The sequence below is a fragment of the Maritalea porphyrae genome (assembly GCF_030159895.1).
Lineage (GTDB): Bacteria > Pseudomonadota > Alphaproteobacteria > Rhizobiales > Devosiaceae > Maritalea > Maritalea porphyrae.
This window is the reverse complement of the sequence record NZ_BSNI01000001.1, coordinates 113553-171223: the sequence shown is the minus strand read 5'-3', so window position 1 is coordinate 171223 and position 57671 is coordinate 113553. Positions and strand designations below refer to the sequence as shown.

Genomic DNA, 57671 nt, shown 5'->3' with positions numbered 1-57671 from the left:
TCAAGGCATTGCACCGCCACTGATTCACAGGATTTATAAACCTTCCCATCATGCCGATATAGCCTTTAAGCTGGCTGCACAGGTAGGTGTTCGATCACATCACTGGCCATTCGGCGATATGCCGCCGGTGCCCAGTGTTAACGAAGACGACATGGTGTCCGTGATAACCTACCTTAGAAAACTGCAGGTGGCCAACGGCATTGAATAGTCTCAAGCACGCTAGTTTTGGTATGAAAGAGATCGCAATGTTGGCGATATCACTAATGCTTGTGGTGCTTGTCTCGTTGCCGACCAATGGGACGATTTTGGTTGTTGAAGATCACGCGCACAACCAACAGACGCAAGAACAACATGTACATCAATCTTCTCTTGGCTATCAAACCAGTTGTGACGATCGCTCAAGTATCCATTGTGGTGCCAAGCTTGCGGTTGGGAATCAGATCGCTGCGCCACATTTTCGAAAACTACGATTAGGCTACACGCAAACGTCTTTGTTGGCTTTATTTGCTAGGGTCATTGGTCAGGAACCTCCCCCTCCTCGAAATGATTGAATTTTCACCAATTGAAATTCACAGTTATTAGAGGAAGAAAAATGAAGAATATAAAATTTTTGCTAGGCACAATTGCTGCCATATCGATCACAGGCGCTGCGCTGGCTCATGGCGGTGCGACGGGGATTGTTAAGGAACGTATGGATGGTATGTCCGCAATGGGGAGCGCGGTCAAAGTCTTGTCAGAAATGATGCGTGGGAATGTCGACTACGATCCAGAAGTCGTCAAAGAGAATGCGTTGAAGATTCAAGTGCATGCAGGTGAGCAATTAAGTAAACTTTTCCCGGAGGGGAGCGATGGCGGTCCGTCGGAAGCAAAACTTGAGATATGGTCCAACTGGGCAGAGTTTGAAGAGATATCTCAACAACTAAAAATCTATGCTCAAGCGCTTGAAAAAGCGGCGCCTAACGGTTTGATGATGCAACAAGGCACGACAACGTCCATGATGGGTGACGGTGGAATGGCAGACGGCGCCGGCATGATGAGCGGATCGGGGATGATGGGAGCCAAACAGGAAATTGATTTGGCGACAATTTCTGCGATGCCAGCAGATGGCGTGTTCAACATGTTGGCCCAAACTTGCGCAAGTTGTCACTCGAAGTTTAGGCTCGAGAAGAAATAATGCGCAAAATTGTTGTTCAGTTAGTAGCTGGCGCTGCGGCAATTGCCGCGGTGTCAACGATTGCAATTGTCGCCTGGCCAATCGGGGCTCAAGTTGAATTGCAGGAGTTGGAGGGTAATGCAGGGCGAGGGGCCTATTTGGCGCGGATGTCCGGCTGTATTGCCTGTCATACCGACACTGAAAATGGTGGTGCCCCTCTTGCCGGTGGGCTTTCGTTGCCAACCGATTTTGGGACATTTTACTCGCCAAACCTGACGATGTCCGCGAAATTTGGCATGGGCGAGTGGACAATTGACCAGTTCGCCAAGGCCTTGCGGCAGGGAGTTTCTCCTAGTGGTGAACCATATTATCCTGCGTTTCCATTTCCATTTTATGCGAAATTAAGTGATCAGGACGTTGCTGACTTGTGGACTGCCTTCAAAACAGTTCCCGCCGTCGAAATAGCCTCAAAAGACCATGAGATGAAGTTTCCCTTTAGCTTTCGCGCGGGATTGAAACTGTGGCGAGCTGCGTTTGTTGATTTTGAAAAGTTCCAAGAAGATACGTCTAAATCTGCTGCTTGGAACCGCGGAAAATACATTGTGGAGGGCCCCGCGCACTGTGGAGCTTGCCATACCCCACGAAACTTTGCGGGTGCAAGGCAAGTGGAGCAACGACTTCATGGTGCAAACAAGTTGCCCGATGGTGGAAAGTCGCCAGCAATCACAAAAGAAGAGTTGCTGGAAAAGGGTTGGACAGTTGAGGGGCTGGCATATGCACTAAAAACGGGCATCAAATATGATGGCGACGTTTTTGGCGGTTCAATGGTCGAGGTGGTACGAGATGGAACGTCTTTCTTGTCTCCAAAAGACCTTAGCGCAATCGCAACTTATTTGCTGGGAGATCAAAATGCCGCAGATAAGTAGGCGCGACGCCATCAAAATTATAGGGGGTGCCGCGGCATTGGTTGCGACACCTCCGGCTCTATTTGCCAAAGAAGTTGACGGTGTGGTTGAATTGATTGCTGCGCCTGTCAGTCATAAACTGCACCATGCTGAAGATGCCTTAGCTTCAAATCTTTGGGGTTATAACGGCGAAATCTCCGGGCCAGTAATTAAGCTGCGGCAAGGGCGAGAAGCGATCATCCGCTTTACCAATTTATTACCTGAACCAACCTCCGTGCATTGGCACGGATTACGCATTGAAAACTCAATGGATGGTGTGTCTGGCTTGACACAACAGGCAGTAAATCCGGGTGAATCCTTTGTCTACAAATTCACGCCGCCGGATGCAGGAACTTATTGGTATCATGCACACAATAACAGTTGGTCGCAGGTTGCACGTGGACTCTATGGTGGTTTGATTGTTGAACCAGCGTCGGGACCTGCATTGCCAGAAGACCAAGATCATATTCTGGTTATTGATGACTGGCGTCTAGATGCTAATGGTCAGTTAGATAAAGACAGCCTTGGTGCGCAGATGGATTGGAGCCATGGCGGAAGGCTTGGGAATTGGCTTACAGTAAATGGAAAAAGCGCGCCAAAAATTATGCTGCGATCTGGCGCTGCAAATCTACTGAGATTAGTCAACGCTAGCAATTCAAGGGTCCTTGAATTGGATCCGTTAAAGTTTGGTGGTAGAATTGTAGCCTTTGATGGTCAACCTGTTCCAGAGGAGCCAATCGAGCTACATTATCGTCCATTGCTGTTAGGGCCGGCACAGCGCGTTGATTTGCTCATTTATCCTGAAAATCCATTTGCGTTGGAGGAAGTGTCTGGACAAGCGTTTCCGTTTTGCTTTTTTGAATTGGCTAGCGGTGCAACGAAAGCAATTGGTTATACTCATCCTCGGCCAAATGATCTTCCATTTCCCTCAAGCACAGATCAATTGGAGTTTTCCATCCGAATGACGGGCGGCGCAATGGGAACCCTTGATGATATTTATTATCAGGGTGAAAAACTTGATATGGCGGGGTTTCAACGCACTCAACAGTTTTGGGCGTTTAACGGTGTCGCCAACTTGATGGAGCAGCCAATCTTAGCGGTAAAACACGGGCAAACGGTTTCATTGCAAATTGAAAATAGCACTGCTTTTATGCATGCGATGCATCTGCATGGGCATCACTTTTTGATTGAAGACAGAGATGGTGATGGCGTCGAACATGATTCCCTATGGAGGGATACGTTTTTGATCGCGCCTAGACAAACAACCCGAATTTCGTTCGTTGCCGACAACGTCGGAAAATGGTTGTTTCATTGTCACATGCTTGAGCATGCGGCATCCGGCATGAACGCTTGGATTGAAGTCAATGGATGATCGAAATGATCTAACGAGATTGTGGACGAGGCGCGACAATGGTGAAAACTCGAAACGATTATTTCCGTCGCTGTATTTCGCAGCGTTGCTGCTTTTATCGCAAGTTGTCTTAGCATTTCCGTTGACAGACATAGCTGAAGTTGGGGTTGTTTCTTCAGAATTGGTTCATTTCAGTATGAGCGACAATGCTTGCTGCCAAAGTCTGGATGATGGTTCAAATGAACCCAGTTGTCTTGGTGGTTGTGTTGTGGGGATTACGACGAGTTTCTTTTTCCCTTATGTCGTTACACGACACGAGTTTGCGGCTGTTATTCAACGGGAAATGTTGCCCTCGGATGATCCTCCTAGGGACCCACCTCCGATATTTGTAGTTGCTACTGGACAGCATAGTTGAAAATGAGCTGACTCTAACGGGTCTTAAAGAAGTTGTTCACACCAATACGGTGGGGTGAGAAAAATGAAAAAACAATATATAGCCATTGGGCTTGTCGCGGTAGTCGCGATTGGCGCTGTTGCTTGGGGTACGATCGGCAATACGCAACCAGAGCTGCCAGAAGGTGCACTGTTCCCGTACTATGATCGCCAAGTGGTGGCAGAGGGCAAAGAAATCTACCAGCAGAACTGTGCTTCATGTCACGGTGATGAGCTGCAGGGCGAGCCAAATTGGCGGACGCCAAAAGATAGTGGAAAAATGCCAGCGCCACCACATGATGAAACGGGGCATACCTGGCATCACAAAGACGAGGTTTTGTTCGCCATTACCAAATTCGGCATTGCCCGTTTGTCAAACAATCCAAACTATCAAACTGACATGCCAGTATATGAAGAGATCTTAAGCGACGACGAAATTGTGGCGGCGTTGGCATACATTAAGTCTCGTTGGCCGGAATCGATTCAGAAGCGTCATGATGAATTGAACGCCATTAAACAATAGTTGGGGCAGCAGGACACAGAGGAACGGCGATTGAAAGGGACCTTTTGCCGTTCCAAATAGGTTACATAGAAAAGAATACTAGACTTTAGATTGTAACGATCAACATTGGCTTGCAATTGGACTGGCTTGCCTGCAAAAATGTCCGACAATGAAAGAAAACCTTAGAAAAAGCACCAGTCCAACCGTGCAAGATGTGGCACGGGAAGCGAACGTTTCAACGGCGACGGTTAGTCGTGCCATTTCCAACCCTAAAATGGTGTCGGAAAAAACCCGACTAAAAGTGACCGAAGCGGTGGCAAAAACTGGCTATGTTTTGAACCACGCTGCCCGCAATTTGCGTCGCCGAAATACCGACACGATTGTGGCGCTGGTGCCCGATATTGGAAACTCGCACTTCTCTAACGTTTTGCAAGGCATTGAGACCGTTTGCGATGAGCGCGATTTTAAAGTGTTGATCGCGGATACGCGAAAGCCTTCCATGTCGCGGCCGAATTTTCTCGACTATTTGTCCAAGGCCAATTGTGATGGCATCATCAGTCTGGATGGGCATTTTTCGATTGCCGAAATGCGATCTAAACAACCGGACATGCCGCCGATCGTTACTGCCGGCGAGTGGAGTGATGATCCTGATGTGCCGATTGCTGTAATCAACAATTTGCTCGGCGCGAAGATGGCGATGTCGCATTTAATTGAGCTTGGCCATACAAATATTGGCCACATTACTGGTGCACTCGACCACCGGCCGGGGTTGGACCGACTTGAAGGGTTTCGGGCATCATTGATGAATGTTGGCTCAGATCCAGATGCGGCATGGGTTTTTGAAGGCGATTACACCATCGAAGTAGGCGTTGAAGCGGCAAAGGACTTCCTGCAGCTGGACATCAAACCGACAGCTGTGTTTTGTGCCAGCGACCGAACTGCGTTTGGGTTTATGTCGACGCTTGCGGCGGCGGGCGTAAGTGTGCCGGATGATGTGTCGATTGTTGGTTTTGATGATCTGGACATCGCTGCTTATTACATTCCGCCGCTAACCACAATTCATCAACCACGCCGGAAGGTGGGCGCACAAGCAGCACAATTGATGTTGCGGTTGATTGATGGCGAGAAGCCCAGAACGACCAGAAATCAAATTGAGCCCTGGCTCGTCGTGCGTAACAGCACTGCGGCTCCTAAGTAAACTCGAAACCGGCTTTTTGACCGTCGCGTTTGTTTTTTCTTTTGCGAGTAAAGGCTCGCGCGTTGTCGATGAATTGCGCGAGCCCGATTATTAGAGTGTGACCCACTTGGAGTTTTCTGCTGAAGATGAAACACATGCGTTGATGAATTTCATACCCTGCATGCCTTCTTTTATGCCGGGAAACTGAGTGGCCTCCGGTCTAGCAGTTCCATATTTCTTTGCGCGGATGGCGCTAGCCGCTTCGCTGTAAATGTTGGCAAACCCTTCAAGATAGCCTTCGGGATGCCCCCCCGGAATACGGCTAACACGCGCGGCCGCGTTGCCAGCTCCCGCACCGTTTCGCGTAATTAAGCGTTTGGGTTCGCCAAATGGTGTGAACCACAAATAGTTTGGGTCTTCTTGGCACCATTCGAGCCCGCCCTTATCGCCGTAAATACGAAGCTTTAGGCTGTTTTCATTTCCTGGCGCAACTTGGCTGCACCAAAGCGTGCCCCTTGCGCCACCAGCGTACCGCATCATGATATGGGCATTGTCATCAACCCGACGACCGGGAACGAAAGACTGCAGGTCTGCGGCAAGGCTTTCGACTTCCAAACCTGATACAAAACAAGCAAGGTTGAAAGCATGGGTGCCAATGTCGCCAATTGAACCACCAGCACCGGAACGCGCAGGATCTGTGCGCCAATCGGCCTGTTTGTTGGTTTCCTCTACTGTAAGCCAGTCCTGGACATATTCAGCTTGGACTAGACGGATATTGCCTAGCTCACCGTTGGCGACCATTTCTTTGGCTTGGCGCGCCATAGGGTAGCCAGTGTAATTGTGGGTTAGGATAAAAAGTGCATCTGACTTGTTGGCGACTTTTTCGAGTTCAAGCGCGTCCTCTATCGTCGAGGTCAAAGGCTTGTCGCAAATGACATTGATGCCTTGCTCAAGAAACGCTTTGGCTGCTGGATAGTGCATGTGATTTGGCGTTACGATTGCAACAGCATCTATTCCATCGTCACGTTTCGCCTCTTCGGTAGCCATTTGATGAAAATCATCATAGATGCGGTCCTGCGCTAAGCCCAGAACTTCTCCGGATTCGCGTGACTTTTGAGGCGTGGACGAAAGAGCGCCCGCCACCAATTCATAGTGCCCATCAAGCCGAGCAGCAAATCGGTGAACTTCGCCGATAAAAGCGTCTTTGCCGCCACCGACCATGCCAAGGCGAAGTGGTGCGTTTGATTGTGTTTCTTTTGCTGCGCTGACCATTATTCCGTAATCCCCAACATTGCACGGTTCGCAGCCCGATCAGTGCCGCCGTCCGCAAAGTCGTCGAATGCGCGCTCTGTAACGCGAATGATTTGGTCCTTGACGAATTGAGCGCCTTCGCGTGCGCCATCTTCTGGATGTTTCAAGCAACATTCCCATTCAACCACTGCCCAGCCATCAAAATTGTTTGCTGCCATTTTTGAGAAGATCGCCCCAAAATCCACTTGGCCGTCGCCTAGGCTGCGGAAACGACCGGCACGATCGACCCAAGATTGGTATCCACTGTAAACGCCCTGGCGTCCATTCGGGTTAAATTCAGCGTCTTTGACGTGGAACATCTTGATCCGGTCTTTGTAGATGTCGATGTGGTCCAAGTAGTCGAGGCATTGAAGGACAAAATGTGAGGGGTCAAAGAGCATGTTACAGCGCTGGTGATTGTTCACGCGCTCAAGGAACATTTCAAAGGTTATCCCGTCGTGCAGGTCTTCGCCGGGGTGAATTTCATAGCAAATATCAACGCCGCAATCCTCGGCATGATTAAGGATCGGCAACCAACGTTTGGCCAGTTCATCGAATGCTTCTTCAACTAAGCCTGCTGGGCGTTGTGGCCAGGGGTAAAGATAGGGCCAGGCCAAAGCGCCGGAAAATGAAACATGTTGTGAGATGCCAAGATTTTTTGATGCAGTAAGCGCCTTCTTGACTTGGTCGACTGCCCATATTTGGCGCGCTTCAGGGTTGTTATGGACCTGAGCAGGCGCGAATCCGTCAAAGCCTTTGTCGTATGCTGGGTGAACGGCAACCAATTGGCCTTGCAGGTGGGTTGAGAGTTCGGTGATCTCCACGCCATTTTCACGGGCGACGCCTTGCAACTCTTCGCAGTAGGATTTGGATGTCGCTGCACGTTCAAGATCGATCAGTCGATTGTCCCAACTGGGCACCTGCACGCCCAAATAGCCACAATCCGCCGCCCATTTGGTAATGTCATTCCAGTTGTTAAATGGCGCATCGTCGCCAGCGAATTGTGCAAGAAAGAGGGCTGGACCCTTAATTGTTTTCATGAGTGCTCTCCAAAAAAAGAGGACGGCAAAGGGTGTTGGACCCTCCGCCGTCTTTTAGAACTCGCGTTTGCTTAGAACGGCGAGTCTGGGAAGTAGAATTGCATTGCATTCTCTTGCGTGATCAATGTCGCACCAAGAATGTACCGCCCGGCTACTGGTCCGTTTGATTTGAACGCAGCTACTGTTACGTCCATGGCTGTTGCAATCATCGCAGGTGGATACAGTACATCAACTGGCTGAAGTTCGTTGCCATCTGCAATAGACTTAATGGTTTCTTTCATGCCAGCGCCACCAACAACGAACATGCCATCGCCTGTGCGGCCTGCTTGCTCGAGAGCCGCAACAACACCAATTGCGATATCATCATCTTGCGCCCAAACAGCATCGATATCCGGGAAGCGGCTTAGGAAGTCTTGCATAACTTCAAAGCCATCGTCGCGGTTCCAGTTTGCGTGCTTGTGGTCAAGTACGTTAATACCAGAACCCTCGATCTCCGCCATAAATGCGTCAAAACGTTCATTGTCGATGGTCGTTGGAATGCCACGCAAAATAACGATGTTATCGCCATCGCTTAGGCGACCCTTCATATATTGCGCTGAAACACGACCAAGCTCAGGGTTGTTACCCGCGACATAAATGTCCTCGATACCAGGCTGGCTCAAACCACGGTCAACAACGGTGATTAGCGCGCCAGACTTCTTGACGTTCAAAACCGGGTCTGTGAGTGGCTCAGATTCGAATGGAAGCACAACAAGCGCATCGATTTGGCTAACGGAGACCAAATCCTCTAGAGCACTAGCTTGCGCACTTGGATCAGGTGAGTTGACCAAAATTAGGTCCACATCTGGGTAGAGTGCTTCAAGACGCTTCTCTGCCTGCTCTGCATGCCAGTTCATGCCCGCTGCCCATGCATGGGTTGGCGTTGGGTATGATACACCGATTTTGATTTTGTCGTCTGCGAATGCTGAACTAGATAGTGCGATAGCACCACCGACTGCCAGCGAAAGCATTGTTTTTGTTAAATTCATTGGTTCCTCCCAATTGGAATTTTGAGTGAGCGGTACCGGTCACCGGCAATGCTCGGTTAATCACGTTCCGGTTGTGCCGTTACGTAAATCTTCTAGGTTTTAGTTTTCTTGTTTTTGCCCCAGCTGCCTCGCTGCAACCAAACGGCGATGATAATGATCAGGCCTTGCATGGTTCCGTTGAGATAGTTGGAGATGAGATCGGTAAAATTCAGGATGTTGCCGATCGTTGTAAGGATTAGAGCCCCAAGGATTGTGCCGCCAATCCGTCCATAGCCACCTTTGAGCACTGTCCCGCCAATAATCACGGCTGCGATGGCTTCAAGTTCCCACAATACGCCGGTTGATCCAGATGCCGAGCCGAGCCGGGGGACGTAAATTATGGTCGCGAGTGCCACACATAGGCCTTGAATGATGTACGTATAGGTTTTAATGCGATCAACATTAATGGCGGAGTATTTGGCAACTGCTTCGCTTGAGCCGATTGCTGTGCAGAACCGTCCAAAGGCGGTGCGGTTAAGCAGAACCCAGCCGACTATGGAGACGGCGATAAACACCCAAACTGGTATCGGTAGGCCAAAGAAACTTTCGTAATAAACCGGCCGATATGTACCGCGAATGGCAAAGTCGAGAGATAGCGTGCCACCATCGGCGAAATACGTCACTAATGAGCGATATATGCCCATGGTGCCGAGTGTTACAATGAAGGCTTCGATTTTGCCTTTTGTAGTAAGCACACCGTTGATCCAACCTGCGCCAATCCCAAGGATGATCGAACATCCGCAGCCAATTAAAACGGTGGCAACGCCAGAGCCAAATGTATCGACTGCATTGTTCATGATGATAATCATCAACCCGGCAATAACGGCTGCCATTGAGCCAACTGAAAGGTCTATGCCGCCAGCGGTAATGACAAATGTGGCGCCAATGGCAATGATGCCAATAAAGGCAGAGCGTGTGAGCAAATTCGTGACATTGCCTTCGCTCAAAAATGCTGAATTGAGCGAGTAGCCAATTATGCACAAGATCAGTAGCGCTATAGCTGGGCCAAGCGTCTTAAAGTCAATCTCAGGCCATGATTTTTTTGTTGGTTGTGCTGCTGCATTCTCAGACATGCGCTGGTGCCTCCTTCAAACCGGCGGCGTAGCGCACGATTTCTGTTTCATTTATTTCGCTGCCCGATACAAAGCCGGTAATTCGACCTTCGCGCATGACCGCAACGCGGTGGCAGACGCCTATGATCTCTGGCATTTCCGAAGAGATAACGATGACTGACATGCCATCTGCGGCGAGCGCGGCGATGAAGTGGTAGATTTGTTGTTTTGTGCCTACATCGATCCCGCGTGTGGGCTCGTCGATGATCAAAATGCGCGGTTCGCATTCCATTGTCTTTGCAAGCAGGAGCTTTTGCTGATTGCCCCCAGACATGTCGCCAACCAGAACTTTTGGATCACGCGCTCGTATGTCAAAACGACGAATTCCACGCTTAAGAGCGGCTTCCTCGGCGTCCGTGTCCATCATGAAATTTTTGACGAATTTGGGCAGCGCAAACAGCGATAGGTTTGGTCGCATCGTCTGCTGCAGCAATAAGCCTTTGCCCTTACGATCTTTGGTCAGGTAGGTGATGCCCGCATCTCTTGCCTCAGCAACAGATTTAAAATGTGTCGAAACACCATCGACAAAAATTTCGCCGCTCTCAAAAGGCTCGATGCCGCAGATGGCTTCAAATAGCGCCGTTCGCCCTGAACCAACCAGGCCAGAAAAACCTAGTATTTCGCCTTTTCTAAGGTCGAAGGAAACATCGTTTATTTCAGAAGTTCGCATATTGCGCACCGCCAAAACGATCTCAGCGTCAACGTCGGTTTCGTTCTTTGGCGGATAAAGATTGGACAGTTCGCGACCAACCATCATTTGTGCCATAGCGTCCATCGTCAGGTCGCTAGTGGATTTGGTGGCGATCCATTGACCATCACGTAAAATGGTCACACGGTCGGCGATCTTTTTTACTTCTGGTAGTTTGTGCGAAACAAAGACAATCGCGACGCCTTTTGCTTTTAGTTTTTCAACTTGTCTGAAGAATAGCTCGGTTTCAGCTTCAGTTAAGACTGCTGTTGGCTCATCCATAATGAGCACTTTTGCGTCTCGGCTCATCGCCTTGACGATTTCGACCATTTGCTTTTCTGCGATTGATAGGTCTGAAATTCGCGTGCTTGGGGAGATGTCTACACCCATATCCGCGAGATATTTCCGTGTAAGCTCCGTCATGGACTTGCGGTCTAAGAAGATGCTTCTAGAATGCTCTCGCCCAAGAAAAATGTTCTCTTCAACGGTCATCTGCTCGGCAAGATTTAACTCTTGGTGGATAAGGACAATGCCCAATGCTTCCGACTGGCCAAATGGGGGAAGGGCCGTTGGTTCGCCTTCAAAAAGAATGCGTCCAGAAGTTGGCTGGTGAAATCCGCCGAGAATCTTCATCAGGGTAGATTTGCCTGCGCCATTCTCTCCAATTAGTGCATGAACCTCGCCCGCTTTGACGTCAAAACTGACGCTAAACAACACGGGGACCTCACCAAACGACATGCTGACGCGGTCGGCGCACAAAAGTGGCGTGATGTCACTATTCTCGTGTGACGGCATTGTTCTATTCCTCCCAAATTGACGCGTTTTCAGTGCGCCAATGATCGTTATGTAAACCTTTTCATGAATGATGTAAACCTTTACATTGCGATTTATGTAAACCTTTTCATAGCTGTGGAAATGTGTCATACCCACATAAGATGATTGGTTCTATGAAAATCGTGTTGGGCCGATGCTACTAAAGGTATTGCGATAATTGAGTAATTCTCCGTCCAGACCAGCAACTATTGAGGATGTAGCCAAGATCGCTGGCGTGTCCATTGCAACTGTTAGCCGCGCAATTCGGATGCCGGAAAAAGTTGCGGAAAGCACGCGGAAGAAGGTAACGGCTGCAATCGCGCGCACGGGCTACACCGCGAATGCGATGGCGCAAAATTTGCGCATGCAGCGTTCCAAAATGGTGATGGTATTGGCACACTCAATCGCCGATCCAAATTTCCCGGGCATATTGATCGGATTGGAAAAGGCAGCGAACGCTCGCGGATATGGTGTGCTTATTGGCAATACAGAGGCGAATGTTGATTCTGAAGAAAAGTATTTGCGATTCTTGTCGACCGGTATGGTTGATGGGCTTCTATTGCTGACTGGGCATTTGCCGGTAGCTGGCTGGGGAAAAAGTCCACCTAACACGTTCCCGGCAACAGTTGCTGTGTCCCGTCCCGTTAGCCAAGACAAAATTGCTTATGTGGGTGTGGATGATGTCGGGGGGACCAAGCTTGCAACGGAATATCTGATATCATTAGGCCACGAGCAAATTGCATTTATCTCCGGACAGCAGGGCGATATTGTTTCGGAAATGCGATATCAGGGCTACTGCAATGCGCTTACGTCCCACTTCAAGCGCAGTTCGCCTTGGCGGGTGGCTGGGGATGGCACCCATGAAGGAGGGCGGGCCGCGATTGAGCGCCTATTCATTCGCGATACGCTGCCAACTGCATTTGTTTGTTACAATGACGATACTGCGATTGGCGTGATTTCCGCTTTACGCGCGCGCGGGCTCAATGTACCTCGAGATTTTTCGGTCATTGGGTTTGACGATATTCAATTTGCGAGCAGCATGAACCCGTCGCTGACAACGATTCGTCAACCGCGAGTGATGATTGGCGAAACAGCAATGAACAAGCTGCTTGACCGTTTGGCGGGGGGCGTTGATGAAGCCGAAGATGAATTGCTTCATGGCGATCTGATTGTACGTGAGAGTTGTTCTTCGCCGCGGATGGAACCATTGGCCTAGCGCTAAATCATGCCGGTTTTGTTGTGGAATGTGCGCAATCATTCCGGCACATTCCTGAATAGTCTTTGGACATCCCATTTTGGTTTTCGAGGTCGAATTGAATAGCCAAGCGCGGCAATAATTTGACATAAGAATTTTTTAATTTGACTTTCGAATTAAAACGCAATTAGTTTGTCGACGAGGAGAAATAGTCATGTTTGTTGGTCTTGATTTAGGGACATCTGGTCTGCGTGCATTGCTGATTGACGAAAACGGCCGGCCGGTGGGGTCCGTTCAAAGTCCCTATCAGACGTCTCATCCGCATGTGGGTTGGAGTGAACAAGATCCAGCGCTTTGGGTGCGCGCGTGTGAAGACGTATTCGCTCAATTGGTCTCTGATTTTGCCGTTCAGTTGTCAGAATTAGAGGGAATTGGGATTTCTGGGCATATGCACGGTGCGGTTCTGCTTGATGAAAATCAGCAGATATTGCGTGAATGCATCTTGTGGAATGATACACGAAGCCATGTCCAGGCAGCGGAGCTTGATGGTATTTCAGGTGTGCGAGAACTTTCGGGCAATATCGTTTTCCCAGGTTTTACTGCGCCGAAACTGAAATGGGTTGCAGACAATGAACCAGAAATATTTGCGCGCACTAAAACTGTTTTGTTGCCAAAGGACTATTTACGGTTCTGGCTGACCGGCGAGTTGCGATCAGAAATGTCTGATGCAGCAGGCACGAGTTGGCTCGATGTTGGCGCGCGCCAATGGTCGGAAACTCTAATTGCGGCGAGTGGCGTTGACAGTGAAATGCTACCCGCACTTGTTGAAGGATCATCACCAGCCGGAAGTCTGAGAAGTGAACTGCTTACGAAATGGGGGATCGCTGGCGATGTTGTCGTTGCTGGTGGCGCTGCTGACAACGCGGCAGCGGCCTGTGGCGCAGGCATTTTGGGTGAAGGTCAAGGCTTTGTTTCACTAGGGACTTCGGGCGTTATTTTGGCGGGTCGTGATGGTTATGCGCCAAAGCCGGAGCGGGCTGTGCATACATTTTGTCATGCGGTGCCAAATCGCTGGTATCAGATGGGTGTGACTTTGGCTGCAACGGACAGCCTGAATTGGCTCTCTGGCCTTGTTGGTCAAACGCCGAAGGAGCTAACAGATGCGTTGGGCGTCGACTTGTCGACACCAACCAGCATTAGTTTTTTGCCCTATCTTTCAGGGGAGCGGACGCCACATAATGACAGTGCCATTCGGGGCGCATTCCTTGGATTGGATATAGCCCATTCAAATTTGGATTTAACTCAGGCTGTTTTGCAGGGCGTTAGCTTTTCATTGCGAGAGAGTTTAGATGCTTTGCGCGCCACCGGGGCACAAATGCCAAGCTTGCTAGCAATGGGTGGCGGCACAAAATCTGAATATTGGGTGCAGATGCTGGCAACCACACTCAATACGCCAATTGATGTTCCAGAGCAGGGCGACTTTGGGGCGGCATTGGGCGCCGCTCGCCTGGCGATTTGCGCCGCAACTGGCGCCGATGCAAAGAGCGTAATGACGTCACCTACAATTGCGCGAACAATTACGCCAAACAAAGAATTGGTGGCAGCGTATGATGCGGCTTACCAAAAGTTTCAACAAATTTATCCAGCAGTTAAGGCAGTACAATGAGCACAGGCTTTTTCAAAAACATCGACAAAGCAAACTTCGAAGGTGCTCAAAGCACTAATCCGATGGCGTTTCATCATTACAATCCGGACGAAGTGGTCTTGGGCAAAAGGATGGAAGACCATTTGCGTTTTGCAGCCGCTTATTGGCATTCCTTTGCTTGGCCGGGTGGTGATCCATTTGGTGGTCAAACATTTGATCGCCCTTGGTTTGGTGACACGATGGACCTGGCAAAATTAAAGGCCGATGTTGCCTTTGAGATGTTTGAAATTCTGGGTGTTCCATACTTTTGCTTTCACGACGCCGATGTGCGACCTGAAGGCAAAGACTTTGCCGAGAACACGCGAAACCTAGAAGAGATCTCAGACTATTTTGCGCAGAAGATGGAGCAAACCGGCACCAAGCTGTTGTGGGGCACGGCGAATATGTTTTCGCACCGCCGCTATATGTCTGGTGTTGCGACAAATCCGGACCCTGACGTTTTTGCGTTTGGTGCAGCCACAGTGAAAACCTGTATGGACGCCACGATGAAACTAGGCGGCGAGAATTACGTGCTTTGGGGCGGCCGTGAAGGCTATGAAACCCTGCTCAATACTGACATGGGACGCGAACTCGACAATATGGGCCGTTTTCTCAATATGGTGGTTGAGTACAAACACAAGATTGGTTTTAAGGGCCAGATTTTGGTTGAGCCAAAACCGCAGGAACCATCCAAGCACCAATATGATTTTGACGCTGCAACCTGCTTTGGGTTTTTGCAGAAATACGGTCTTGAAAATGAAGTGAAGCTAAACCTTGAGCAAGGACACGCTATTCTTGCCGGGCATTCTTTTGAGCATGAAATTGCAACCGCCGTCGCGCTTGGCGTTTTTGGTTCAATAGATATGAACCGCAATGACTATCAGTCGGGTTGGGATACAGATCAGTTCCCTAACAATGTGCCTGAAGTTGCGCTTGCTTATTACCATATTTTGCAAGGTGGTGGTTTCACCTCTGGTGGCACCAACTTTGACGCCAAGTTGCGTCGTCAGTCGCTTGATCCACAAGATTTGATTGCAGCCCATATTGGCGGGATGGATGTTTGTGCACGTGGCCTGAAAGCTGCTGCAGCAATGATCGAAGATGGTGGATTAAAAGACGCGCTGAGCGAGCGATATGCGGGTTGGGATACACCCGAAGCAAAAGCGATGCTGTCGAGCGGTTTGGACGATATTGCTGCGACTGTGGCCGCAAAAAACGTCAATCCGAGCCCGAAATCGGGTCGTCAGGAAATTTTGGAAAACTACGTCAATCGGTTCGTTTGATTTCACACTTAGGAGTGCATTATGAAGTTTTTTATCGACACAGCCGAAATTGATGAGATCAAAGAATGGGCTGACAGCGGATTTCTCGATGGGGTTACAACTAACCCATCCCTGATCAAGAAATCTGGACGCGATATGTTGGAAGTGATTGCCGAGATTTGCTCGGTGGTTGATAGTCCTGTTTCCGCAGAAGTTGCCGCTCTTGAGCATGAAATGATGCTGAAAGAAGCGATGGTTTTGAAAAACATTGCACCCAATGTTGTTGTGAAACTGCCTACCACCCTTGATGGGTTGAAGACATGCCGTAAGTTGGCAGATATTGGCGTGAAGACAAATCTCACACTTTGTTTTTCTGCCAATCAAGCATTGCTGGCTGCCAAAGCCGGTGCGACTTATATCAGCCCCTTTATAGGGCGGCTTGATGACATCAATCTTGATGGCATGAATTTGATCCGGGATATTCGGAATATTTATTCTGGCTATCAGTTTTCGACGCAGATTTTGGCCGCGTCCATTCGTCAGGTGAATCACGTGAGTGATGCTGCGTTGGCGGGGGCGGATGTTGCAACCATTCCGGCGAGCACATTGTCAAAGCTTGTGCAGCATCCTTTGACCGACAAAGGGCTGGAAGGATTTGTAAAAGACTGGCAGGCCACTGGTCAGTCGATCCTCTAATTATGTTTGGCGCGCTCAAAATCGGTGTTGCACTGCTTGTTGTGGTTGCAGGCCCTTGCTTTGCGCAAGAGCATAGATTTGAGCGCGCTGAATATCCAAAGAACACGATGGCCGAGATCGAGCTCGGTCGTTTGTTGTTTTATGATCCAATTCTGAGCGGTAACAAGTCGGTTTCCTGCTCCACATGTCACCACCCTAAGTTCGCGACATCGGATGGTCTTGCATTGGGGATTGGTGATGGCGGTATTGGATTGGGACCGGAGCGAAAAACCGACCCAAATAACATGCCTGAGCAACGAGTGCCGCGCAATTCCCCAGCTTTGTTCAACTTGGGTGCGGCCCAGTTTATCTCGATGTTCCATGATGGTCGTTTGGAGGCAGATCCGAGCCGCGCCTCTGGTCTTCGTACGCCGCTTGAAGATGAGATGGTTGCAGGTTTTGACAGCGTGTTGTCGGCGCAGGCGATGTTTCCTGTTTTATCGCCGGACGAAATGGCAGGGCATTATCTAGAAAATGATGTGGCACGAGCGGTTCGGATTGGCTTGTTGACCGGTGAAGGTGGGGCGTGGGAGATTATTGCTCAACGGGTGCGTGGCACTGAAGAATACGAACGGCTCTTTGCGCAAATTCTTCCTGATGGGCAAGATATTCAATTTGCCGATATCGCAAATGTGCTTGCTGCTTTTATTGCATTTGAGTGGCGGGCTGACGACAGCCCGTTTGATCGTCATTTATTTGACGGTGCGCCGTTGCCAGAGGATGCAGCAAACGGCATGACCCTATTCTATGGCAAGGCGAATTGTAGCTCTTGCCACTCAGGTCTCTTTCAAACTGACCATCAATTTCACGCTATCGCCATGCCGCAATTGGGACCGGGTAAGGCAGCACGATTTGAGGATCATGTGCGTGATACTGGTCGGATGCATGTAACGGGTAATCCCGAAGATGCTTATCAATTTAGAACGCCATCGCTGCGCAATGTGGCGCACACGGCCCCATATGGACATTCGGGCGCGTTTGCCACGATGGAAGCGGTCATTCGTCATCATTTGACGCCGGTTGAAAGCTTGCGGCACTATCAGTGGGATGGCGTGCTCCCAATGCTTGCCGGTGCAGATGATGAAGCTGCGATGCGAGACGCAGCGGAAGTTGAACGAATTGCCAATGCCAACGAGCTTGCGCCAATGGAGTTAAGCGACGTTGAAATCGCACAGCTAGTTGCGTTTTTGCACACCCTCACAGACGAACAAAGCATTGCTGGCAGGCTGGGTTCACCGCAGTCGGTACCTAGCGGCTTGCCGCTCGACCAATAATTGTCGCTTTGAAATCATTGCCTTGGCGTTCGATTGACCAGTAATCCTGTGTCGATATCTGCTGCCACCCGCTTTTTGCCCCGTCTGGCCAAATGAGGCGAACTTTGACTGCTTCACGCGAGCCCAGGCCAAAGTGCTGCGGCACAAGGGCGCCGCTGGCATGGCCGCCACCGATTGTAATTTCACGTGCAATAGTGCGCTCGCCTGTATCGATTTCAATCCATGCGCCAATAGCGTCGAGATTTGGGGCAGGTTGGTTGACCGACAAGCCAATCCAATTTCCGGTTACTGCAGTCATGTTTTGATGGATTTCCATGTTTGCACGCCGGTTGATCACCACAAGATCGAGCTTGCCATCAAGGTTTAGGTCAACCAATGCAGCGCCTCGGCTACGTTCTGGATTGCCTATATTCGCTTCGCCACCTTGTTCGGCAAAGGTGCCATTTGGCTGTTGAACCAACAAACTATTTGGATCTGCCATGGCGCTGGAGATCATTTGATCAACATTCCCTTTGGCGATAAAAATATCGTCCAACCCATCATTCTGTACGTCGCCAAATGCTACGTGCCAGCCAGTGGATGGCCGTCCGTCGTCTCCCATATAGGGGCGGTGAGTGGTGATGCCTTTGTCATAGGCGGCATCTGAGTAGGTTGGCTTGGTGGCTTCGTCAGTTGAGAGCGAATGCAGCTTTTGGTCGCCCATTGAAGTGAGATATATTTCTGGCAAGCCATCGCCTGAAATGTCGCGGCTGGCGATTCCCATGCCCCAAAGCTTGTGCGTCACCCAGCCGTCGGCACTGCCATATTGTTTTGGCTCTAATCCAAGCGACCAAAGCTGTTCCTTGCCGTCTTTCAAATAGTAGTGCCGATCATTACTGATGCGTAAATCGGGAGCGCCTTTGCGACCCCAATCGCTTATCAACATTGATAGCGCACAGTGGCCCGGCGAAAGGTCTAAAGGCTGATCGTATCGCCCATTGTTTGCGCGATAGAGCTGGTTGGTATCGCATGCTCCAAATGGGCCATCAGGATTTGTGCGGTCAACATAGTTGCCAATGGCGAGCGTTGGCAGGATTTCGCCCTGTTCCCAAGTGGCGCTGAAAGCTGTGGTCCAGCGGTCATCGCTCTTAAACTGTAAGGCATAGAATGGCTCAAATTGGCAGTTGCCGAGCCCTTTGAGGATTTGGTTTTCACCAACGCGCATGATGACAAGATCTTTGTATCCATCGCTGTCTATGTCGATCGGGTAAGCGCCGGTAGCTGATGTTATTGATAAGGTATCGGGTGTTTGGTCCGCAAATGCGAGGTTTCCATTCGCGTCGGTTTTGTTGATAAACAGCTGCGATGGCGCGCTGCCACCGGCGACGAATAAGTCGGGCAATCGGTCATTATTGCAGTCAAAAGTTGCGACCCCGCCACCGACAAAGTGTTCCCAGCCACCAACATATTGATGTTCGATTTCGCCAATTCGCGGTTCAAATCGGATGGGTTCTGCAAAAGCGAAATTGCTAGAGAGACTCACTGATATGGCGACGAGAAGTCTAAGCCGCATTTTCGGACATACCTCTTAATTCGAGTTCCGTAAGACCCTCAATTGCGTAGGCAGCAGCTCCTGTCGCCCACATCATATCTCCCCATTTATGGACAACGATCTGTGGGGGAGGGGCGTCGACTTGCACGACGGTTTCTTTAATGCTTTCAAGCACATCGTCGGCATACAAAAAGTCGAGCTGCATTCGCTCGCCCGATAGGATGATCAGTTGTGGATCAAATATGTTTACAAGGTTGGATAGGCCAAGCGCGAACATGCGTGCCGCGCGCTGCAATATAGACTGAGCGGTTCTATCGCCATTTTTGGCGCTCTCAATTAGCTTGGCCATGCCTTCTTGGGTGGCTTCGTTTTCTGAGATATCTTGGCCCAACGATCTTTCGCGCAAGAGGGCGTAGTCGGCGACATAAGCCTCCAAGCATCCGCGCTGACCACAACGACATAGTGCGCCATCCAAATGCACCTTGGTGTGGCCAAATTCTGCGCCGCACCCTCTGGTGCCGCGATACAACTCATCGCCCAAAACAATGCCCATGCCGACGCCGTTTTCGATGGTTACGACAATAAAATCGGATACGCCCTTGCCCATACCGAAATGCTGTTCGGCTTTGGCAACAAGGTTGGCGTCGTTATCGATGAAGGTTGGTTTTTTGAGTTTGTCGCTAAGTAATTTTTTCAGTTCAACATTGCGCTCAATCAGTGATGGCGACCATCGCACGACACCAAGACTTGCATCGACGATGCCCGCCAGGCCGACACCTATTGCGCTGATTTGGCTTAGTTTGATGCTAGCATTGTCGCATGCATGGTGAAGATGATTTGCAAAGACATCGACAAGGTCTTTGGCTGCGTATGTGGTGGTGTCGAGTGCTTGCTCATACTCGCTAATAACCGTGCCTTCGAAGTTCGCAATGACGATTGCAACAGATTTGTTTGCCAATTTTGCGCCCGCTACATAGAAAGCGCTTCCGCGTATCTTAAGGTCAACTTTGGGGCGTCCGCGTTTTAGGTCTTTGCCTTTGGGTTCGACCGGGATTTCTTCAACCAATCCTCGCTCAATCAGTTCCGCGGTTACCGTGGTGACGGTCGCACGACTAATTCCTGTTTGTTCTGAAAGCTCAATGCGTGGCACGGGACCGCTTTTGCGAATCTGCGCTAAAAGTGCGCGGCGACCCAGTGTCCTTTGTTCTCCCAACACGGCATATCCTTCCTGATCAAACATGATCAACTCCAACTGAAATACGGTTTTAGCTCAAAATAGTTTTGCGAGATACCCTTGTATTTTCTCTATTATATTCAGCGTCTTACAAAAAATGCATTATTTAATTTGATTTTCGAATTTAAAATTGCTACCGATAATGCTGCCCGCTGTCAATGTTGGACAAAATTGAATTGTCAGTGAGGCGAGAGTTTTACGGGAGGAAATTATGAAAAAGATTCTATTGGCAACCGCTGCTGTAATGAGCATGGGTGTTGCATCAAACGCATTGGCTGCTGACTTGGTTGTTGGTGTGAGCTGGTCAAACTTTCAAGAAGAACGTTGGAAGACCGATGAAGCGGCCATTAAGGCGGCTTTGGAAGCCGCGGGCGCTGAGTATATTTCAGCTGACGCACAGGCCTCTTCGGCCAAGCAGCTATCTGACATTGAAAGCTTGATTGCACGTGGTGCAAACGCGTTGATTATTTTGGCGCAAGACGCTTCTGCCGTTGGCCCAGCAGTTGATGCTGCAACGGATGAAGGCATTCCAGTTGTTGCTTATGACCGTCTAATCGAAGATGGCCGTGCATTCTATCTGACTTTTGACAATGTTGAAGTTGGTCGCATGCAAGCACGTGCTGTTTTGGCTGCTCAGCCAAAAGGCAACTATGTGATGATCAAAGGCTCACCTACAGATCCGAACGCTGATTTCTTGCGTGGTGGACAACAAGAAGTGCTGCAGGCAGCAATTGATGCCGGCGATATCACAATTGTTGACGAAGCCTATACAGATGGTTGGGTTCCAGCGAACGCGCAGCGCAACATGGAGCAAATTCTGACAGCAAACGACAACAATGTTGATGCTGTTGTTGCTTCAAACGATGGTACAGCAGGCGGTGTTGTTGCTGCGCTGACCGCACAAGGCATGGAAGGCATTCCAGTATCTGGTCAAGATGGCGACCACGCTGCGCTTAACCGCGTTGCCTTGGGTACGCAGACCGTTTCTGTTTGGAAAGATGCCCGTGAGCTCGGAAAAGCTGCTGGTAATATTGCCGTTGCACTAGCAGGCGGTGCTTCGCTTTCTGATATTGAAGGCTCAGCAACTTGGACATCACCAGCAGGCACAGAAATTCAAGCCAAGTTCTTGGCGCCTGTTCCAATTACTGCTTCAGAATTGAACGTAGTTTTGGATGCTGGTTGGATTTCAAAAGACGCATTGTGTGTTGGCGTTGACGCTAGCAAGGTTGCTGTTTGCAAATAGCAATAAAGCGCTCGCAGGCTTGTCCTGCGAGCGACCATTGTTTGATTGGTCTACTACATTCTGATTGGATCATATTTGAATGTGGTGGACCTTTTGCGTTTAGAGGTATGGTAGAGCAATGTTAGACCTGCTCAAAAAGTTCTTCAAAGGGCTAGAATTAGACACCCGCATGCTGGGCATGATCGGTGCGCTTCTGTTCCTTTGGTTATCTTTCAATTTGGTGACGGATGGGCGATTTCTAACGCCACGTAATCTGTTTAACCTGTCTGTGCAAACTGCATCTGTCGCTGTGATGGCAACAGGTATGGTGTTTGTCATCGTCACGCGGCACATTGATTTGTCGGTTGGCTCACTTCTTGGCCTCATCGGTATGCTAATGGGTGCGCTTCAGGTTCATTTTTTACCCCAATATCTTGGGTTCGAGCATCCCGCAATCTGGATCGTCACTGTGCTGTTTGGCATTGGCGTTGGTGTCGTCATTGGCGCTGCGCAAGGGTGGGTCATTGGCTATTTGGCCGTGCCGTCCTTCATTGTAACTCTGGGCGGCTATTTGATGTATCGCGGTGCCGCATGGTGGGTGACCACTGGGCAGACGGTTGCGCCACTTGATGCAACCTATCGATTGCTGGGCGGTGGTGCTGAGGGCACGCTTGGTGCGAATTTGAGCTGGTTGGCAGGGGCTTTGGCTTCTCTAGTTGCTGTTGTGCTGATGGTTCAAAGCCGTCGACAGAAGAAGAGCCATGGGTTCTCTTTGAAGCCGATTTGGGCGGAGTATACGCTGGGTGCAATTGCCATTGGGTTGATCATGGGGTTTGTCACCATAATGAATTCCTATCCCTTGTCCAAAGGTGCGGTAAAACGCATATTTGCAGCGCGTGGCGAAGAAATCCCACAGTTTGCGGTGGTGCATGGGGTCGCTATTCCGGTTCTAATTGTTGTGATTGTTGCGATTGTAATGACCATAATTGCAAAACGGACAAGGTTTGGGCGCTACATTTTTGCGACAGGCGGAAACCCAGAAGCCGCAGAGCTTTCTGGGATTGATACCAAGCTGCTAACCGTAAAAGTTTTTGCATTGATGGGTGGTCTGACGGCCATTGCGGCGGTGATCGCTTCGGCTCGTTTGGGCTCTGTTGGCAACGATTTGGGTACGTTAGATGAGCTTCGTGTGATTGCTGCTGCCGTGATCGGTGGTACGGCCCTGGCGGGTGGTTTTGGCACCATTTATGGCGCGTTGCTTGGTGCTCTCATTATGCAAAGCCTGCAGTCTGGCATGGCGATGGTGGGTGTGGATGCGCCTTTGCAGTCAATCGTTGTTGGATTTGTTTTAGTATTCGCTGTCTATCTAGACATCGCCTATCGCCGCAGAACCGGACACTAGGAGGAAGACATGACACAATCAAAAACACCGCTTGTGGAAATGCGCGATATCCAAGTGTCCTTTGGCGGCATCAAGGCCGTTGACCATGTCAGTATTGATGTTCACCCGGGCGAAGTTGTTGGGCTGCTCGGGCACAATGGCGCGGGTAAGTCGACGCTGATCAAGGTTCTCTCAGGCGCCTATCGAAAAGATGGTGGCGAGATATTGATCAATGGCAAAGCTGTTGAAATCAATAATCCGCGTGACGCGCGGGCCCACAATATTGAAACCATCTATCAGACCTTAGCATTGGCCGACAATTTGGACGCGGCGTCGAACCTGTTTTTGGGTCGCGAGTTGATGTCAAATATGGGGTTTGTTGACGATGATGCGATGGAGGCTGAAACGCGCAAAATTATGGGGACACTGAACCCAAATTTTGAGAAGTTTTCGGCACCAGTTTCTGCTTTGTCTGGCGGCCAACGTCAATCTGTGGCGATTGCTAGAGCTGTCTATTTTGACGCTAAAATATTGATTATGGACGAGCCAACTGCGGCGCTTGGTCCGCATGAAACCCAAATGGTTTCTGATCTTATCAAAGAGCTCAAGAAAGCGGGCATCGGTATCTTTTTGATCAGCCATGACATCCATGACGTTATGGCGCTTTGCGATCGAGCTTCGGTGATGAAAAACGGTAAGCTTGTTGGCACAGTAGATGTCGCCGACGTGACGGATGATGATCTGTTGAGCATGATCATTCTTGGAAAGTCGCCAGAGACTTTGAATAGCTAAATATTGGGCCGGCTAGAGCTGGCCCAATCATTTGCTCATAGAAATTGCTATCGATGCAAATCCATCGTCTATAATGCGTGTCATGAAACTGTTATGTGTTTGCGGCAAACCCGCGACATATTCCTTTTTAAAAAAGTTGGTTCTTGGGCACACTTTATGGGCGAAAACACAAAGCGGTACGGAATTTATTTTGCGCCTGCACCATCGTCTGAATTGTGGGTATTGGGCAGCCAGTGGCTTGGCCGCAATTGTTTGACAGGCAAAAATGTTGAAATTCCAAATTTGTCTGAACTCGTAAACCTTGATTTGTGTAGCCACACGCAATCGCCTCGACGTTATGGATTTCACGCAACGCTGAAGCCGCCCTATCGATTGGCCGAGGGGAAAAGTCTTTCTCAACTTGAAGCGGCAGTGGCGGACTTCGCGCGGCAGCGAAATGCCGTGGAAATCGGCGCGTTGAAACTTAAGGTAATCGGGCGTTTCTTGGCATTGGTGCCGAAGGCGCAAAGTGAAGCATTGTCGGGTTTTGCTGCGCAATGTGTTGAAGTTTTTGATCCATTTCGTGCGCCGCTTAGTGCTGCGCGCCGCGAAAAGCGGATGGCTGCTGGGCTTAGTGAAAGGCAGGTAGAGCTGCTCGATAAATGGGGCTATCCCTATGTTATGGAGCAGTTTCGGATGCACATGACGCTATCAGATCCACTTGATGAAACCACGGGACCTGCAATGCTTTTCGGCGCAAAGAAATGGTTTAAGCCCGTGCTTGAGCGTACGCACATTCTCGATCGGATTTGTCTATATGAAGAGGCTGAGCCTGGCGCACCCTTTACAAGGATTGCTGACTTTGAGCTCGTGCCAAATTGAGCAGTGATTACGAAGTGAAACGGACCTTGCCGATGTAAGGCAGGTTGCGATTGCGCTGTGCATAGTCAATGCCATAGCCAACCACAAATTCGTCCGGAATTTCAAACCCTGTCCAAGTGGCTTTTATGTCGACTTCTCGGCGCGATGGCTTATCGAGCAATGCGCAAACTTCCAGTCGTTTTGGGTTGCGTGATTTAAGCAAATTCGTGACGTGCGTCAGGGTATAGCCCGTGTCAACAATGTCTTCGACCACGAGCACGTCGCGACCTTCAATCTCACCACGCAAGTCTTTTAAGATCCGCACCTCGCGGGAGGATTCTGTGCTGTTGCCGTAAGAAGATGCTTCCAAGAAGTCCACTTCAACGGGTAGTTCAAGTTCGCGGACGAGGTCAGAGATAAACACAAACGAGCCGCGCAATAAGCCGACAACGATCAGTTTGTCGGTATCGGCAAACGTTTCAGAAATCTCTGCAGCCAAATCTTCGACGCGTGCGGCGATTGACTTAGCCGAAATCAGTTGATCAATGACGTAGTTTGAGTGGTCCATGATTTCTCCCCAATGCAATTTAAACTTAGCAGAAGACTATTGATTGTCACGAGGTGGGACTGACCGAAATATCCAAGTTTCTCACAGTTCGTTTTTTGAAAGCCAATTGTGGGCACCCTTTGCGGCAGCGCGGCCCGTCGCCATGCAAGCGGTGATGAGGTAACCGCCAGTTGGCGCCTCCCAATCGATCATCTCGCCAGCAACAAATATGGATGGCATTTTGTCCAACATCAGATTTGCGTCCAATTCGGACCATTGAATACCGCCAGCTACAGAAATGGCTTCGTCGATAGGGCGCGTGCTGCTTAATTTGATCGGCAGTTTTTTGAGCGAAGCGGCCAATTCAGCCGGAGCCAATTTGCCGGCATCAGGTCGCAATTCGCGCACAAGGGCTGCTTTCACACCGGTGAGTTTGGCGCCCTTGCGCAAACGATTGGAGAGACTTTGTTTTGGATTTTGTCGCTCTAGTGATTTGCAGAGTTGATCCTCAGACTTACCTGGTGCGAGGTCGAGGTGCAGTGTGGCATGGCCAGCGGTTTCGATAGTGTCGCGCAAATTGGCTGCGTGTGTGTAGATTAGGCTTCCTTCGACCCCAAACTTTGAAATAACGAATTCGCCTTTTGAAGCGCCTTGTCCTGATATTGCGGTTACTGTTTTCACTGGTGCGCCCGCAAAGCGTTCGATGAAGTGATCGCTCCAAGCTACATCAAAACCGCAATTTGCCGGTTTGAACGGGGCAATTGCGATTTCGCGCTCTGCCAGCCAAGGCACCCATTCTGCAGTTGATCCAAGTCGCTGGTATGATGCGCCGCCTAGTGCCAAAATTGTTGCATCCGCCCCGATTTGGATAGGTCCGTCCACGGTGCTGAATAGTAGTTTGTTGTCTTTGAAACCAACCCATTTGTGGCGGGTTTTTAGCTCAACGCCCGCTTTGTCGAGTTTGTTGAGCCAGGCTCGAAGTAAGGGCGAGGCTTTCATAGCCTTTGGAAAAACACGTCCTGAAGAGCCGACGAATGTTTCTACACCAAGATCGTTTGCCCATTTTTGAATGGCATCTGATGAGAAATCATCAAGAGCAGATTTGAGCCGGTCAGACGCTGCGCCAAATCGGGTTTTGAATGTTTCAAAATTTTCCGCATGGGTGATGTTTAAACCCGATTTCCCGGCCCACAAAAACTTGCGCGCGGGAGTGGGCATCGCTTCATAGATGGTAACTCTATGGCCGGTGTTGATCAGCGCTTCTGCGGCCGCTAAGCCGGCAGGGCCACCACCAATAATTGCGATTGATTTTGTCATGGTTTGGGTGGTGCCACATATTGAAGGAGTGGACAATCAAAAGCTTTGCCGCGCCAGCCCTATTGTTAGGTGAACTTGCGGAAAAAGCGCGTGCGGTCGAACATAACTTCAAGTTCTTCCATGCGCTCGCGGGTTTCTGGCCAAGTGCGTTGTTGCACGTCAGCAATGATGGTCTCAACGAGAAGCATTGTTGTGACGGAGCTGTCCCAAGCAGAAGGCACAACGATTTTTAGGCTGAAAGTGTGGTCGGCCAATTTAGCGATTGGTGATAGCCATTGGTCTGTAAACAGGATGATCTTTGCGCCTGCTTCTGCGGCCATTTCGGCGAGTTTTAACGTCGAATTCTCGTACCGGCGCACATCGAATATTACGATCACATCGTCTTTTTTTATATCAAGCAGATAGTGCGGCCAAGCGTTTGAGATGGATTGTATGTGAGTCACATCTTTGCGCAGCACTTGCATATGCAGGAAGAAATAGTCCGCCAACGCGCGGGTTATGCGACCACCCACCACAAAAAGTGACCGATCCGTATCGGCCATCAATTCACAGGAGCTTTCAAAGGTTTCAATATCGAGTTGCCCGAGGGAGTGGCGAATATTGTCAATCACCGCTTCAGTGAACTTGTTGACGATATGCTCGTTGGGCGCCTGATCCGCCCAAGTGTCATGTTTGGCTATTGGATCGGAAATTGTTGCTTCAACTTCCTTGCGCAGCGCCGCTTGGAATTCTGGAAAACCTTTGAAGCCAATTTTCTGCACCATGCGGGCAACTGTTGGTGTGGAGACGCCAGCGTTTTGTGCGACGGCGGTTATCGAGCCGAGCCCAGACACCGGATAGTTTTCCATCAATGAGTGTGACAATTGCCGCTCCGCGCGGGTGAGATTGTCAAAGCTTGATTGCAACAGTTCGGCAACGGTGCTGGCGTTTTCGGACAAAGTTAAATCTCCATTTTTCTCGGTTTACCAACAATTTGAACAAATATGAAGAAAAGATTTCAGAAATGATATTGACAGCGCGATCCATTCTGAAGAAATATGTACAAAACGGGAGGGGTTGTGAATATTTCTACAGAACAGTCGAAAATCGATCGCGAAAATTTTGCCGCCGTTGAGTTGCTCAATGAAGGTGGGCGTTCGCCAGTTCTGTTGATCTGTGAGCATGCGTCGAACTTTATTCCAGAACAGTTTGGCACCCTAGGTTTGAGTGATGAAATTCAGCGCAGCCACATTGCCTGGGACCCGGGCGCACTTGAGGTAACTGAACAGCTCAGCAAGTTGTTGGATGCGCAAGCCATTGTGGGAAAGATTTCGCGGCTCGTTTATGACTGCAATCGTCCGCCTGAAGCGTTAGATGCGGTCCCATCGCGTAGCGAAATCTTTGATGTGCCGGGCAATAAGGCGATTTCCCCAGAACAATATCAGCAGCGTGTCGATGTTAGTTTTGTTCCGTTTAGTGAGATGGTTGAGCGGACGCTTCGCTGGAGCAGGGCGCAGCGCGTTATTGTGACCATCCACAGCTTCACGCCTGTTTATTGTGGGCAATCCCGAGAAACCGAAATTGGGATATTGCACGATAGTGACAGCAGGCTTGCGGATGCAATGCTGGATTTGGCACCGCATCACGCAAATCTGAAGATCGAACGGAATAAGCCGTATGGACCAGAAGACGGTGTCACCTATACGCTGAAAAAGCACGGCATGGAGAACGGACTGCTCAATGTGATGATTGAGGTTCGCAACGATTTGATTGCGACGACCGATCAACAGCAAGAAATTGCGCAGGTGCTGTTTGAGATGATCAGCAATTCTCTTGGCGTGCTTGGAGTATTGAGCAGCGGGGAGGGGAACTAGTGCTGTTATTCATGGGCAGATATGTCCGGATTGTTGATGCGGTCAATTACCGAATGGGCCGGATCATGATGTATTTCATTTTTGTGATGGTTGCGATTTTGCTGTGGTCTTCGATTTCGAAGACGTTTTTTCTGCCTTCATTGTGGACACTTGAGTTGGCGCAATTTGCAATGGTCGCTTATTACATTTTGGGTGGACCCTATTCGATGCAACAGGGCGCGCATGTGCGTATGGACCTGTTCTATGGCGGGTGGTCCGACAAGAAGAAAGCTCAGATAGACGCGATCACGGTATTGTTCTTGATTTTCTATCTCGGCGTTATGCTTTATGGCGCATACGATAGCACCAGCTATTCTTTCCAATATGGCGAGCGCAGCCCTACCGCTTGGCGCCCCTATCTGTGGCCAATCAAAGTTGTCATGTGTTTCGGCATCTTCATGATGCTCCTGCAATCAATCTCTGAATTGTTCAAAGACATTGCCACACTCAAAGGCGTGGAGTTGTAATATGTCTTATGAATTGATCGCTATCTTTATGTTTGCTTCGATGATGCTGATGCTGTTCACAGGCAAACGCGTGTTCGGAGCCATTGGTGCTGTAGCAGCCATTGCGGCACTATTTTTGTGGGGCACTGGTGGCTCCGATATTCCGTTCTCATCAGCGATGAAACTGATGAAGTGGTATCCACTGCTTACGCTGCCAATGTTCATTTTCATGGGCTACATCCTGTCGGAAAGCAAGATCGCAGACGATCTTTATAAGATGTTCCACGTGTGGATGGGGCCAGTACATGGCGGCCTTGCAATCGGTACGATTGGCTTGATGGTTTTGGTGTCGGCAATGAACGGACTGTCCGTTGCTGGCATGGCGATTGGCGCAACCATTGCGCTGCCCGAGTTGCTACGCCGCGGCTACGACAAGCGCATGGTTACAGGCGTTGTGCAGGCTGGTTCATCGCTCGGTATTTTGGTGCCGCCATCGGTTGTGTTGGTGCTCTATGCAATGATTGCGCGGCAACCTGTCGGTCAGTTGTGGCTCGCTGGCGTATTCCCGGGGCTTCTTATGGCCGCGATGTTTATCCTTTACATCTACATCCGCTGCCGCGTTCAACCTGAGCTTGGCCCTGTTCTGCCCAAAGAAGAACGCGACGTGCCGCTTGGTGAAAAGCTTCGCCTGCTAGGTGCGGGTGTTCTGCCGATCACGATTTTTGCTGCAATGATGGTGCCGTTCATCAATGGCTGGACGAGCCTTGTGGAAAGCTCGGCGATTGGCGCGATGACCGCCTTTATGGCCGCTGTACTCAAAGGTCGTATGAACCGCAAAGTGTTTGAAGTGTCAGTGCGTCAAACGCTGCTCATCTCTTGTATGTTCATGTGGATCATTTTGGCCGCGCTTGGATTTGGTGCGGTGTTTGACGGGCTTGGCGCTGTGCGCGCAATCGACAATTTGTTCACCGAGCAACTTGGATTGAACCCTTGGCTGATCCTTATTCTGATGCAGCTTTCATTTTTGATTATGGGGACCTTCCTAGACGACACAGCAATGTTGGTCATCGTGGCACCACTTTACGTGCCGCTCGTCAAAGTACTTGGGTTCGATTTGATCTGGTATGGCGTGTTGTACACGATCACCACCCAGATCGCTTATATGACGCCACCATTTGGCTACAACCTATTCTTGATGCGTGCGATGGCACCGCCTGAAATCACCCTTAAGGACATCTACGGCTCTATTTTGCCGTTCGTGTTGGTGATGGTTTTCGCGCTCTCGCTCATCATGTTGTTCCCTGAGATTGCGCTCTGGCTACCAAACACGGTCTACGGGAAATAATTGAAAAAACAGACCTGAGAAAAATCAGGCATCAAAAGGCTTAAACAAGGAGAAGGAAATGACAACTAGACGTAAGTTTTTAACCGGGGCAGCGCTTGCACCGGCTGCAGCTCTCGCCACACCAGCGATTGCGCAATCAAAAATCCGTTGGCGGATGCAAACATATGCTGGCCCTGCTTTGGCTGAGCATGTGATTAAACCCGCCATCGATAGTTTCAACAAGATCGCTGGCGATGAGATGGAAATCGAATTGTTCTATGCCGATCAATTGGTGCCAACTGGTGAATTGTTCCGTGCAATGCAAAAGGGAACAATTGACGCTGTGCAGTCAGATGATGATTCAATGGCGTCACCAACGGAAGTAACGGTGTTTGGTGGGTACTTCCCATTCGCAAGCCGCTATTCGCTCGACGTACCAGTGTTGTTCAACCAATATGGTTTGAACGAGATTTGGGACGAAGAGTACTCAAAAGTTGGTGTGAAGCATTTGTCAGCTGGTGCTTGGGACCCATGTCACTTTGCAACAAAAGACCCAATCCGCAGCTTGGCAGATCTTAAGGGCAAGCGTGTCTTTACATTCCCAACAGCTGGCCGTTTCTTGAGCCAGTTTGGTGTTGTTCCAGTAACACTGCCATGGGAAGACATTGAAGTTGCAGTGCAAACTGGCGAGCTAGATGGTATTGCATGGTCAGGTATCACGGAAGATTATACTGTGGGCTGGGCAGATGTGACCAACTACTTCCTGACCAACAATATCTCTGGTGCTTGGGCTGGCTCATTCTTTGCCAACCAAGATCGCTATCAGGAATTGCCGGAACATCTGAAAGAGCTTTTGCAGTTCGCAATGGACAGCTCGCACTACTACCGCCAGTGGTGGTATTGGGGCGGTGAAGCTTCACTGCGTGTGAATGGACCGAAGATGGAACTCACTTCAATTCCAGACGAAGAATGGGCGCAAGTTGAAAATGCTGCTTTGAAATTCTGGGATGAGATTGCGGCTGAATCTGAGACCAAAGCCAAAGTGGTAGAGATCTTCAAAAAGTACAATGCGGACATGCAAAAAGCTGGCCGTCCGTATCGTTATAGCTAATATAACTGGTCTCGGGATGACCTTCGGGTTGTTCCGAGACATTTTTATTCTAACTGATCAAAGTGGACGACTTTTATGCCGGGCAATCTTTCTTTTGATGACCTAAAGCGCCAAGTGCAAGCCGGAGATGTGGATACCGTTTTGGTGACCTTCCCTGATATGCAGGGTCGTCTGATGGGTAAGCGTTTTCATGCGCAACATTTTGTAGATAGCGCATGGGAAGAAACTCATTGCTGTAACTATTTGCTCGCAACAGATCTGGAGATGTACACGGTCGAAGGCTATGCCTCGACAAGCTGGCAATCCGGCTATGGCGATTATGTGATGAAGCCTGATCTATCAACATTGCGTCCTGTGCCTTGGCTTGAAGGCACAGTGATGGTGATGTGTGATGTGCTCGATCATCACACCCATAAAGAGGTTCCACATTCGCCCCGCGCAATGCTGAAAAAGCAAATCGCTCGCCTAAATGAATTGGGCTTTGATGCGATGATGGCGACTGAATTGGAGTTCTTTTTGTTCGAAAAGAGCTTTGACGAGGTGCGCAAATCAGGCTTTCGTGAGCTAGCGCCGATTAGCGGCTACAATGAAGATTATCATATTCTGCAGACCACAAAAGAAGAAGCTGTGATGCGTCCATTGCGCAACCATCTTTATGCTGCGGGTGTGCCAATTGAGAACTCCAAGGGGGAGGCAGAGGCTGGGCAGGAAGAGCTGAACATCCGTTATGCAGCAGCTTTGGATTGCGCGGACAATCACACGATTGCCAAACACGCAACCAAAGAAATTGCGTGGCAACAAGGGCGTTCAGTGACCTTCCTGCCTAAGTGGCATAAAGACCGTGTCGGCAGTTCCTCTCATGTCCATCAATCGCTTTGGAAGGATGGCAAGAACGCGTTTTTCGACCCGGATCAAGAACTGGGAATGTCAGATTTGATGCGTAACTATATGGCCGGTCTGATCCATTATGCGCCGGACTATACTTATTTCCTCGCGCCTTACATCAACAGCTATAAGCGTTTCCAAAAAGGCACGTTTGCGCCCACAAAGACCGTATGGTCGGTTGATAATCGCACCGCTGGGTTCCGGCTTTGCGGTGATGGCACAAAAGCTGTTCGCGTAGAGTGTCGTATCGGTGGTTCAGATCTAAATCCATATCTTGCGCTAGCTGTGCAGCTGGCTGCCGGTATCAAAGGCATTGAGGACAAAATGGAACTCGCGCCGCCAACGTCCGGTGATGTTTACGAAAGCAAGGATGCACGGGAAATCCCGCAAACATTGCGCGATGCTGCGGTGACTTTGAACAATTCAGATATGCTGAAACAAGCATTGGGTGAAGAGGTGGTGGCTCACTATGTTCATGCAGCAGAGTGGGAACAAGAAGACTTTGACCGGGTGGTGACCGACTATGAGATCGCCCGGGGTTTTGAAAGAGCGTAAGAAATGTCAAACACTGTGAAATGTATATCACCCATTGACGGGTCCCTTTATGCTGAGCGCGAAACGCTGAGCAATGACGCCGCTCACGCCGCCGTTGAGCGAGCAAAATCGGCTCAAGTTGCATGGGCGGCACGCCCATTGAATGAGCGTATTGCGCTTGTTAAAGCGGGTGTCGAAAAAGTCGGGCAAATGAACGACAAAATCGTTGAAGAGCTTGCTTGGCAAATGGGTCGCCCAGTGCGCTATGGTGGTGAGTTTGGCGGTTTTAATCAACGTGCGTCATACATGGCTGAAATTGCTGCAGATGCACTCGCACCAATCGCCATTGAAGATAGCGGTGAGTTCAACCGTTACATCAAACGCGTGCCGCATGGTGTGGTGTTGGTCGTTGCGCCTTGGAACTATCCTTACATGACAGCGATCAACACAGTTGCGCCGGCGCTGATTGCAGGCAACACGGTCATGCTCAAGCACGCGTCACAAACCTTGTTGGTGGGCGAACGCTTGGCCGAAGCCTTCCATGCAGCTGGGATTCCTGGCGATGTGTTCCAAAATGTGTTTTTGGATCACGACACTACATCCTCGCTCATTGCATCTGGTTCATTTGGGTTCGTGAACTTTACGGGTTCAGTTGGAGGCGGTCAGGCGATGGAACGCGCTGCTGCTGGTACATTCACTGGCGTTGGCACAGAGCTTGGTGGCAAAGACCCAGGTTATGTAATGGACGATGCGGATGTGGATGCGGCGGTTGAAACGCTAATTGACGGCGCGATGTTCAATTCGGGACAATGTTGTTGTGGCATTGAGCGCATATATGTGGCGGAAAGTCTCTTCGATGAGTTTGTCGAAAAGGCGGTGAAGATAGTTTCTGGCTATAAGTTGGGCAATCCGCTTGATAAAGAAACCACCATTGGCCCAATGGCGCATGTGCGTTTTGCTGATGAGGTACGCGCGCAAACCAAAGAAGCGATTGAAGCCGGTGCGAAGCCACTAATTGATCCAGCTTTATTCCCTGAAGATGATGGTGGTGCATATTTGATGCCGCAGATTTTGGTGGATGTTGATCATTCCATGCGTGTGATGCGGGATGAAAGCTTCGGCCCGGTTGTTGGCATCATGAAGGTCAAAGACGACGCTGAAGCAATCAGCTTGATGAACGATAGCGAGTTTGGCCTCACCGCATCATTGTGGACAAAAGATGTGGCGCGCGCGCAGGCAGTTGGCGACAGAATTGAAACAGGCACGGTTTTTATGAACCGCTGCGATTATCTTGACCCGGCACTTTGCTGGACTGGCTGCAAGAATACAGGGAAGGGCGGTGGCCTTTCAGTGATTGGCTATCACAATCTCACCCGTCCAAAATCATATCATTTGAAGAAGGTGTAACGACCATGTTGTTGCAAGGAAACTGGAACTATCCGACCCCGATCCGTTTTGGCGCTGGTCGTATTTCTGAAATTGCAGATGCGTGCGCGGCTGTTGGTATCAAGAAACCTTTGCTTGTCAGCGATAAAGGGTTGGCCTCGCTGCCGATCACAACAGCAACGCTTGATTTGCTTGAAGCCGCTGGGCTCGGCCGCGCGATGTTCTCAGACGTGGACCCAAACCCTAGCGAGTTGAACGCCGAAGCGGGTCTGAAACAATATCGTGAAGGTGGCCATGATGGTGTGATCGCATTTGGTGGCGGTTCGGCATTAGACCTTGGCAAAGTAATTGCCTTCATGTCTGGCCAAACCCGCCCGATTTGGGATTTTGAAGATGTCGGCGATTGGTGGACCCGTGCTGACGTTGACGGTATCGCACCCATCGTTGCTGTGCCAACCACAGCGGGCACTGGGTCAGAAGTTGGTCGCGCGTCGATTATCACCAACTCGGTGACACACGAGAAGAAGATCATTTTCCACCCTAAAATTCTGCCGGGCGTTGTGATTTGTGACCCTGAGTTGACAACAGGCATGCCGCCATTCATCACCGCAGGTACGGGAATGGATGCTTTTGCGCATTGCTTGGAAGCATTCTGCTCACCGCACTATCATCCAATGAGCCAGGGTATCGCGCTGGAAGGTATGCGATTGGTGAAAGAGTATTTGCCACGTGCATATGCAGACGGCGCGGACATTGAAGCGCGTGCGCATATGATGTCCGCCGCTGCCATGGGATCGACTGCGTTCCAAAAGGGCCTTGGTGCCATCCACGCGCTGTCGCACCCAATTGGTGCGGTGCATAACACCCACCATGGCACCACCAATGCTGTTGTGATGCAGCCGGTTCTCACATTCAACCGTTCTGCAGTCGAAGATCGATTGACCGCAGCTGCCAACTATCTTGGTATCGCTGGCGGCTATGAAGGTTTCTACAATTATGTGGGTGAGCTAAATGATAGTTTGGGCATTCCGAAGAACCTCACAGAGTTGGGCGTAACAGATCCTGACATGGACCAGTTGACCAAGTCGGCGTTGCAAGACCCGAGCACTGGTGGCAACCCCGTTGAGATGACTTACGACAACACATTGGAGCTGCTGAAAGCTTGTTTCTAAGCAGAAAACCCTGGTCGTTTCCCTTAGACGACAAAAACTGTGAGCTGGCCCTTCGGGGTCAGCTTTTTTGTGCGATTTTGTCGAGCTGGTGTGTTTGTGCAATCATACGCGCGTTTTTTAGGGAGGAAATAATGAAAGAACATTTTTCAGAGAACCAGGTCGACCATTTTCTTGATCTTATCAATAGCGCAGCGAATGCCGAAGAAGTGATCTGTCAACTGGCGATGTCAGGAAAGAAAAATGCGAATGCTGCCGCTTCGAAGCTTTTGGCTAGAAGGGATGAAGACGGCGCAATTTGGTCGTTTGATCAGATTGATGCCATCGCACAAGACCACCCGAAATTTTTCAACGCCGCATTGCATGAGGCCCGCCATCCATTCTTGGTATCGAGTGGAACTGGAATTCTTGCAAATAGCTCATTTTCAATCGCGAAAACTGTCGGGTTCTGGTTTGCGATAAATTGGGGGAAGTGGCCGAAGAAATGGGGCGATCCGCGCAATGAGTTTGCTCGACTTCTTTTCAACAAAAGGCGCGATTTGCAGGATAAACTGGATACAGAAGATAACAACATAAAACATGCTAAGCGTCATCTCGAACAAGCTAAAAAAGATCACCCGAATGACCCTGATCACCGTGAGATTTCAGATGCGAAAATTGCGCTGGAGTCTGCGAACGCAAGAAAGAAGGAAGTTGAGCGAGAAGTCAAAGCGCTGCAAGATGCCCGTGCAAAGCTGGACCACAAAGCGACTTGGAAGATTGTAAAGGCGAACATCAAGGCCAAGCTTGCGGAGCTGCGTGCACTTCGAAAGACGATCACCGGCAATGACATTAAGTCGAAGAAAAAACGTGCAAAAATTGACGTAGAGATTATCAGTGCTGAGGGCGATATTTATGATGGCGAGGAAGCTCTAGCCAAGATCAAGTAAGTTATCTTGCCGTTTAGGGTTTGACGTTTATGCGTCAAACCCCTTTGCTAATTCTGTTCGCGTTTTTGAAACAACAAGGACATAAGGCCCAACAATGCCGATACGACAATCAGCAAAAGCGAAACTGCGTTGAGCACAGGTGTTGAGCCCTGTTTCAATCTGTCAAACATGGTGATGGTTAGCGGTGCGTCTGAGCCGACTAGCATTAGCGTTGTGTTGAAGTTTTCAAAGCTCATCAAAATGGCCACCACGGCAGCACCAGCTATTGCGGGCATTAGAAATGGCAATGTTATTTGGCGGATTGCACCCCATTTTGTGGCACCAAGATTAAGCGCTGCCTCTTCTAGCGACCGGTCGAACTTTTCAAGCCGTGCTGAGATGACTAGGGTAGCGAATGTTGCGATGAAACTGAATTGCCCAAGGATCACCAAAGGCAAGCCGGGGCGTAAGCCATCGAACCACAAGCCGGTTGCGTCTTCTAGATTGTTGGCTACGGTGTTTGAAAATACCAAAATCGAGATGCCCAAGATGATGCCTGGGATGATGAGCGGCAAGAGCATCAAAATGTACAAAAACTCTTTGAATTTGAAGTCATATCGCACAAAAAGAAATGCGTTTGATGTGCCCACTGCAATCGACAGTAGCGAAACCCAAAAGGCGACAAACAAAGATGTGCCGATGGACTTGATGATTGGGCGTTCATTGAAAACACCGATATAGGGCGCTTCATTGCCAAAGAACCAAGCCCATGTGAAGCCGTCCCAAGGCAAGGATGGGAAAACGCTATCGTTGAAAGCGAAGGCGCAAACAACGGTTAGGGGCAGTGCCAAATAGATGAAAAACAGCGTCACATAGATCCGATAGGTCCACGCGAATGCTTTTGACTGAGGGATGGTTGCGATCATGATGCTCTACCTTCCCACTGTGTCGGTTAGGGATTGACGCGAAAGCTTCAAGCCCACCCAAACGATTGTTGAGGATAGGCCCAACAATAAGAAACCGAACGCGGAGCCAAGCTCCCAATTAAAGCGGGTGATGAACTGGCTGTAGATCAGACCAGTGAACCAAAGACTGTCTTTGCCGCCCAAAAGGATGGGGGTGAGGTAGTTTCCAAGCGAAAGCATAAACACCACGATGCAACCCGATACAATGCCGGGCATGGCGTGCGGAATGATGATTTCACGCAAGATTGAAATCCCGTTTCCGCCTAAATCATAGCCAGCCTCAATCAGGCTGTCGTCCAAGCTATCAAGCGTTGTGACTAGCGGCACCACCATGAACAACATTGATGTGTAGACCAAACCGATCATAATCGCCGCGTCGTTATACAAGAATTCGACGGGACCTGAGTGTACGCCGATATATTGCAAGAAGCTGGAAAAGATGCCGGTTTCGCGCAGCAAGATCATCCAGCCAAATGTGCGCACCAATTCACTCACCCAAAATGGGATGAGACACATCAAAAACAAAGTGGTCTTTGTGCGGCCGCGCGTTAGTTTCGCGATGTAGTAGGCGACAGGAAAACCAATCAGCAAAGTTAGAAATGTTGCAGCGATGGACATAAAGGCCGTGCGTGCAAAGGTGTTCCAATAGAGCGGCTCGGTGAAGAACACCATATAGTTGCCAAACCCGGTGACATATTGGCGTACGCCAGTTTTTACGCTGATCGACACTAGGAACATGCCGATATGCGGGATGATGATTAGCAGCAAGAGCCACAACATTAGCGGCGCCATTAGCAAGTACAATCCAAGGCGAGATTGGGCTTGGGTCATCTTATCCCTCCGCTCGGTAGCAGCGGGTTTGTTCGGCTTCCCAGCCGATGAATATCTTGTCGCCTTTATTAAGGTCGCGGAACTCGCCAGTTTGCGGAATGGCGACGTTCATCTCGCCGCCCGACTTCTCCTCGCGCAAAATGATGTGGCTGTTCGCGCCATTGAAAAGAATATTTTCGACGATGCCGGTGTTTAGGTTTTCAATGCCGCCGAATTTGTCCGCTTCGGTTGCCAGTCGGACGGCTTCGGGTCGCACGAACACATGGGCTTTGTCACCCTTCTCAAGCTTTGAAACAGGGCTGATGCCTTTCAGCTCCATACCTTCGGGCGTCACCAGTGTCACTGCATCACCAAACGCAGCGTCCACTGTTGCTTCATATTTGTTGGCTTCGCCCACAAACCCAGCCACAAATGCAGTGTTTGGCGTGTGGTACAGTTCGCGAGCTGTGCCGACCTGTTCGAATTTGCCGTGGTTCATTACCGCGATTTGGTCGCTCATCACCAAAGCTTCTGATTGATCGTGCGTGATGTAAACGAAAGTAGTCCCGAATTCAGATTGCAGCTTTTTCAATTCAATTTTCATGTGCTCGCGCAGCTTCAAGTCTAGCGCGCCGAGCGGTTCATCGAGCAGCAAAACGTCGGGTTCCAAAACCATGCAGCGAGCAATGGCCACGCGCTGTTTTTGACCGCCCGAGAGTTGGTTGATCTGTCGCGAGCCGACGCCGGGCAATCCGACGCGTTCCAACACGGTTTCAACCCGTTTTGCGATGTCTTCGCGTGGCACGCCACGCTGGCGCAGCCCAAAGCCAACATTGGCAGCAATGTCCATCATTGGAAACAGCGCCAAATGCTGAAACACCATCGAGACAGGGCGTTTGTTTGGCTGTACGCCAATCATTGATTTGCCTTTGATCAACAAGTCGCCGCTTGAAGGTTCTTGGAAACCCGCGATCATACGCAACAGGGTGGTCTTGCCGCAGCCAGAGGGGCCAAGAATGGAAAAGAAAGTGCCCGCAGGGACGCCAAAGCTGACATCATCAACAGCCTTGAACCCATCAAAGTCCTTATTGATGTTTTGGCATTCTAAGTCGTAAGCGGTGGCCGATTTGTTTTGGCTCATTATTCTTCCCCCCAAAAGGTCTTTATGCAAGAAAAGGCGCAGATATCCGCGCCCCTTCAATTCAGTTCACTTCTAGACGAAGCTTATTTTGCTGCGTTTACGCGATCAAGCACTGCGCCTTCGAGTGTCTCAAGATTTGCAGGCACTGTTGGGTACCACTTGATGTTGTCGATTGCTTCTTGCGGGAAGCTTGCTTGGTAACGTGCTTTAAGTGCATCGTCCACGCCAGCGTCGCCGCCTTGTGATGCGGTGAAGTTACCCGCAGCAGTTGTGATCATCGCAGCAATTTCTGGTTGCATCACGAAATTGATCCAAGCATATGCCGCTTCGTCAGCACGACCGCGTTTTGGCATTGCGAATGTATCAATCCAACCCAAAGCACCAGATGTTGGCGCTACGAATGTGATGTCAGCATTGTCAGCATTGAGTGACCAGCCGCCTGTATCCCAAGCCATGGCAGCTACAACTTCGCCCGAACGAAGGAGGTTTTTGATCTCGTCGCCACCACCCCAATAGGTTTTAACGTTCGACTTACAGTCGATCAACTTGGCTTCAACTTTGTCCAAGATGTCTTGGTAAGCTGCTTCGTCATTGTAGGCTGCGAATGGGTCTAGACCCATAGAGAAAGCAAAACCGATCAATGTTGGGCGCTTCAAACGGTACGATACTTTGCCAGCGACTGAAGGGTCGCAAAGGTCAGTATAGTCTTTGACTTGGCCAGCCATCGCAGTGTTGACCACCAAACCAGATGTGCCCCAAACGTGCGGTACGCCATAAACTTCACCGTCGATCATGGTATTGCCTTTTGTGGCTTCCAACATCGATGGGATGAATTGGCTTGCGTCAATTTTTGACAGATCAAGCGGCTTATAGATATCAAATTCTGCTTGCGCGCCAGCAATGCGGTCTTGGCTTGGTTGAGCAAGGTCGAAACCGCCGCCATTTGTTGCGCGCAGTTTTGCAACCATTTCTTCGTTGTTTGATTTTGTCACTTCCACAGTGTGGCCGGTTTCTTTTTCAAACAATTCTACAACATTTTCAGGTGCGTAGCCGCCCCATGTGAGTAGACGCAAGGTTTCCGCTTGTGCAGCCGACGTGCTTAGAACGCCAGCAGCGAGCAAGGCAATCCCTGATGATAGAATCTTGTTCATGATTTCACTCCACTTATGTAAGGCGTTCATCGCAAAGCGAAATTGCTGCGTGCGCCCTTCGTTATTTTCGTTGCGCCACTGTTTAGCGCGGGAAGAGCTCTAGTCTTCTTCCTTAGCAGTTTTGTGACAATTTGAAGATGTTCCTTCATGTCACCATCAGCTGTCAAGAAATTAACAAAAATAATCTGTACAGAACTTAGGGTTGTGTGAAAATTGTTTCAGAAATTTGAGTGGCTGGACAAAAAGGGCGCCATAACGGCGCCCTGGGATCGATCGAGTATGGGATGTGAAATGCGGCTAATTCAGGCGCTCACCAGTTTCGCCGTGGAAAAGGCTAACTGCGTCGTTGTCAAATGAGATGTTGAATTTGTCGCCAACATTGACGCGCTTGCGGGCGGCTTCGCGAATTGTGAAGCTGTGTTCGCCGATTTGAGCGGTGATATAGGTATCAGAACCGGTGCGCTCGATTGCTGTTGCTGAAACTGGGTGCGCTAGAACCCCGTTTTTTTCACCTACGACTTCTATTTCTTCTGGCCGAATGCCAAACAGCGCTTTTCCATTTAGGCCAAAATCTGCGCTCTTTAGCTGTGTCTGATCTTTGGCCAGTGATATGTTGCCATTCTCGGTCGCATTGGCGGGCAGAATATTCATTGGTGGTGAGCCCATAAAGCCGGCCACATATGTGTTTGCCGGACGGTAATAAACTTCATCTGGGGTGCCAATTTGTTGGATATAGCCGTCCTTCAAAATACAAATGCGGGTGGCCAGTGTCATGGCTTCAATTTGGTCATGCGTCACATAAACGATTGAGGCATTCACGCGTTGATGAAGGCTTTTGATCTCAGCGCGCATTTCGACACGCAGCTTTGCATCAAGGTTCGAAAGTGGCTCATCAAAAAGATAAAGTTGAGGGTCACGCACCAAGGCGCGGCCCATGGCGACGCGTTGACGTTGTCCACCAGAAAGGGCGCTTGGCTTGCGGTCGAGTAATTGATCGAGCTGCAATATTTCAGCAACGCGCTTGAGTTGCTTTTGCTGCTCTTGTTTGGCAGTTCCACGCACTTTCAGGCCAAAGGTGATGTTTTCCCCCACCGTCATGGTTGGGTAGAGCGCATAGGATTGGAAAACCATTGCGATGTCGCGCTCCCCAGGTGGGGTTTGCGTCATGTCTTTGCCGCCAATTTGGATGGTGCCTTCATTGATGGTTTCTAGACCAGCAATGCAATTGAGCAGTGTCGACTTGCCGCAACCAGATGGGCCCAACAGCACCAAAAACTCAGCTTCTTTCATGTCGATATTGATATCGTGCAATACCTCGACAGAGCCGTAGTTCTTTTTCAGGTTTTGAATGTCCAGGACCGTTTTCGCTTCGCTCACGATCTGCTCCTTCTTGGTGCGCTGGTTGACGTTCTCACGATCAGATCAACCGGTACGACTTTTTGTAATTGTTCGATTGGGGTGCCGCGGACAAGGTCCACTACCATTTTGGCGATTTGTGTGCCCGCGTCGCGGATAGGCGCGCGCGTAACCGTTAGGGCAACAGAAAAATTCTCGGTTTTTAAGGACGACAATCCATCGTCATGGGTGATGATGGATATGTCTTTGCCTATTTCAAGGCCCATTTCTCGGATGCGACGTTGGGCACCGACCGTGACCAGTGTCGAAGAACAAAGAAACGCGGTGGGGCGGTCGTCCAGATCAAGCAACGCCTGCGCGTGGCGGTAGCCATATTCTTCGGTCATGTGGTCATGATGGATGAGTTCTAGCGCAGGTTTGATGCCGAATTCTTTGTGGGCGCGGTTATAGCCGTCCAGGCGCTGTTTGGCGAACATCAGATCCGCAGCGCCATTTATCAGGCCAATGCGTGTGTGCCCCAGTTGCAGCAGGAGTTTGGTCGCATCGTAAAACGCGCCTTCATTGTCAATGTCGAAAAAGCCGTAAGGCAGGTCTGTTTCACAACGGCCGTGAACGATAAACGGAAAGTTGAGTTTTGACAGTACGGCAATGCGCTCATCGTGGGCTTTGGGCGCAGAAATGACAAACCCGTCCACTTTGCCAATCTCTGCAAAGCGTTGATATGTTTGCGGTGTGTCGGTGGCGGTCAAGACCACATCATTATCGTAAGTGGCCAGCTTTTTGGTCAAAGCTGCCAAAAAGTCAGCGAAGTGCGGATCAACCAACAAGTCGTCTTGATGGGGCAGCACAATGCCAATGGCATCGGCGCGCCCGGTGGCCAATCTGCGCGCGCTTGAATTTGGGCGATAATTTAGTTTTTTCGCCGCTTCTAGCACTTTTGCGCGCGTTTCTTGGTTCACGGTTGAATAGTTGTTCAACGCGCGGGACACCGTGGCTTGAGAAAGGCCAAGATGCTCAGCAAGTGATTTTAGATTTGCCACAACGTCCTCCTTCCTCCACGAATCCCATTTGGCAGCGAAATACGCAATCATTGAAAGCGCTTTCCAAGCCATTTCTTATTGCTCATTGGATGTTTTGGCAAGCCCTGACAATTGTCAATTCTCGTGAAATTTGTTTGCTATTAGAATAAATGCTTTAAATTCAGTTATTTAATTATCCTTTTCTGCTGGATTTGCGGATATTGTTCGCGGCGTTGCGAAAAATGATGCTTGACATATTCCGATTCATTTCGTTTTCTTGAAAGCGCTTTCAATAGTTGCGAACCGAATCCGATGGCTGGATTTGGTGAATGGAGTAAGGACGAGGATGAGCGAAGCATTGGCTGTCAAACAAATGGATACGGGCGCTAACGCAGGTGTTGCGGCGCAAGAAGATTGGTGGCGCGGTGCGGTGATCTATCAGATCTACCCACGTTCTTTCCAAGACAGCAATGGCGATGGCATTGGCGATTTGCGCGGTATTACACAGCGCCTAGATTACATTGCGGACCTGGGTGCCGATGCGATTTGGCTGTCGCCATTCTTTAAGAGCCCGATGAAAGACATGGGCTACGACGTATCAGATTATTGTGACGTTGATCCAAGCTTTGGCACGCTTGAAGATTTTGATGCGATGGTGGCACGTGCCCACGCGCTTGGTCTAAAGGTGATGATCGACCAAGTGTTGTCACACACTTCGGATCAACATGAGTGGTTCAATGAAAGCCGCCAAAGTCGCGATGGTGACAAATCTGATTGGTATGTTTGGGCAGATGCGAAGCCCGATGGTACACCGCCGACAAACTGGCAATCTGTTTTTGGTGGTCCGGCGTGGAGCTGGAACCCGAAGCGTCGCCAGTACTATTTGCACAATTTCTTACCAAGCCAGCCGGACCTGAACTTCCATTGTGAAGCCGTGCAAGATGCATTGCTGGAAACGGTTCGGTTTTGGCTTGAGCGCGGCGTTGATGGTTTCCGTCTCGATACAGTGAATTTTTACGTTCATGATCAAGAGCTGCGCGATAATCCACCTGTTACCAGCGGCGGGTCCAACGATGTGCCGGATCTCAACCCTTATGGGTTCCAAGAGCATATCTATGACAAAACGCGTCCTGAAAACATTGGGTTCTTGGAAAAGTTCCGTGCGTTGCTGGACGAGTATCCGGGCGCCTCTTCCGTAGGCGAAGTTGGAGACGGTGACCGTTCTTTGCGCACAATGGCGGAATATACTGCAGGCGAAGACCGCCTTCACATGTGCTATTCGTTCGACATGCTTGGACCGGATTTCTCCGCGGCCCATTTCAAGAAATGTATCACTAAATTTGAAGATGCTTCTGAAGAGTTCGCGCAGGGCAATAGCTGGCCGTGTTGGGCGTTTTCCAACCATGATGTGAACCGCCACATGACTCGCTGGGCTGATTTGGCAAACGACAAACAGCAGTTTGCAAAACTGGCTGGTGCATTGCTTTTGAGCCTGAAAGGGTCTGTATGTCTTTACCAAGGCGACGAACTTGGCTTCACGGAAGCGGATGTCGCATTTGAAGATTTGACCGACCCTTACGGCATTACCTTCTGGCCCGAGTTCAAAGGGCGCGATGGCTGTCGCACGCCATTTGCTTGGACCTCAAGTGAACAGCATGGCGGTTTCTCAACAGCTGAAAAGACTTGGCTGCCGGTTGCACCAGAGCACAAGGCTGCAGCTGTTGAAGTGCAAGCCGCTTCGGACACATCTATTCATGCGCAATTCAAACGCTTTTTAGCGTTCCGCAAGCAGCTGCCTGCTCTAATTTCGGGTGATCTGACATTCCTTGAATGGGGTGTTGAGGGCCTTGCTTATGTGCGTGGAGAAGGGGCGGATGCAGTGCTTTGCGTCATCAATCTCAGCAATGACGATGTGGCATTTGAATTGCCAGCAAACATGAGCGCCACTGCGCTTGAAAATCACGGATTTGAATTTGGCTTTGACGGCAAAACCGTCAGCCTTGGTGGCCATCAGGCCTTTTTCGCCGCTTTGGGTTAGCGGCATTTCGGTAGTCGGGAGGATTACACAATGAAGAAACTACTCACACTAGCAGCAAGCGCAATTGCGATTTCTGCGGCTTCAATTTTGCCAACATACGCGTTGGAAGAAGGCAAGCTAGTCATCTGGATCAATGGCGACAAAGGCTATAATGGCCTTGCTGAAGTTGGTGCAAAGTTCACTGAAGAACTTGGTGTTGAAGTTGTTGTTGAGCACCCAGAAGGTGTTACAGACAAATTCCAACAAGCTGCAGCTAACGGCCAAGGTCCGGATATCTTCATCTGGGCACACGATCGCTTTGGTGAATGGGCAGCTGGCGGCTTGATCACACCTGTTGATCCAAGTGACGAAGTTAAAGCAAACACATTTGACTTTGCTTGGGATGCGGTAACATCTGATGGCAAGATTTGGGGTTACCCAGTGGCTGTGGAAGCTGTTGGCCTTATCTACAACAAAGATTTGGTGCCAAACCCACCGAAAACTTTTGAAGAAATTGCTGATCTTAAGATTGACGGCATCGAACACCCAATCATGTGGGACTACAACAACACCTACTTCTCATTCCCTTTGCTGATGGCCGGTGGCGGTTACGCATTTGAGAAAAAAGATGGCGCATACGACGCAACAACAACTGGTGTTGCCAATGAAGGTGCTATTGCTGGCGCGTCAATGATCAAGTCATTGATTGATGGTGGCGTTATGCCAAAAGGCGTTGATTATGGCGTAATGGATGCTGCGATCAACAAGGGTGAAACAGCCATGGTGATCAATGGTCCTTGGGCTTGGTCAAACCTTAAAACTTCAGGCATCAACTTTGGCGTTGCGCCAATCCCTTCTGTTGACGGCAAACCTTCAAAAGCGTTCGTTGGCGTTTTGGCTGCAACCGTTAACGCTGCTAGCCCAAACAAAGATATCGCAAAAGAATTCATCGAGAGCTACATGCTAACTGATGATGGCTTGAAAACAGTGAATGACGATGTGCCATTGGGTGCTGTGACTTCGGTTTCATTTGCGAAACAAGTTGAAGCGGATGCGAACATTGCGGCGACTTTGGCAAATGCGCAAACTGGTATTCCTATGCCTTCGATCCCTGCAATGGGCAAGTTCTGGGCGGCAATGGAGCCTGCGCTACGTTCAATCACCAACGGTCAGTCTTCTGTAGAAGAAGCTTTGGCTGGTGCTGAAACACGTATCTTGGCAGAATAATCAAAATCGAGGCATCGCCAGTTTGGCGGTGCCTCACCAAAACTGCAAAGGCCAGCGCCATGTCTGTAATGACTGAAGATCGTGATCCGCAATCCAACTTGACGGAAAACTCGATGGTCCGCGATGTCTATGAAGCGGTGAAGCCGTTTTTTAGAATTGCCAGTCTAACAGCCATCGCCTTAGCCTTTTTATATGTTATTTGGGGCCTGTATCTGGCTGGCGAACCAATATTTGCCGTGGTGGCGTTTGCCATCGGCATTTCGATTGTCATTTTGTTTGGTTGGGCGCGGTTTTACACTTGGCGGTTCGTATTCCCAGGGGTTGCCGCAATTGCAGTGTTTATCGTTTTGCCTGTGCTTTACACATCTGGCATCGGCTTCACCAACTATAGCGCCTCCAACATTTTGCCGTTTGAACGGGTACAGCAAATCCACCTTGATAAGATGGTCAAGGCGCCGGATAGTGGTCGTCCATTTGCACTGACATCAGATTCTCGCCTTTTCTTCCCCGAAGATGATGGCCGACCGGCTTTGATTACAGTGCCGATTGAAAAGGCAACAGATGGGCGCTTGCTGGCAGCGCCGCACAAAGGGCAGGCACCGGACACGCTCAAGGTCAAAGCGGTTTTGCAGAACCGCGCAGCGTTGCAGCAATTGGTGGTTGAACTGCCCGATGGTGGCGAATTGACAATGGATGGTTTGCGCGAGTTTGCGTCATCTGCGCCATTCTATACCCTTGAAGAAGAGGGTGTTCTGCTTGGCGCTGATGGCACAAAACTGGTGCCAAATCACGACAAAGGGTTCTATCAAAATGATGCGGGCGAGCTGGTGACGCCGGGTTGGCCTGTGGGTGTTGGTTGGGCAAACTTCACCAAAGTATTGTTCGCGGATGGCATTCGCCAGCCAATGCTTGAAATTTTTATTTGGACATGCGCTTTTGCATTTCTATCGATGATCTTCACTTCTGGTGTTGGCACCATGCTTGCCGTCATTTTGGAGTGGGAGCATCTCGCACATAAAGGCATTTACAAGCTTTTCCTTATTCTGCCTTATGCCGTCCCTGCGTTTATTTCGATCCTTGTTTTTCGCGGATTGTTCAACCAAAATTTTGGTGAAATAAACCTCATCCTTGGCGGGTTGTTTGGGCTTGAACCTGATTGGTTCACTAACCCAACCCTGACCCGAACAATGCTGTTGCTGGTCAATACCTGGCTCGGTTTTCCCTATTGGATGTTGATATCTGCTGGGTTTTTGCAAAGCGTGCCACGCGATCATTTTAAAGCAGCGGCGCTTGAGAATTCCGGCCCGATCCGCAATTTCTTTGCCATCACCTTGCCGCAGATCATGCCGCCCATGGTGCCTTTGTTGATCGCCAATTTTGCGTTTAACTTCAACAATATCGTACTTGTCTTGTTGCTTACGCGGGGCGGGCCCGACATTCCGGGCACCATTATCCCAGCCGGTTCCACGGACTTGCTTGGCTCGTTCACTTTCCGGATTGCGTTCCAAAATTCAGGGCAGGATTTTGGTCTGGCAGGCGCCATATCGACGCTGATCTTTATCATCACCGGTATCATTGCCTATGTGAATTACCGCGCCATGCAAAAGCTGGCCGCTAAGAGGAGTGCGCGCTCATGATGGTTGAAAACAAACGCTCGCTATTTTGGCGCAAATTGGCCGCACACGCTTTTCTGATTTGCTTTATCGCGTTAATCTTGTTTCCATTTTTGATGGTGTTGTCGATTTCGTTTCGTGAGGGAAACTTTTCGACTGGCAGTATTTTCCCAGAACGTCCAACATTGGAGCACTGGGCGTTGGCGCTCGGATTTGAATTCACGCGCGCGGATGGCACGGTGGTGCAGCCACCTTATCCAGTTTTGTTGTGGCTTTGGAACTCGGTCAAAATCTCGATCATTGCATCGGTTGGCATTTTGGTTTTATCGACCACTTCGGCTTACGCTTTTGCGCGTATGCAGTTTAAAGGCCGCGTCGGTTTGCTCGATACGCTTTTGATTGTGCAGATGTTTCCCGCCGCGCTGACGGTGATTGCTGCTTACGCGATTTTTGATGCATTGGGGCGGGTTGTACCGTGGCTTGGCATCGATAGTCACCCCGCGCTGATTTTGTCCTATCTATCTGCGATTACGCTACATATTTGGACCATCAAGGGTTATTTTGACAGCGTTGATCCGGCGCTTGATAAGGCGGCGATGATTGATGGGGCAACGCCTTGGCAGGCATTTAGACATATTTTCCTGCCGCTCTCAGTGCCCATTTTGGCGGTCGTATTTGTGTTGTCATTCATCTTTTTGATCAACGAATATCCTGTGGCGTCCGTACTGTTGCGCAATACCGATCAAATGACTTTGGCGGTGGGTGCGCGGCAATACTTGTATGAACAGAAGTATTTATGGGGCGACTTTGCTGCTGCTGCAATTCTTTCCGGGTTGCCAATCACGGTCATCTTCTTGTTTGCGCAACGCTTCTTGCAATCAGATTTGGGCGACGGGGCGGTTAAAGGTTAGATTGCCGAAATGACAAGACCGGTGTAGGTGTTGATTGAAAACACCTAGTTTGGACCGCCTATGTCGTTTAACCGCCGAAGATTCTTATCAAAAAGCGCACAAGGTGCAGCTTTGCTGTCTGCTATTGGCCCGTTTACGGCATTTTCCGCCCAAGGGGCAAAAAGCAATTTCCCGCAGCCCATAGGCTACAAAGTCACCCGTTGGGGGCAAGACCCATTTGCTTTTGGTTCTTACTCATATTTGGCGAAGGGTGCGAAGAGCAAACAGCGAAAAGACCTTGCAAAACATGTAGATGAGCGCATCACCTTTTGCGGTGAAGCGACCGATCGAGATGCGCCAGCAACGGTGCATGGCGCGCTAAATTCGGGCGTTCGGGCGGCTGAAGAAGTGATGGAAAGCGATGCTGAGCATGTGGCGATTATTGGCGCCGGGATTTCCGGGTTAACGGCGGCGCGGATGCTGGCGGATGACGGTTACAAAGTCACTGTTTTTGAAGCGCGTGACCGGGTTGGTGGCCGCTTGTGGACCGATCAAGCCCTTGGAATTCCTTTGGATTTGGGCGCGAGCTGGATCCATGGGCTAAAGGGAAATCCGCTAACAGAAATCGCGGACGATATCGGCGCAAAGCTATTGCGGACAGACTATGAGAATTATGTCAGTCGAAACGCACGTGGCGTCATCTTAAATGATGATGATTTCCCTGATTGGTTTGACGAAGTCTCTGAAATTGAACATGAATTTGGCGCGGACGTTGACCAGTTGTCGCGAAAAGCGGCAGATGAGGGCGAGGATTTGCGCGGCGGCGATGCAATTTTTGCCAATGGATACAGCCAGATAGCCGATGCCATGCTCGGTGGATATGACATTGCGTTAGAGCATGTTGTGAACCGGATCGCCTATGGCAAATCGGGTGTGGAAATTGGTATTTCCGGCAAGGATAGTCGACGGTTTGACGTGGCGATCATCAGTGTGCCGTTGGGTGTATTGAAAGCGGGAATAATCGATTTTCAGCCTTCGCTGCCAAAGAAAAAGCTGCGTGCGATCAACGATTTAGGGATGGGTTTGCTCAACAAAGTCTATTTGAAATTTGATGAGGTTTTCTGGGACAAGGAGCCAGATATGCTTGGGCTCGTGGGTGAAAAACGCGGGCATTTCACCGAGTGGCTGAACATCTACAAATATACCGGCGAGCCAATTTTGTTGGCGTTTAATGCGGGCAGCGTTGCGGCTGAGATAGAGAAATTGAGCGACGAAGAAACAGTTGCTGCGGCCATGGACATGCTTTCGCAAATCTATGGCAAAAACGGCTTCTAAAGTCGCTCAAATGTTTCAGAATGTGCCTGCACGTTCTGGAAGTTTCCTACGACATTCTGGCTTTAGGCTGAGCGCAATAAATGGATGCCCGCCCATGCAAACCAAAGAATAAACCCAAGGCCGAACACCGCGCCTGTGACAGGGGCTAGCATTGGGAAGAGGGTGCTTAGACCCGCAAGTCCAATGATAATCCCGATAAAATTCAGCGGCTTAGACAATGCACTGGCGCGCAGTGCGCCCCAACTTAAAATCAACACCCACAGGCCGCCGGCCAGCTCGTTGCCGCCACCAAGACCAGATTCGACGGCTGACATGGCGCGCAAAAATGTCCCGGCAGATTCTGGATCTGTCCCAAAAAGGGAGGCGGTGGTGCCCAATGCGATGTTTGAAACCATGCCGCTGGCCAAAATCAACCCTGCCCAAATCAGGGCAAAAGATGTGGCCACTTGTGAAAATGCCGGAGCATTTTGTTTGACCTGATCGTGCAGCGCGAGTGCCAAGATGACCAACACGATGGCGTTTAAAATCCAGATCACCAAATTCCAGATATACATGACCAATTGGTTCTCGGTCAGGAATTTGGCGTGGGCGACCATGTCTTGACCATCTAATTGATATCCGGCCGGTTCCAACACGCCCAAGAGCAAGGCAAAGCCAAAAATGTATGTTCCTGCGGCAATCAAACCGGCAGCACCGCCAACTTTTCTTAATTCCTTCATTTCATCAACTCCAATTGATTTTGAAGCGTGGCCTAAAATTTGAGCCGCGATCTGTAAATGACCGCACCATTCATTATATTGACCCCAAGTAACAACGCAGGTTGTGGGCGCAAAAAGAAGGGGAGCAACGTGGGGGCGTTTACGGTTTCGGCAGGCTATGCCAGGGGCATTTTGGACTATGCGGTGCATCGTGGCGCAGACAAAGAAGTGTTGCTTAAGGCAGCGCAGATTGATGCGATGCAGTTTGATAACCCCGACAACCGAATTGATATGGCCAATTATCAATTGCTGATCGGGGCAGCAAAGCTGGCGTGCAACGCGCCTGCCTTCGCGCTTGAGTTTTGCAATGACACAAGGTTCGAGGAACTTAGCGTTGTTGGGCTAATCTGCCAATCGGCGCCCAATATGGGGGCGGTTTTGCAGCAATTGTCGCGCTATGCAAAGCTAGTGGCCGAAGTTGATCTTGGTTTGGGCGACGAGCGGTTCAGTATTTCCCCCGAGCCGGATGGATTGTGGATTGTCGACAATCGCACCGGGCCAGATAATTTTGATGAACTCACCGAGATGACTTTTGCCAGCTTTATCTGTGAGTTTCGTCGCCATTTTGGCGAAACGCCCTTTGCGCTGAAACTTCAGGTGACCCATGCCGCGCCACCCTATATGGCGGAATATGATCGGATTTTGCAGGTGCCCGTAACGTTTGGCGCAGCGCGAAATGCCATGCAAATCGATCCCAATTGGTTACAGGTAGAAGTGACCCCGGCCAATCAGTATTTGTTTGGGGTTTTGACCGAGCGAGGTGAAGCGCTGCTGAAAGAATTGGACGACAGCACCAAACTGACAGCAAAGATTGAACAGATGATTTTGCCGCATTTGCACACAGGCGATATCAGCATGGATCAGATTGCCGAACAGTTGGGGCAAAGCCGCCAAACGCTCTATCGGAAACTTAAAGCCGAAGGCGAAAATTTTGAAAACTTGCTCGACGAGTTGCGCCACAAAATGGCGCTGCATTATCTAAGCGGCAAAAAGGTTTCAGTGAACGAAACCGCTTATCTTGTTGGCTTTTCCGATCCAAGCTCCTTCTCCCGCGCATTCAAACGCTGGACCGGGACGACGCCGGGTGAGGCTAGGGGGGGAGGGGGGTGCGGAAGTTTGAGGATTTAAATTGAGCTTTAGAACAGCCCTCTTCGTTGTTTTTGTGTTATTGGCCAATTTGTGATTGTTTGTGCTCTGGCTGTATGCGTAACCGTCCTACCACATGTATCTAAGAGCGTTATCGTTTGAAAATTTTGAGCGAATAATCCCCGTTATTCCGAATAGTGCTAACTTGTCATTGTTATAAATGTATCACTAACTGTTGAGCGGAAGTTCATTGACAATTAATAGCTGCCTATCATATTGATAGGTGCATGGAAAATGATGCACCAAAACGCGAAGCTAGGTTTCAGGGTAAACCAGACATTGCAAAAATGGCCGAAGAAATTCGTCGTCTGGCGTCGAATTCGGAAAACGTGTTTTGGACCAAGCATGCAAGGGAAAGGATGATCGAACGGGGTATTCCCGTGATGACGGCCCACAAAGTTCTTAGGGAGGGACAGGTCTATGGTGAAATTATGCCAGGTCAGAACGAAAATGAATGGAAAGCTAAAATGGTTCGCAACGCCAAAGGCAACAGAGATGTTGGCGTGGTGTGCGTCGTGAAACGGGAGGACAGACTCGTTGTACTCACTGTTGAATGGGAAGACCTCAAATGAACAAGCAACAATTCTATCACAATGGAACCGGCAAGAGTGCTGAGACATACCATTATAAAGAGTGCGGCTTGGAGAACATATATCTTAGCAACGGCTTCATCTTTGACGAGTTTGAAGGTGAGCAAGTCGTTGCGGTTAAAGACATAGATGCGCTGCATGAAGCAATTGGTTTACATATCGTTTTAGAACGCAAAGTGCCAAGTGGTAAAGAATTGCGTTTTTTGCGAGCTGAATTGGATATGACGCAAGCTGAATTGGCGACGATGTTAAATGTCTCGAGTCAAAGTGTCGCAAGATGGGAAAAAGAAGAGTGCGAGGTCAATGGCGGTGCCGTGCTTGCACTGAAGCTGTTGTTTGCGCTTAAGGCTCTGCCGGAAGACGTGAAAGACAAACTCGTCGCTGGATTGGTTGATCGACTTGATGCGCTTTCCAAAGCTGATGAAAGCGATCAAGAAGCTTTTGTACTTACATATAGTAATGACAATTGGTTCGATCAGTTGATTGCTGCTTGACTAGGAGCTAAATATAAATCAATGGCCACCTTAGACGTGGCCATTTTTTGCACATTTTCCAGCAAAATCTCTATCTCATTTGTTCAATTTCTGCCGCAATATCTTGGTGGAATTGCTTGTTGATGGTGCGGAATCCGAGCACTAAATCGGCTCGCTACCTAAAGCCCGATCTTTTTGGCGATCTCGACGCGGTTGCGGCCCTTCTTCTTGGCTTGATATAGGGCGTCGTCGGCTTGTTTAAGTATATCGTCGGCGCTAATGCCTTGCACATGGGTGGCAATGCCGGCGCTTAGGGTGACGGAATATTCTAAGTTTTCTGCTTCGAAGGTGATGTTGGCGAAAGCGCTGCGGATTTTATCCATAACATTGTGCGCAGATGCCACCGGTGTGTCGAGCAAGATTACTGCAAATTCCTCGCCGCCATAGCGTGAAATAATGTCTGTGCGGCGCAGCGCGCCGCGCAAGCTGTGTGCCAGGGTTTGGATAACCTCATCGCCGGCTTGGTGCCCATAGGTGTCGTTGACGGATTTAAAATGATCCAAATCGATCATGATAATGCTGAGCGGCGTTTTGGTGCGGTCTGCGCGCGCCAGTTCAAGGTTCAAATGGTCTTTGAAACGCGCGTGATTGAGCAAGCCTGTCAGGCTGTCTTTTTCCATCACTTGACGCAACGCACGTGCGCGGTCAGCGCGGATTTCAATCAATTCAGCGAGTTTATCGAGTTCGACGGGTTTTGAGATAAAGTCGTCGCCGCCAATTCGGCGGGCATGTCTTTGTCGTTCCTCATCACGTTCGGCAGACAAGAACACAATTGGCAATGATAGGTTGCGGCGATATTGGCGGATGATTTTGGCCAGTTCCACGCCAGAGATGCCGGGCATGTGTAAATCCATCAACACCAGATCTGGCTTGAATTGATTGATGGTGCGCAATGCGGTGGCGGGTTTGTTGACTGTTTCAACGATCATGCCTGCGCACTGCAAGGACAAGGCATAAGCCTGTGATAGCATTTCATCATCATCGATGATCAAAATGCGATAGGCGTCGTGGTCCATATTGTCGAAATCGGTAAGCCAGCCGCCCAAATCAACGGCACCAAGAGCTGAGCACAATATGGCGTGAACGCCGGCGCGCGCAGCGGTTAGGCGGAAGTCAAACTGGTCGTTGTCTGAGACAAGGATAACCTTGTGCTGGTCAGCAAGTGATCGGCATAAATCTAGATTGGGATCGGCATCATGTTCGACAATTGCGGCGATACAGTTTTGGGGGGCAGGTCCGTGATCATCGGTGATGGCTTGATAGCCGAGCCCCATGACGTTCTTTTGCCACTCGTCGCCTTTTTCGATCACATAAATGCATTTTGCGGGAATTGCATCGGTCAGGTCGCGCGCGGTTGCTTGATTGCCTTGAAAAGCAAACGAGGTGTTTGGTTTGTTGCCAGATGTCATATTATTCCCTCACCACAAGTCCCCGCGAAGCGCAGTCTATTATGATTTGTTCATTGCCGCTTGCCGGATATGATCCGCCAGCGCCGTCGTTTTTGCGCGAATTTGTGTTTCTTCCTCGCAATTATCGATGCTATGCTCCAAGTCGAGCGCAGGCTGAGTGAGCTGTCCAAGGCCAAAAACACCCGAGCCGCCCGCCAGTCTGTGGGCGAGATGCCTTAGTTCGACCAGGACATGTGGTTGACCTTGCTCAAAATTGTCGAGCAGCATTTCCATTTGATCCGCATCTTTAAGGGCGCGTGCCGCATATTGGCGCTGCAGGATCGCTTGTTGTTCTTGGAATTGCTTCAGTGACGCTGCGCTCATGCTTCTTCCTCGACATATTGCAGGCCAATGTCATTTCCGGTCTGCCAACGTTTTTCCACCCAACGGCGACGACCGTCGCCAACAATTTCAAGTTGAAAGCGAACTGGTGGGGCAAAATAGCCGTCCACTTGAATGCGAACGCCAGATTGCGAAATGTTACGTACCAAACAGTCAATAGTGCTGTGTAAGCCGTTTACAGTGATTTTGCCGCGTTTGAGCACGCGAAAACGTTGTTCGACGCGGCGTTGTGAGCCGCGCCTGTCTTCGCCCTGATGGTCTTGAGCGCCATCACCCCGCCGATCGTTTTCAGGGCGGTGTGTTTCGGGCTGACGGGCACCTGCATTGGGCATGTCATCGATTTGTTGGGGCGTTGCTTCATCTTGCTGCGCGGCGTCCAAAGCGTGCGAAATTGTTTCTTCAACTGTGCCGCCGTGCAGCATAAAGTGGGCGCGGCCAAATGCTGGCGCGAGGCTGGTCACAATGCCGTTCACGTCAATATTTGCTGTGCCAGCAATGCGCAGCTCACGTTCTATTTCTTTGAGCAGCATATCATCGCAGACATGTTCAATCACGCAGACGAGTTTATGCGCGTCTAGGTGACCGAGATAGCCGCCGTGCAGATTTGCATTGGAGATTCGACTTGCAAAGTCACGGAAAATCTTCTCGCCAATTTTATGGCCAAACTCTATGCGATATTCATCGAGCTGACGCATAGTTATGGCCAAAAGTGAGAAGCCTTCACCATTGTGGTTGGCAGCAAGTTCATGCAAGCGCGCGGTAACAAAGCTGGCTGATGCAAGCCCGGTTAGGCTGTCAACGCGTTGCTGCGCGCGCAGGCGTTCGGTTTCGCTATGCGCAGCAATTTCTTCGCGCTGGCTGGTAATTGCTGTCTTGATTGCCCAAACAAGTTCTTCGGCATGTAAGTTTCTTTTCGGCACATAATCGGCGAAGCCCATGCGGAAGGCCTTGGCCGCTGTCCTCTCGCTTCCTGCACCGGTCAGCATCACGATTGGCGGCGGGTTTTCAAACTTGTTGCGAATGGCATGGCCCAGTGAAAGGCCGGTTTCACCCTGCAGTTCATAGTCAAGCACGATGCACTCAACATCGGTTTCATCCAGACGCTTGAACAGCTGACTACCATTGCTGGCCGTTACAGCATTCATGCCTGCATGCTGACGCAGCAAACTTGAGATGTGCTCGGCGAAGATGGGATCATCGTCGACAATAGCGACGCGGGTGCCGTCTGTATTTGTCATTTTCAACCTGCCTCAAAAAATTGGAACACAAGAATAGCGTGGTCATTTAAAGCAATAGTTCATTGAGCGGTGAAAACTGCGCATATAGTAACAAAAGTATGAAAGTGTGAGCGTTTGGCAGGCCCGTATTTGGGCGGGAATCAAGAAACGACCACGCGAGTTGGCGCGGTCGTTGATCATCTTTTTTACTGTGCGGATTGCTCTAACTTGTCCGTTCAATTTCTGCCGCAATATCTTGGTGGAATTGCTTGTTGATGGTGCGGCCAATATAGGCGAACAGAATGCCGCCAAGACCGACAAACCCCAAGATCAAACCAAAGAGCCATCCGATAAATGGGATCAGCCCTAGAATGAACGCGAGGATAATGCCTGCAACCATCGCTATGGCGCGTTTGGCCAATGTGTCGCCTTCAAAGCCGAATGCTTCCATCACACGTGCTGCCAAGAACCAGGCACCAGCGATATAGCCCAAAAGAACCGAAACGATTAGCACCACGATGGCTACCGGGATCAGTGGAATACCGATGAGGGTGACACCTAAAACTGGGATCAACCCGATAAACATCGCAACACCTAGTATGCCAAAGAACAAGGATTTGAATGGTTTGGCGATTGCCACCTCATAAGCAATTTGGCTGCGTTTTGGGAATAGGGCGAGCCAAATGATGCCGATGATGGGTAAGATCAAAAGCAACAACATTGCAGAGACCCACGCAATAATGAGCCCTTGCGTGGTTTGCTTTGCCACATCGCCAGCACTCATCACCATGTCGGGCTGCGAGATTTTTTCAATCGTTACGCGGTCCGCAGAAGCGACCGAAGTGGGCACTTTCACATCGTCTCGGGTGGATCGAATGATTAATTGACCATCGACTTTTGCGCCTTCGCCAAAGTTGATCGCATCACCTGAGAAGTTTACATCGCCCTTTACATTGGCGTTCAGATCGAACGACGCTGCGCCGATGAGAACGGAACCTAAGACAGGTGCGTTGATAGTGACATCGGCACCAGCGGCGCGCACGTTACCGCCCACCTCACCATCTATCCTGACGCTTGAGCCAGATGAAGTTACATCTTTGCCCGTTACGCCATTGATCCGAACCATGTTGCCGAATGCGTAGGTGTTGCCTGCAACGGTAGCGTCAACAATCACCTCAAAGCCTGCGGTGTGCACGTCGCCGTTTATGGTGCCGGTTATGGTTGGCTTGTAACCCGTGGCAAACACGTCATTTGCAATATTGCCAGCTACTTCTGGCCGTTCAGCGCCGACATATACATCGCCACCATAGTTAAATCGTTCTTCTTTGTTTTCTTGGGCAGCGACTGGTGCAACTAAAAGTGCCAATACTGCCAGTACTAAGGAGATAAAACGCATGATCGTCTTCCCTTTTTTGAAGAATTTGCAAAGTAAAGACTAATGATGGTGCTTAGAAGCGCCTTGATCAAGGTCAGTTTTGACAAAACAGCGAACTAAGACATACGTAGTTGGTTGGACCATTTTTGTTGCAATTGCGTGCAAAAGCGGAAATGGTCGTCTAGCCGCGGTCCGGTTCTTGGCTCGCAATCTCCACCCGCAATGTCCAAAGATGATTTGCCAATGCTATTGAAATTCTTATCGGTGAAGGAAGTGCCCACGCTGTTTTGGAGTGCTCCGAAAGCACTTACATTTAAGCCACCGCTGACCTCTTTCATCTTTCTTGTGGTGGGGCTGTTCATTTTTGGTGTCGGCGAAGCGCTGATTGTTGCAGCAGCGGTTGGGGTGAGCCCGTGGACGGTATTGGCGCAGGGCGTGGCGCAGAGCACAGGCTGGGAACTTGGGTTTACAACCTTTGTGGTTAGTATGGCGGTGCTTGT

At 49.9% G+C, this 57671-nt stretch carries 53 protein-coding genes (2 of these 53 cut by a window edge); 32 read left to right on the top strand and 21 right to left on the bottom strand.

Annotated features, from left to right (window positions below):
• The 6 genes from QQL65_RS00835 to QQL65_RS00810 form a co-directional block, all read left to right on the top strand.
• On the top strand, window positions 1-208 hold the 3' portion of the coding sequence (locus tag QQL65_RS00835; RefSeq protein ID WP_284361066.1) for a c-type cytochrome. The gene continues 203 nt to the left of window position 1, outside the view; the window shows 208 of its 411 coding nt (coding positions 204-411); the start codon falls outside the window, past its left edge; the stop codon is at window positions 206-208.
• Between the two features lie 384 nt (window positions 209-592).
• The gene (locus QQL65_RS00830; protein WP_284361064.1) at window positions 593-1174 is read left to right on the top strand and encodes a c-type cytochrome; all 582 of its coding nucleotides are present in this window, start codon (window positions 593-595) and stop codon (window positions 1172-1174) included.
• The gene (locus QQL65_RS00825) at window positions 1174-2079 is read left to right on the top strand and encodes a c-type cytochrome (protein ID WP_284361062.1); all 906 of its coding nucleotides are present in this window, start codon (window positions 1174-1176) and stop codon (window positions 2077-2079) included. The genes QQL65_RS00830 and QQL65_RS00825 overlap by 1 nt, the downstream gene beginning before the upstream one ends.
• Window positions 1997-3469, top strand: coding sequence for a multicopper oxidase family protein (locus QQL65_RS00820; protein WP_284361059.1), 1473 nt, complete (start codon window positions 1997-1999; stop codon window positions 3467-3469). The genes QQL65_RS00825 and QQL65_RS00820 overlap by 83 nt, the downstream gene beginning before the upstream one ends.
• Window positions 3470-3926: 457 nt before the next feature.
• Window positions 3927-4403: a c-type cytochrome gene (locus tag QQL65_RS00815; protein WP_284361058.1), complete on the top strand. Its 477-nt coding sequence runs from the start codon at window positions 3927-3929 to the stop codon at window positions 4401-4403.
• Window positions 4404-4551: 148 nt separating this feature from the next.
• A complete protein-coding gene (locus QQL65_RS00810; RefSeq protein WP_284361056.1) occupies window positions 4552-5580 on the top strand; it encodes a LacI family DNA-binding transcriptional regulator in 1029 nt (342 codons plus the stop codon).
• 90 nt (window positions 5581-5670) lie between these two features.
• Here the strand turns inward: QQL65_RS00810 and QQL65_RS00805 are convergent, their stop codons facing one another.
• The 5 genes from QQL65_RS00805 to QQL65_RS00785 all read right to left on the bottom strand — a co-directional run bounded on the left by QQL65_RS00805 (window position 5671) and on the right by QQL65_RS00785 (window position 11551).
• The gene (locus QQL65_RS00805) at window positions 5671-6831 is read right to left on the bottom strand and encodes a Gfo/Idh/MocA family protein (RefSeq protein WP_284361055.1); all 1161 of its coding nucleotides are present in this window, start codon (window positions 6829-6831) and stop codon (window positions 5671-5673) included.
• A complete protein-coding gene (locus QQL65_RS00800; protein ID WP_284361054.1) occupies window positions 6831-7889 on the bottom strand; it encodes a sugar phosphate isomerase/epimerase family protein in 1059 nt (352 codons plus the stop codon). Before QQL65_RS00800 ends, QQL65_RS00805 begins: the two co-directional genes overlap by 1 nt.
• Window positions 7890-7960: 71 nt before the next feature.
• On the bottom strand, window positions 7961-8917 hold the full coding sequence (locus tag QQL65_RS00795; RefSeq protein WP_284361053.1) for a substrate-binding domain-containing protein: 957 nt from the start codon (window positions 8915-8917) through the stop codon (window positions 7961-7963).
• Between the two features lie 92 nt (window positions 8918-9009).
• A complete protein-coding gene (locus QQL65_RS00790) occupies window positions 9010-10029 on the bottom strand; it encodes an ABC transporter permease (RefSeq protein WP_284361051.1) in 1020 nt (339 codons plus the stop codon).
• A complete protein-coding gene (locus tag QQL65_RS00785) occupies window positions 10022-11551 on the bottom strand; it encodes a sugar ABC transporter ATP-binding protein (protein WP_284361048.1) in 1530 nt (509 codons plus the stop codon). Before QQL65_RS00785 ends, QQL65_RS00790 begins: the two co-directional genes overlap by 8 nt.
• A gap of 196 nt (window positions 11552-11747) precedes the next feature.
• On the opposite strand from QQL65_RS00785, the gene QQL65_RS00780 reads away from it, so the two are divergent.
• From QQL65_RS00780 to QQL65_RS00760, 5 genes are all read left to right on the top strand, one after another.
• Window positions 11748-12785 carry a LacI family DNA-binding transcriptional regulator gene (locus tag QQL65_RS00780; protein ID WP_284361045.1) on the top strand — a complete coding sequence of 346 codons (1038 nt, stop codon included), beginning with the start codon at window positions 11748-11750 and terminating at the stop codon, window positions 12783-12785.
• Between the two features lie 193 nt (window positions 12786-12978).
• On the top strand, window positions 12979-14430 hold the full coding sequence (xylB, locus tag QQL65_RS00775; protein ID WP_284361042.1) for a xylulokinase: 1452 nt from the start codon (window positions 12979-12981) through the stop codon (window positions 14428-14430).
• Window positions 14427-15731: a xylose isomerase gene (gene xylA, locus QQL65_RS00770; protein ID WP_284361040.1), complete on the top strand. Its 1305-nt coding sequence runs from the start codon at window positions 14427-14429 to the stop codon at window positions 15729-15731. Before xylB ends, xylA begins: the two co-directional genes overlap by 4 nt.
• A gap of 21 nt (window positions 15732-15752) precedes the next feature.
• Window positions 15753-16406, top strand: a complete 654-nt coding sequence (gene fsa, locus QQL65_RS00765) for a fructose-6-phosphate aldolase (protein ID WP_284361039.1) — start codon at window positions 15753-15755, stop codon at window positions 16404-16406.
• Between the two features lie 2 nt (window positions 16407-16408).
• Window positions 16409-17719 carry a cytochrome-c peroxidase gene (locus QQL65_RS00760; protein ID WP_284361036.1) on the top strand — a complete coding sequence of 437 codons (1311 nt, stop codon included), beginning with the start codon at window positions 16409-16411 and terminating at the stop codon, window positions 17717-17719.
• On the opposite strand, the gene QQL65_RS00755 is transcribed toward QQL65_RS00760, so the two are convergent.
• Complete coding sequence (locus QQL65_RS00755) at window positions 17694-19271, bottom strand: CRTAC1 family protein (RefSeq protein ID WP_284361033.1); 1578 nt, start codon at window positions 19269-19271, stop codon at window positions 17694-17696. The genes QQL65_RS00760 and QQL65_RS00755 overlap by 26 nt on opposite strands.
• Entirely contained in the window at window positions 19261-20490 is a 1230-nt protein-coding gene (locus QQL65_RS00750; RefSeq protein WP_284361031.1) for an ROK family transcriptional regulator, read from the bottom strand. The genes QQL65_RS00755 and QQL65_RS00750 overlap by 11 nt, the downstream gene beginning before the upstream one ends.
• A gap of 205 nt (window positions 20491-20695) precedes the next feature.
• Here QQL65_RS00750 and xylF point away from each other — a divergent pair, with 205 nt between their 5' ends.
• The 4 genes from xylF (at window position 20696) to QQL65_RS00730 (ending at window position 24740) form a co-directional block, all read left to right on the top strand.
• Window positions 20696-21727 carry a D-xylose ABC transporter substrate-binding protein gene (gene xylF, locus QQL65_RS00745; RefSeq protein ID WP_284361029.1) on the top strand — a complete coding sequence of 344 codons (1032 nt, stop codon included), beginning with the start codon at window positions 20696-20698 and terminating at the stop codon, window positions 21725-21727.
• 118 nt (window positions 21728-21845) lie between these two features.
• Window positions 21846-23108 (top strand): sugar ABC transporter permease, encoded by a 1263-nt coding sequence (locus QQL65_RS00740; protein ID WP_284361027.1) that lies wholly within the window; start codon window positions 21846-21848, stop codon window positions 23106-23108.
• A 9-nt stretch (window positions 23109-23117) separates the two neighbouring features.
• A complete protein-coding gene (locus tag QQL65_RS00735) occupies window positions 23118-23879 on the top strand; it encodes an ATP-binding cassette domain-containing protein (RefSeq protein WP_284361025.1) in 762 nt (253 codons plus the stop codon).
• 156 nt (window positions 23880-24035) lie between these two features.
• A complete protein-coding gene (locus tag QQL65_RS00730; RefSeq protein ID WP_284361023.1) occupies window positions 24036-24740 on the top strand; it encodes a DUF1045 domain-containing protein in 705 nt (234 codons plus the stop codon).
• Window positions 24741-24747: 7 nt separating this feature from the next.
• Here QQL65_RS00730 and hpt read toward each other — a convergent pair whose 3' ends face one another.
• The 3 genes from hpt to QQL65_RS00715 all read right to left on the bottom strand — a co-directional run bounded on the left by hpt (window position 24748) and on the right by QQL65_RS00715 (window position 27521).
• Entirely contained in the window at window positions 24748-25287 is a 540-nt protein-coding gene (gene hpt / locus QQL65_RS00725; protein ID WP_284361022.1) for a hypoxanthine phosphoribosyltransferase, read from the bottom strand.
• 81 nt (window positions 25288-25368) lie between these two features.
• Window positions 25369-26583, bottom strand: coding sequence for a TIGR03862 family flavoprotein (locus QQL65_RS00720; RefSeq protein WP_284361020.1), 1215 nt, complete (start codon window positions 26581-26583; stop codon window positions 25369-25371).
• Between the two features lie 65 nt (window positions 26584-26648).
• Complete coding sequence (locus QQL65_RS00715; RefSeq protein WP_284361017.1) at window positions 26649-27521, bottom strand: MurR/RpiR family transcriptional regulator; 873 nt, start codon at window positions 27519-27521, stop codon at window positions 26649-26651.
• A 120-nt stretch (window positions 27522-27641) separates the two neighbouring features.
• On the opposite strand from QQL65_RS00715, the gene QQL65_RS00710 reads away from it, so the two are divergent.
• The 8 genes from QQL65_RS00710 (at window position 27642) to QQL65_RS00675 (ending at window position 36259) form a co-directional block, all read left to right on the top strand.
• Window positions 27642-28436 (top strand): N-formylglutamate amidohydrolase, encoded by a 795-nt coding sequence (locus QQL65_RS00710; protein WP_284361015.1) that lies wholly within the window; start codon window positions 27642-27644, stop codon window positions 28434-28436.
• Between the two features lie 11 nt (window positions 28437-28447).
• Entirely contained in the window at window positions 28448-28942 is a 495-nt protein-coding gene (locus QQL65_RS00705) for a TRAP transporter small permease subunit (RefSeq protein WP_284362049.1), read from the top strand.
• Window position 28943: 1 nt separating this feature from the next.
• The gene (locus QQL65_RS00700) at window positions 28944-30266 is read left to right on the top strand and encodes a TRAP transporter large permease (RefSeq protein ID WP_284361013.1); all 1323 of its coding nucleotides are present in this window, start codon (window positions 28944-28946) and stop codon (window positions 30264-30266) included.
• A gap of 58 nt (window positions 30267-30324) precedes the next feature.
• Window positions 30325-31356 carry a TRAP transporter substrate-binding protein gene (locus QQL65_RS00695; RefSeq protein ID WP_284361011.1) on the top strand — a complete coding sequence of 344 codons (1032 nt, stop codon included), beginning with the start codon at window positions 30325-30327 and terminating at the stop codon, window positions 31354-31356.
• Window positions 31357-31431: 75 nt separating this feature from the next.
• Window positions 31432-32796, top strand: coding sequence for a glutamine synthetase family protein (locus QQL65_RS00690; RefSeq protein ID WP_284361008.1), 1365 nt, complete (start codon window positions 31432-31434; stop codon window positions 32794-32796).
• Between the two features lie 3 nt (window positions 32797-32799).
• Window positions 32800-34182, top strand: a complete 1383-nt coding sequence (locus QQL65_RS00685; protein ID WP_284361007.1) for an aldehyde dehydrogenase family protein — start codon at window positions 32800-32802, stop codon at window positions 34180-34182.
• A 5-nt stretch (window positions 34183-34187) separates the two neighbouring features.
• A complete protein-coding gene (locus tag QQL65_RS00680) occupies window positions 34188-35333 on the top strand; it encodes an iron-containing alcohol dehydrogenase (protein WP_284361004.1) in 1146 nt (381 codons plus the stop codon).
• 131 nt (window positions 35334-35464) lie between these two features.
• Complete coding sequence (locus tag QQL65_RS00675; RefSeq protein WP_284361003.1) at window positions 35465-36259, top strand: hypothetical protein; 795 nt, start codon at window positions 35465-35467, stop codon at window positions 36257-36259.
• Between the two features lie 47 nt (window positions 36260-36306).
• On the opposite strand, the gene QQL65_RS00670 is transcribed toward QQL65_RS00675, so the two are convergent.
• The 6 genes from QQL65_RS00670 to QQL65_RS00645 all read right to left on the bottom strand — a co-directional run bounded on the left by QQL65_RS00670 (window position 36307) and on the right by QQL65_RS00645 (window position 42701).
• Complete coding sequence (locus QQL65_RS00670; RefSeq protein ID WP_284361001.1) at window positions 36307-37164, bottom strand: ABC transporter permease; 858 nt, start codon at window positions 37162-37164, stop codon at window positions 36307-36309.
• 6 nt (window positions 37165-37170) lie between these two features.
• Entirely contained in the window at window positions 37171-38034 is an 864-nt protein-coding gene (locus QQL65_RS00665) for an ABC transporter permease (RefSeq protein ID WP_284360999.1), read from the bottom strand.
• Window position 38035: 1 nt separating this feature from the next.
• The gene (locus QQL65_RS00660) at window positions 38036-39154 is read right to left on the bottom strand and encodes an ABC transporter ATP-binding protein (RefSeq protein ID WP_284360996.1); all 1119 of its coding nucleotides are present in this window, start codon (window positions 39152-39154) and stop codon (window positions 38036-38038) included.
• A gap of 83 nt (window positions 39155-39237) precedes the next feature.
• On the bottom strand, window positions 39238-40305 hold the full coding sequence (locus QQL65_RS00655) for an extracellular solute-binding protein (protein WP_284360995.1): 1068 nt from the start codon (window positions 40303-40305) through the stop codon (window positions 39238-39240).
• A 297-nt stretch (window positions 40306-40602) separates the two neighbouring features.
• Window positions 40603-41682, bottom strand: a complete 1080-nt coding sequence (locus QQL65_RS00650; RefSeq protein WP_284360992.1) for an ABC transporter ATP-binding protein — start codon at window positions 41680-41682, stop codon at window positions 40603-40605.
• Window positions 41679-42701 (bottom strand): substrate-binding domain-containing protein, encoded by a 1023-nt coding sequence (locus QQL65_RS00645; protein WP_284360990.1) that lies wholly within the window; start codon window positions 42699-42701, stop codon window positions 41679-41681. The genes QQL65_RS00650 and QQL65_RS00645 overlap by 4 nt, the downstream gene beginning before the upstream one ends.
• Window positions 42702-43026: 325 nt before the next feature.
• Here QQL65_RS00645 and bglA point away from each other — a divergent pair, with 325 nt between their 5' ends.
• Genes bglA through QQL65_RS00620 form a run of 5 tightly spaced genes read left to right on the top strand, consistent with a single transcriptional unit; the run spans window position 43027 to window position 49762 of the window.
• Window positions 43027-44718 carry a beta-galactosidase BglA gene (gene bglA, locus QQL65_RS00640; RefSeq protein ID WP_379863003.1) on the top strand — a complete coding sequence of 564 codons (1692 nt, stop codon included), beginning with the start codon at window positions 43027-43029 and terminating at the stop codon, window positions 44716-44718.
• Window positions 44719-44748: 30 nt separating this feature from the next.
• Window positions 44749-45924, top strand: coding sequence for a maltose/maltodextrin ABC transporter substrate-binding protein MalE (malE, locus tag QQL65_RS00635; RefSeq protein WP_284360988.1), 1176 nt, complete (start codon window positions 44749-44751; stop codon window positions 45922-45924).
• A 59-nt stretch (window positions 45925-45983) separates the two neighbouring features.
• The gene (gene malF, locus QQL65_RS00630; protein WP_284360986.1) at window positions 45984-47561 is read left to right on the top strand and encodes a maltose ABC transporter permease MalF; all 1578 of its coding nucleotides are present in this window, start codon (window positions 45984-45986) and stop codon (window positions 47559-47561) included.
• Window positions 47558-48448, top strand: coding sequence for a maltose ABC transporter permease MalG (gene malG / locus QQL65_RS00625; RefSeq protein WP_284360984.1), 891 nt, complete (start codon window positions 47558-47560; stop codon window positions 48446-48448). Before malF ends, malG begins: the two co-directional genes overlap by 4 nt.
• 60 nt (window positions 48449-48508) lie before the next feature.
• Window positions 48509-49762, top strand: coding sequence for an FAD-dependent oxidoreductase (locus tag QQL65_RS00620; protein WP_284360983.1), 1254 nt, complete (start codon window positions 48509-48511; stop codon window positions 49760-49762).
• 62 nt (window positions 49763-49824) lie between these two features.
• Here QQL65_RS00620 and QQL65_RS00615 read toward each other — a convergent pair whose 3' ends face one another.
• Window positions 49825-50481: a DUF4386 family protein gene (locus QQL65_RS00615; protein ID WP_284360980.1), complete on the bottom strand. Its 657-nt coding sequence runs from the start codon at window positions 50479-50481 to the stop codon at window positions 49825-49827.
• Window positions 50482-50610: 129 nt separating this feature from the next.
• Here QQL65_RS00615 and QQL65_RS00610 point away from each other — a divergent pair, with 129 nt between their 5' ends.
• From QQL65_RS00610 to QQL65_RS00600, 3 genes are all read left to right on the top strand, one after another.
• Entirely contained in the window at window positions 50611-51648 is a 1038-nt protein-coding gene (locus tag QQL65_RS00610) for an AraC family transcriptional regulator (RefSeq protein WP_284360974.1), read from the top strand.
• Between the two features lie 245 nt (window positions 51649-51893).
• Entirely contained in the window at window positions 51894-52238 is a 345-nt protein-coding gene (locus QQL65_RS00605) for a DUF4258 domain-containing protein (RefSeq protein WP_284360973.1), read from the top strand.
• Window positions 52235-52750, top strand: coding sequence for a helix-turn-helix domain-containing protein (locus tag QQL65_RS00600; protein ID WP_284360971.1), 516 nt, complete (start codon window positions 52235-52237; stop codon window positions 52748-52750). The genes QQL65_RS00605 and QQL65_RS00600 overlap by 4 nt, the downstream gene beginning before the upstream one ends.
• A gap of 158 nt (window positions 52751-52908) precedes the next feature.
• Here QQL65_RS00600 and QQL65_RS00595 read toward each other — a convergent pair whose 3' ends face one another.
• From QQL65_RS00595 to QQL65_RS00580, 4 genes are all read right to left on the bottom strand, one after another.
• The gene (locus tag QQL65_RS00595) at window positions 52909-54198 is read right to left on the bottom strand and encodes a GGDEF domain-containing response regulator (RefSeq protein ID WP_284360969.1); all 1290 of its coding nucleotides are present in this window, start codon (window positions 54196-54198) and stop codon (window positions 52909-52911) included.
• A gap of 39 nt (window positions 54199-54237) precedes the next feature.
• On the bottom strand, window positions 54238-54561 hold the full coding sequence (locus QQL65_RS00590; RefSeq protein WP_284360967.1) for an Hpt domain-containing protein: 324 nt from the start codon (window positions 54559-54561) through the stop codon (window positions 54238-54240).
• Complete coding sequence (locus QQL65_RS00585) at window positions 54558-55817, bottom strand: response regulator (RefSeq protein ID WP_284360964.1); 1260 nt, start codon at window positions 55815-55817, stop codon at window positions 54558-54560. The genes QQL65_RS00590 and QQL65_RS00585 overlap by 4 nt, the downstream gene beginning before the upstream one ends.
• A 202-nt stretch (window positions 55818-56019) precedes the next feature.
• Window positions 56020-57192, bottom strand: coding sequence for a hypothetical protein (locus QQL65_RS00580; RefSeq protein WP_284360962.1), 1173 nt, complete (start codon window positions 57190-57192; stop codon window positions 56020-56022).
• A 138-nt stretch (window positions 57193-57330) separates the two neighbouring features.
• Between QQL65_RS00580 and yczE the strand changes: the two genes are divergently transcribed.
• Window positions 57331-57671, top strand: the start of a protein-coding gene (gene yczE / locus QQL65_RS00575; RefSeq protein ID WP_284360959.1) for a membrane protein YczE. Its footprint extends 424 nt past the window's final position; 341 of the gene's 765 nt are visible here — the first part of the coding sequence; the start codon lies at window positions 57331-57333; its stop codon lies beyond the right edge, outside the window.

What these genes read in the sequence shown, in the direction of transcription:
- QQL65_RS00740 (WP_284361027.1), top strand. Translation starts at nt 21,846, where the DNA reads ATGTTAGACCTGCTCAAAAAGTTCTTCAAAGGGCTAGAATTAGACACC.
- QQL65_RS00825 (WP_284361062.1), top strand. Translation starts at nt 1,174, where the DNA reads ATGCGCAAAATTGTTGTTCAGTTAGTAGCTGGCGCTGCGGCAATTGCC.
- QQL65_RS00700 (WP_284361013.1), top strand. Translation starts at nt 28,944, where the DNA reads ATGTCTTATGAATTGATCGCTATCTTTATGTTTGCTTCGATGATGCTG.
- QQL65_RS00795 (WP_284361053.1), bottom strand. Translation starts at nt 8,917, where the DNA reads ATGAATTTAACAAAAACAATGCTTTCGCTGGCAGTCGGTGGTGCTATC.
- QQL65_RS00755 (WP_284361033.1), bottom strand. Translation starts at nt 19,271, where the DNA reads ATGCGGCTTAGACTTCTCGTCGCCATATCAGTGAGTCTCTCTAGCAAT.
- bglA (WP_379863003.1), top strand. Translation starts at nt 43,027, where the DNA reads ATGAGCGAAGCATTGGCTGTCAAACAAATGGATACGGGCGCTAACGCA.
- QQL65_RS00810 (WP_284361056.1), top strand. Translation starts at nt 4,552, where the DNA reads ATGAAAGAAAACCTTAGAAAAAGCACCAGTCCAACCGTGCAAGATGTG.
- hpt (WP_284361022.1), bottom strand. Translation starts at nt 25,287, where the DNA reads ATGGACCACTCAAACTACGTCATTGATCAACTGATTTCGGCTAAGTCA.
- QQL65_RS00830 (WP_284361064.1), top strand. Translation starts at nt 593, where the DNA reads ATGAAGAATATAAAATTTTTGCTAGGCACAATTGCTGCCATATCGATC.
- fsa (WP_284361039.1), top strand. Translation starts at nt 15,753, where the DNA reads ATGAAGTTTTTTATCGACACAGCCGAAATTGATGAGATCAAAGAATGG.
- QQL65_RS00580 (WP_284360962.1), bottom strand. Translation starts at nt 57,192, where the DNA reads ATGCGTTTTATCTCCTTAGTACTGGCAGTATTGGCACTTTTAGTTGCA.
- QQL65_RS00670 (WP_284361001.1), bottom strand. Translation starts at nt 37,164, where the DNA reads ATGATCGCAACCATCCCTCAGTCAAAAGCATTCGCGTGGACCTATCGG.
- QQL65_RS00695 (WP_284361011.1), top strand. Translation starts at nt 30,325, where the DNA reads ATGACAACTAGACGTAAGTTTTTAACCGGGGCAGCGCTTGCACCGGCT.
- QQL65_RS00750 (WP_284361031.1), bottom strand. Translation starts at nt 20,490, where the DNA reads ATGTTTGATCAGGAAGGATATGCCGTGTTGGGAGAACAAAGGACACTG.
- xylA (WP_284361040.1), top strand. Translation starts at nt 14,427, where the DNA reads ATGAGCACAGGCTTTTTCAAAAACATCGACAAAGCAAACTTCGAAGGT.
- QQL65_RS00685 (WP_284361007.1), top strand. Translation starts at nt 32,800, where the DNA reads ATGTCAAACACTGTGAAATGTATATCACCCATTGACGGGTCCCTTTAT.
- QQL65_RS00585 (WP_284360964.1), bottom strand. Translation starts at nt 55,817, where the DNA reads ATGACAAATACAGACGGCACCCGCGTCGCTATTGTCGACGATGATCCC.
- QQL65_RS00675 (WP_284361003.1), top strand. Translation starts at nt 35,465, where the DNA reads ATGAAAGAACATTTTTCAGAGAACCAGGTCGACCATTTTCTTGATCTT.
- QQL65_RS00790 (WP_284361051.1), bottom strand. Translation starts at nt 10,029, where the DNA reads ATGTCTGAGAATGCAGCAGCACAACCAACAAAAAAATCATGGCCTGAG.
- malF (WP_284360986.1), top strand. Translation starts at nt 45,984, where the DNA reads ATGTCTGTAATGACTGAAGATCGTGATCCGCAATCCAACTTGACGGAA.
- malE (WP_284360988.1), top strand. Translation starts at nt 44,749, where the DNA reads ATGAAGAAACTACTCACACTAGCAGCAAGCGCAATTGCGATTTCTGCG.
- QQL65_RS00805 (WP_284361055.1), bottom strand. Translation starts at nt 6,831, where the DNA reads ATGGTCAGCGCAGCAAAAGAAACACAATCAAACGCACCACTTCGCCTT.
- QQL65_RS00735 (WP_284361025.1), top strand. Translation starts at nt 23,118, where the DNA reads ATGACACAATCAAAAACACCGCTTGTGGAAATGCGCGATATCCAAGTG.
- QQL65_RS00705 (WP_284362049.1), top strand. Translation starts at nt 28,448, where the DNA reads ATGGGCAGATATGTCCGGATTGTTGATGCGGTCAATTACCGAATGGGC.
- xylB (WP_284361042.1), top strand. Translation starts at nt 12,979, where the DNA reads ATGTTTGTTGGTCTTGATTTAGGGACATCTGGTCTGCGTGCATTGCTG.
- QQL65_RS00615 (WP_284360980.1), bottom strand. Translation starts at nt 50,481, where the DNA reads ATGAAGGAATTAAGAAAAGTTGGCGGTGCTGCCGGTTTGATTGCCGCA.
- QQL65_RS00690 (WP_284361008.1), top strand. Translation starts at nt 31,432, where the DNA reads ATGCCGGGCAATCTTTCTTTTGATGACCTAAAGCGCCAAGTGCAAGCC.
- QQL65_RS00820 (WP_284361059.1), top strand. Translation starts at nt 1,997, where the DNA reads ATGGAACGTCTTTCTTGTCTCCAAAAGACCTTAGCGCAATCGCAACTT.
- QQL65_RS00760 (WP_284361036.1), top strand. Translation starts at nt 16,409, where the DNA reads ATGTTTGGCGCGCTCAAAATCGGTGTTGCACTGCTTGTTGTGGTTGCA.
- xylF (WP_284361029.1), top strand. Translation starts at nt 20,696, where the DNA reads ATGAAAAAGATTCTATTGGCAACCGCTGCTGTAATGAGCATGGGTGTT.
- QQL65_RS00605 (WP_284360973.1), top strand. Translation starts at nt 51,894, where the DNA reads ATGGAAAATGATGCACCAAAACGCGAAGCTAGGTTTCAGGGTAAACCA.
- QQL65_RS00620 (WP_284360983.1), top strand. Translation starts at nt 48,509, where the DNA reads ATGTCGTTTAACCGCCGAAGATTCTTATCAAAAAGCGCACAAGGTGCA.
- QQL65_RS00730 (WP_284361023.1), top strand. Translation starts at nt 24,036, where the DNA reads ATGGGCGAAAACACAAAGCGGTACGGAATTTATTTTGCGCCTGCACCA.
- QQL65_RS00600 (WP_284360971.1), top strand. Translation starts at nt 52,235, where the DNA reads ATGAACAAGCAACAATTCTATCACAATGGAACCGGCAAGAGTGCTGAG.
- QQL65_RS00680 (WP_284361004.1), top strand. Translation starts at nt 34,188, where the DNA reads ATGTTGTTGCAAGGAAACTGGAACTATCCGACCCCGATCCGTTTTGGC.
- QQL65_RS00800 (WP_284361054.1), bottom strand. Translation starts at nt 7,889, where the DNA reads ATGAAAACAATTAAGGGTCCAGCCCTCTTTCTTGCACAATTCGCTGGC.
- malG (WP_284360984.1), top strand. Translation starts at nt 47,558, where the DNA reads ATGATGGTTGAAAACAAACGCTCGCTATTTTGGCGCAAATTGGCCGCA.
- QQL65_RS00815 (WP_284361058.1), top strand. Translation starts at nt 3,927, where the DNA reads ATGAAAAAACAATATATAGCCATTGGGCTTGTCGCGGTAGTCGCGATT.
- QQL65_RS00785 (WP_284361048.1), bottom strand. Translation starts at nt 11,551, where the DNA reads ATGCCGTCACACGAGAATAGTGACATCACGCCACTTTTGTGCGCCGAC.
- QQL65_RS00660 (WP_284360996.1), bottom strand. Translation starts at nt 39,154, where the DNA reads ATGAGCCAAAACAAATCGGCCACCGCTTACGACTTAGAATGCCAAAAC.
- QQL65_RS00590 (WP_284360967.1), bottom strand. Translation starts at nt 54,561, where the DNA reads ATGAGCGCAGCGTCACTGAAGCAATTCCAAGAACAACAAGCGATCCTG.
- QQL65_RS00665 (WP_284360999.1), bottom strand. Translation starts at nt 38,034, where the DNA reads ATGACCCAAGCCCAATCTCGCCTTGGATTGTACTTGCTAATGGCGCCG.
- QQL65_RS00720 (WP_284361020.1), bottom strand. Translation starts at nt 26,583, where the DNA reads ATGACAAAATCAATCGCAATTATTGGTGGTGGCCCTGCCGGCTTAGCG.
- QQL65_RS00655 (WP_284360995.1), bottom strand. Translation starts at nt 40,305, where the DNA reads ATGAACAAGATTCTATCATCAGGGATTGCCTTGCTCGCTGCTGGCGTT.
- QQL65_RS00595 (WP_284360969.1), bottom strand. Translation starts at nt 54,198, where the DNA reads ATGACATCTGGCAACAAACCAAACACCTCGTTTGCTTTTCAAGGCAAT.